At 66.5% G+C, this 44,456-nt stretch carries 41 protein-coding genes and 2 rRNA genes (1 of these 43 cut by a window edge); 9 read left to right on the top strand and 34 right to left on the bottom strand.

All coding sequences use genetic code 11. The annotated features are described in order from the left end of the window. Positions 1 to 322 carry the 3' portion of a bifunctional ADP-dependent NAD(P)H-hydrate dehydratase/NAD(P)H-hydrate epimerase gene (locus AC1AYP_RS05425; RefSeq protein ID WP_101622711.1) on the top strand. It extends 1,472 nt beyond the left edge of the window, so the window shows 322 of its 1,794 coding nt (coding positions 1,473–1,794); its start codon lies off the left edge, out of view; its stop codon occupies positions 320 to 322. Between the two features lie 67 nt (positions 323 to 389). Here the strand turns inward: AC1AYP_RS05425 and AC1AYP_RS05430 are convergent, their stop codons facing one another. The 5 genes from AC1AYP_RS05430 to kdpA form a co-directional block, all read right to left on the bottom strand. Then, positions 390 to 1,103, bottom strand: coding sequence for a response regulator (locus AC1AYP_RS05430; RefSeq protein ID WP_476547070.1), 714 nt, complete (start codon positions 1,101 to 1,103; stop codon positions 390 to 392). Further along, on the bottom strand, positions 1,100 to 3,943 hold the full coding sequence (locus AC1AYP_RS05435) for an ATP-binding protein (RefSeq protein WP_476544913.1): 2,844 nt from the start codon (positions 3,941 to 3,943) through the stop codon (positions 1,100 to 1,102). The genes AC1AYP_RS05430 and AC1AYP_RS05435 overlap by 4 nt, the downstream gene beginning before the upstream one ends. A 130-nt stretch (positions 3,944 to 4,073) precedes the next feature. Beyond that, on the bottom strand, positions 4,074 to 4,694 hold the full coding sequence (gene kdpC, locus AC1AYP_RS05440; RefSeq protein WP_243394475.1) for a K(+)-transporting ATPase subunit C: 621 nt from the start codon (positions 4,692 to 4,694) through the stop codon (positions 4,074 to 4,076). A 40-nt stretch (positions 4,695 to 4,734) separates the two neighbouring features. After that, positions 4,735 to 6,909 (bottom strand): potassium-transporting ATPase subunit KdpB, encoded by a 2,175-nt coding sequence (gene kdpB, locus AC1AYP_RS05445; RefSeq protein ID WP_101622708.1) that lies wholly within the window; start codon positions 6,907 to 6,909, stop codon positions 4,735 to 4,737. Between the two features lies 1 nt (position 6,910). Next, on the bottom strand, positions 6,911 to 8,587 hold the full coding sequence (gene kdpA / locus AC1AYP_RS05450; RefSeq protein ID WP_101622707.1) for a potassium-transporting ATPase subunit KdpA: 1,677 nt from the start codon (positions 8,585 to 8,587) through the stop codon (positions 6,911 to 6,913). Between the two features lie 541 nt (positions 8,588 to 9,128). On the opposite strand from kdpA, the gene AC1AYP_RS05455 reads away from it, so the two are divergent. Continuing rightward, complete coding sequence (locus AC1AYP_RS05455) at positions 9,129 to 9,758, top strand: HAD family hydrolase (RefSeq protein ID WP_101622706.1); 630 nt, start codon at positions 9,129 to 9,131, stop codon at positions 9,756 to 9,758. Positions 9,759 to 9,897: 139 nt separating this feature from the next. Next, positions 9,898 to 10,821 (top strand): LysR family transcriptional regulator, encoded by a 924-nt coding sequence (locus AC1AYP_RS05460; RefSeq protein ID WP_101622705.1) that lies wholly within the window; start codon positions 9,898 to 9,900, stop codon positions 10,819 to 10,821. Positions 10,822 to 11,003: 182 nt separating this feature from the next. Here the strand turns inward: AC1AYP_RS05460 and AC1AYP_RS05465 are convergent, their stop codons facing one another. From AC1AYP_RS05465 to AC1AYP_RS05530, 14 genes are all read right to left on the bottom strand, one after another. After that, positions 11,004 to 12,158, bottom strand: coding sequence for a DUF2974 domain-containing protein (locus AC1AYP_RS05465; protein WP_101622704.1), 1,155 nt, complete (start codon positions 12,156 to 12,158; stop codon positions 11,004 to 11,006). A gap of 90 nt (positions 12,159 to 12,248) precedes the next feature. Beyond that, positions 12,249 to 13,442 carry a cysteine desulfurase family protein gene (locus tag AC1AYP_RS05470; protein WP_101622703.1) on the bottom strand — a complete coding sequence of 398 codons (1,194 nt, stop codon included), beginning with the start codon at positions 13,440 to 13,442 and terminating at the stop codon, positions 12,249 to 12,251. 14 nt (positions 13,443 to 13,456) lie between these two features. After that, positions 13,457 to 14,371, bottom strand: coding sequence for a nicotinate-nucleotide diphosphorylase (locus tag AC1AYP_RS05475; RefSeq protein WP_101622702.1), 915 nt, complete (start codon positions 14,369 to 14,371; stop codon positions 13,457 to 13,459). A gap of 23 nt (positions 14,372 to 14,394) precedes the next feature. Further along, positions 14,395 to 16,035 carry an L-aspartate oxidase gene (gene nadB / locus AC1AYP_RS05480; protein WP_476544916.1) on the bottom strand — a complete coding sequence of 547 codons (1,641 nt, stop codon included), beginning with the start codon at positions 16,033 to 16,035 and terminating at the stop codon, positions 14,395 to 14,397. A 28-nt stretch (positions 16,036 to 16,063) separates the two neighbouring features. After that, the gene (gene nadA, locus AC1AYP_RS05485; protein WP_476512192.1) at positions 16,064 to 17,344 is read right to left on the bottom strand and encodes a quinolinate synthase NadA; all 1,281 of its coding nucleotides are present in this window, start codon (positions 17,342 to 17,344) and stop codon (positions 16,064 to 16,066) included. A 106-nt stretch (positions 17,345 to 17,450) separates the two neighbouring features. Further along, complete coding sequence (locus tag AC1AYP_RS05490; protein WP_165784922.1) at positions 17,451 to 18,269, bottom strand: NUDIX hydrolase; 819 nt, start codon at positions 18,267 to 18,269, stop codon at positions 17,451 to 17,453. 82 nt (positions 18,270 to 18,351) lie between these two features. Then, the gene (gene scpB, locus AC1AYP_RS05495) at positions 18,352 to 18,924 is read right to left on the bottom strand and encodes an SMC-Scp complex subunit ScpB (protein ID WP_101622699.1); all 573 of its coding nucleotides are present in this window, start codon (positions 18,922 to 18,924) and stop codon (positions 18,352 to 18,354) included. Beyond that, on the bottom strand, positions 18,921 to 19,820 hold the full coding sequence (locus AC1AYP_RS05500; RefSeq protein WP_476547072.1) for a segregation and condensation protein A: 900 nt from the start codon (positions 19,818 to 19,820) through the stop codon (positions 18,921 to 18,923). Before AC1AYP_RS05500 ends, scpB begins: the two co-directional genes overlap by 4 nt. A gap of 9 nt (positions 19,821 to 19,829) precedes the next feature. After that, positions 19,830 to 20,669, bottom strand: coding sequence for a ParA family protein (locus tag AC1AYP_RS05505; RefSeq protein ID WP_476502333.1), 840 nt, complete (start codon positions 20,667 to 20,669; stop codon positions 19,830 to 19,832). Between the two features lie 37 nt (positions 20,670 to 20,706). Then, the gene (gene xerD / locus AC1AYP_RS05510) at positions 20,707 to 21,642 is read right to left on the bottom strand and encodes a site-specific tyrosine recombinase XerD (RefSeq protein ID WP_476544920.1); all 936 of its coding nucleotides are present in this window, start codon (positions 21,640 to 21,642) and stop codon (positions 20,707 to 20,709) included. Between the two features lie 119 nt (positions 21,643 to 21,761). Beyond that, on the bottom strand, positions 21,762 to 22,145 hold the full coding sequence (rplT, locus tag AC1AYP_RS05515) for a 50S ribosomal protein L20 (protein WP_476502331.1): 384 nt from the start codon (positions 22,143 to 22,145) through the stop codon (positions 21,762 to 21,764). Positions 22,146 to 22,197: 52 nt separating this feature from the next. After that, on the bottom strand, positions 22,198 to 22,395 hold the full coding sequence (gene rpmI, locus AC1AYP_RS05520) for a 50S ribosomal protein L35 (protein ID WP_034526016.1): 198 nt from the start codon (positions 22,393 to 22,395) through the stop codon (positions 22,198 to 22,200). Further along, positions 22,376 to 23,095, bottom strand: a complete 720-nt coding sequence (gene infC / locus AC1AYP_RS05525) for a translation initiation factor IF-3 (RefSeq protein WP_034526013.1) — start codon at positions 23,093 to 23,095, stop codon at positions 22,376 to 22,378. Before infC ends, rpmI begins: the two co-directional genes overlap by 20 nt. 280 nt (positions 23,096 to 23,375) lie before the next feature. Further along, positions 23,376 to 25,136, bottom strand: a complete 1,761-nt coding sequence (locus AC1AYP_RS05530; protein ID WP_476547074.1) for a spermidine synthase — start codon at positions 25,134 to 25,136, stop codon at positions 23,376 to 23,378. A 39-nt stretch (positions 25,137 to 25,175) separates the two neighbouring features. Here AC1AYP_RS05530 and AC1AYP_RS05535 point away from each other — a divergent pair, with 39 nt between their 5' ends. From AC1AYP_RS05535 to ybaK, 3 genes are all read left to right on the top strand, one after another. Next, positions 25,176 to 25,925, top strand: a complete 750-nt coding sequence (locus AC1AYP_RS05535; RefSeq protein WP_476547076.1) for a thiamine diphosphokinase — start codon at positions 25,176 to 25,178, stop codon at positions 25,923 to 25,925. Between the two features lie 206 nt (positions 25,926 to 26,131). Next, positions 26,132 to 27,190, top strand: a complete 1,059-nt coding sequence (gene gap / locus AC1AYP_RS05540) for a type I glyceraldehyde-3-phosphate dehydrogenase (RefSeq protein ID WP_034526007.1) — start codon at positions 26,132 to 26,134, stop codon at positions 27,188 to 27,190. Positions 27,191 to 27,284: 94 nt separating this feature from the next. Continuing rightward, a complete protein-coding gene (ybaK, locus tag AC1AYP_RS05545; RefSeq protein WP_476502327.1) occupies positions 27,285 to 27,794 on the top strand; it encodes a Cys-tRNA(Pro) deacylase in 510 nt (169 codons plus the stop codon). A 151-nt stretch (positions 27,795 to 27,945) separates the two neighbouring features. Here ybaK and pyrE read toward each other — a convergent pair whose 3' ends face one another. The 7 genes from pyrE to pyrB all read right to left on the bottom strand — a co-directional run bounded on the left by pyrE (position 27,946) and on the right by pyrB (position 34,424). Continuing rightward, positions 27,946 to 28,647, bottom strand: coding sequence for an orotate phosphoribosyltransferase (gene pyrE / locus AC1AYP_RS05550; RefSeq protein ID WP_476502326.1), 702 nt, complete (start codon positions 28,645 to 28,647; stop codon positions 27,946 to 27,948). Between the two features lie 39 nt (positions 28,648 to 28,686). Continuing rightward, positions 28,687 to 29,658 (bottom strand): dihydroorotate dehydrogenase, encoded by a 972-nt coding sequence (locus tag AC1AYP_RS05555; protein WP_476502325.1) that lies wholly within the window; start codon positions 29,656 to 29,658, stop codon positions 28,687 to 28,689. Further along, entirely contained in the window at positions 29,646 to 30,473 is an 828-nt protein-coding gene (locus AC1AYP_RS05560) for a dihydroorotate dehydrogenase electron transfer subunit (protein WP_476544924.1), read from the bottom strand. Before AC1AYP_RS05560 ends, AC1AYP_RS05555 begins: the two co-directional genes overlap by 13 nt. Before the next feature lie 55 nt (positions 30,474 to 30,528). Beyond that, on the bottom strand, positions 30,529 to 31,476 hold the full coding sequence (pyrF, locus tag AC1AYP_RS05565) for an orotidine-5'-phosphate decarboxylase (protein ID WP_476502323.1): 948 nt from the start codon (positions 31,474 to 31,476) through the stop codon (positions 30,529 to 30,531). A 93-nt stretch (positions 31,477 to 31,569) separates the two neighbouring features. Continuing rightward, complete coding sequence (locus AC1AYP_RS05570; protein WP_476502322.1) at positions 31,570 to 33,018, bottom strand: dihydroorotase; 1,449 nt, start codon at positions 33,016 to 33,018, stop codon at positions 31,570 to 31,572. A gap of 9 nt (positions 33,019 to 33,027) precedes the next feature. After that, on the bottom strand, positions 33,028 to 33,462 hold the full coding sequence (locus AC1AYP_RS05575; protein ID WP_476502321.1) for an aspartate carbamoyltransferase regulatory subunit: 435 nt from the start codon (positions 33,460 to 33,462) through the stop codon (positions 33,028 to 33,030). Continuing rightward, a complete protein-coding gene (gene pyrB / locus AC1AYP_RS05580; RefSeq protein WP_476502416.1) occupies positions 33,462 to 34,424 on the bottom strand; it encodes an aspartate carbamoyltransferase in 963 nt (320 codons plus the stop codon). Before pyrB ends, AC1AYP_RS05575 begins: the two co-directional genes overlap by 1 nt. 207 nt (positions 34,425 to 34,631) lie before the next feature. On the opposite strand from pyrB, the gene AC1AYP_RS05585 reads away from it, so the two are divergent. Next, a complete protein-coding gene (locus AC1AYP_RS05585) occupies positions 34,632 to 35,396 on the top strand; it encodes a MurR/RpiR family transcriptional regulator (RefSeq protein WP_476502320.1) in 765 nt (254 codons plus the stop codon). On the opposite strand, the gene AC1AYP_RS05590 is transcribed toward AC1AYP_RS05585, so the two are convergent. From AC1AYP_RS05590 to AC1AYP_RS05605, 4 genes are all read right to left on the bottom strand, one after another. Continuing rightward, positions 35,347 to 35,976, bottom strand: coding sequence for a sugar O-acetyltransferase (locus AC1AYP_RS05590; protein WP_476502319.1), 630 nt, complete (start codon positions 35,974 to 35,976; stop codon positions 35,347 to 35,349). The genes AC1AYP_RS05585 and AC1AYP_RS05590 overlap by 50 nt on opposite strands. Before the next feature lie 10 nt (positions 35,977 to 35,986). Continuing rightward, positions 35,987 to 36,616: a sugar O-acetyltransferase gene (locus AC1AYP_RS05595; protein WP_476502318.1), complete on the bottom strand. Its 630-nt coding sequence runs from the start codon at positions 36,614 to 36,616 to the stop codon at positions 35,987 to 35,989. Between the two features lie 142 nt (positions 36,617 to 36,758). Beyond that, the gene (locus tag AC1AYP_RS05600) at positions 36,759 to 37,739 is read right to left on the bottom strand and encodes a LysR family transcriptional regulator (RefSeq protein ID WP_476547078.1); all 981 of its coding nucleotides are present in this window, start codon (positions 37,737 to 37,739) and stop codon (positions 36,759 to 36,761) included. Positions 37,740 to 37,844: 105 nt separating this feature from the next. Further along, positions 37,845 to 39,566, bottom strand: a complete 1,722-nt coding sequence (locus tag AC1AYP_RS05605; RefSeq protein WP_476547080.1) for an NAD-dependent malic enzyme — start codon at positions 39,564 to 39,566, stop codon at positions 37,845 to 37,847. A 206-nt stretch (positions 39,567 to 39,772) separates the two neighbouring features. On the opposite strand from AC1AYP_RS05605, the gene AC1AYP_RS05610 reads away from it, so the two are divergent. Beyond that, on the top strand, positions 39,773 to 41,269 hold the full coding sequence (locus AC1AYP_RS05610; RefSeq protein WP_476547082.1) for a DASS family sodium-coupled anion symporter: 1,497 nt from the start codon (positions 39,773 to 39,775) through the stop codon (positions 41,267 to 41,269). A gap of 101 nt (positions 41,270 to 41,370) precedes the next feature. Then, positions 41,371 to 42,012: an alpha/beta hydrolase gene (locus tag AC1AYP_RS05615; RefSeq protein ID WP_476532884.1), complete on the top strand. Its 642-nt coding sequence runs from the start codon at positions 41,371 to 41,373 to the stop codon at positions 42,010 to 42,012. A gap of 44 nt (positions 42,013 to 42,056) precedes the next feature. On the opposite strand, the gene AC1AYP_RS05620 is transcribed toward AC1AYP_RS05615, so the two are convergent. The 4 genes from AC1AYP_RS05620 to AC1AYP_RS05635 all read right to left on the bottom strand — a co-directional run. Continuing rightward, positions 42,057 to 42,902, bottom strand: coding sequence for an HAD family hydrolase (locus AC1AYP_RS05620; protein WP_476547084.1), 846 nt, complete (start codon positions 42,900 to 42,902; stop codon positions 42,057 to 42,059). A 5-nt stretch (positions 42,903 to 42,907) separates the two neighbouring features. Further along, positions 42,908 to 43,792: a Cof-type HAD-IIB family hydrolase gene (locus tag AC1AYP_RS05625; RefSeq protein WP_476502312.1), complete on the bottom strand. Its 885-nt coding sequence runs from the start codon at positions 43,790 to 43,792 to the stop codon at positions 42,908 to 42,910. A gap of 266 nt (positions 43,793 to 44,058) precedes the next feature. Further along, positions 44,059 to 44,175 (bottom strand): 5S ribosomal RNA (rrf, locus tag AC1AYP_RS05630). Positions 44,176 to 44,331: 156 nt separating this feature from the next. Continuing rightward, positions 44,332 to 44,456 (bottom strand): 23S ribosomal RNA (locus AC1AYP_RS05635); the annotation flags it as partial.

A 44,456-nucleotide genomic window follows, 5' to 3' on the forward strand; every position in this document is an offset into this window, starting at 1 on the left:
GGCCGGCATGACCGGCGCGCTGCTCGCCCAGATGGATACGGACGCCGCCGTGGACGACGTGGACGACGAGGAGCGCGCGGGCGACGGTCCCTCGCCCGCGCCGTACGATCCATGGACGGTCGCGCGCACGGCCTCGGCCGCCGCATACCTGCACGGCTCCGCGGCGGCGATCGCCTCGGAATCGGAGCAATGCGGCTGGGAGCCGCCGGAGCTGTTCGGCATGAACGCGAGCCGTCAGCGCTTCGACACGTTGGGCCATCCGATCGTCGCCTCCGACGTGATCGCTGCGATACCCGACTCGTTGGCGGACGCCATCGCCTGACGACATGGGCCCCGCATGGGAGGATTCCCGGCGGGGCCCGTTCATTTAGTTTATGGGGAGTCTGCGGTCAGTCGGCGGCGCCGGTGACGTCGAGACGGTACCCCATGCCCGTTTCGGTCTTCAGATAGCGCGGATGCGCCGGGTCGGGCTCGATCTTGCGGCGCAACTGGGAGACGTACAGGCGCAGGTAGCCGGTGTCCTTGACATGGCTGGCGCCCCAGATCGTGGTGAGCATGTCCTGCCGGGTGACGAGCTTGCCCGCGTTGCGCACGAGCACCTCCAGCACCTTCCATTCGGTGGGCGTGAGCTTGACGCGCACCTGCTGCCCCTGACGCCCACGGAACACCGCACGCGCGTTGAGGTCCACGGTCACGTCGCCGAATGCGACCGTCGGAGATTCGCTTTCCGCGGCGTTCTCCAACGTCACGCGACGCAGCAGCGCGCGGATGCGGGCGAGCAGCTCGTCGATCGAGACCGGCTTGGTCACGTAGTCGTCGGCGCCGGCGTCCAGCGCGGCGACCTTCTCACGTGCGTCGGTACGGCCCGAGACGACGAGGATGGGGGCCTCAGTCCATCCGCGCACGCCGTGGATCACGCCCATGCCGTCCATGCGGGGCATGCCGAGGTCGAGCACGAACAGGTCGGGGTGTTCGCGTACCGCCACGGTGATGCATTCGACGCCATCACGGGCAGTCACGATGTCGTAGCCCTGTGAATGCAGGGTGATCTTCAACGCCTTGAGGAACTGCGGATCGTCGTCCGCCACCAGAATCTTCATCATGCATCCGCCTCCTTCATATCCGTCATATCCGTATGCTCCTCGGTCGCGGCATTCACCGGCCGGGGGGCGTCGTCCGCTTTCGTGTCCGCCGTCACGCCGTCATGGTCCGCGGGATCGTCCGAGCCGCCGCGCATCACGCCGTAGGTGATGAACCTGTCGAGTCCGCGCTCGTCGGAACGTCCGCGGCCCGGCAACGGCAGGATGACGTCCGAGACGGCGTCCGATACCTTCAACGTGTCCTGTTCGAGGATATCCGCCGGATTCGGCAGCTCGTCCTTCGGTATCGGCTGGCCCGCCTCCAGCGAGGCGCCCGCGGCGCGCAGGGTGATGACGATGGTGAGCCCGCCGCCGGGCGTGTCCTCGGGCGATATCGAACCGCCCATCGATTCCACGAACCCCTTCGACAACGCCATGCCCAGACCGAGTCCCGTGGTGTTGTCGGTGTCGCCGAGCCGATGGAACGGCAGGAAGATGTCGTCCTTGCGCGAGTCCGGCACGCCGGGCCCCTGATCGGCGACGCGGATCTCGACCACGCCGTTGAACGCCGAGGCGGCGATGCGCACGCGTCGGTCCTTCGGCGTGAAACGGAGGGCGTTGACCACCACGTTCGACAACGCACGGCGCAGCAGGGGCGGGTCGGCCACGACCAGCGGCAGATCCGGGGCGATGTCGAGGTCGACGCTCCACGGCCCGATGCCGAGTTCGTCGAACAGGGGGATGATGGTCTCGCCCACGTCGGTGGCGACGAGCGACAACGGCAGGGCGCCTTCGCGGATGCGCGACACGTCCAGCAGGTCGGTGACGAGTTTCGTGAGCTGCTTGAGTCCGTTGGACGCGACCGACAGCAGATCCTCGCGGTCGCGGTCGCTCATCGTGGCGCCCATGCGCTCGAGTCCCGAGACCGCCGCGGTCGCGGAGGCGAGCGGACGGCGCAGATCGTGGCTCACCGCGTTGAGCAGGCCGGTGCGGACGCGCTCGGCCTGTGCGAGCGGACCGATTTCGCTGGCCTTGCGTTCCAGGTCGTTGTGCTCGAGCACGGTCTCGATCTGGGAGAGGATCGCCATGAGCATACGCTGGTCGGAGGCTTCGATGGATCTGCCGTAGAGCTTGAGCGCGGGGCCGTGCTCGTCATGGGCGATGGTCTCGGGCTCTTCGACGGACGCGCCAGCCGCCTGGTTCCCGTCGGAATCCTTCGCGGGCGCGGGCTCCCCGTCGGAGATGATGATGCGGCCGTCCTGCACGACGCGCACGCAGTCGAATCCGAACGCCTCGCGCGTGCGGTGCACGATCGCCTCCAACGGGTCGTCGCTGCGCAGCACCGAACCGGCCACGGAGGCGAGGATCTCCGACTCCGCGCTGGCGCGCTGGGCCTGCCTGGTGTGGGAGTCGGCCCTGTCGACGACGGCGGAGACGATGAGCCCCACGACGATGTACAGGATGATGGTGGCGACATCCGACGCGTGCATCACATGGAGCGTGCCCACCGGTTGCGTATACAGGAAGTCAAGCACGAGACCGCTGAGCAATGCGGACAGGGTGGCGGGGACGAAGCCGCCGATGACCGCGGCGATGACGACCAGCAGCTGGAGGATGAGCGCGTCGCGTTGGACGAACGCCATGGAGCTGAACGCCGACAACGCCCATGCGACGACAGGAACCGAGACCGCGGAGAACAGCAGTCCACCGATCGTGCGTCCCAGCGCCATGGGCGCGTGACGTCTCGACGGCATGCGGATGCCGGCCAGTCCCTTGTTGGCGAAGGTATGCGTGACGATATGCACGTCGATGTCGCCGGATTTCTCGATGATGCCGTTGGGCGTCGACGGCCTGCCCAGCCAGCGCGACAGCAGACCCCGTCTGGAGACGCCTACGATCACCTGGGTGGCGTTGTTGGCGCGCGCGAAATCGAGGAGGGCGTCGGCGATGTCCTCGCCGACGATCTGATGGAACGTGCCTCCGAGCTTCTCCACCAGGTCGCGCTGTTTGATGAGCAGCGCGGGGTTGGATCCGGCGAGACCGTCCTCGGGGGTGACGTGCACGGCGATCAGGTCGCCGCCGCCGGAAGCCCTAGCGACGCGGGCGCCGCGCCGCAGCAGCTGCTCGCCTTCGGGCCCGCCCGACAATGCGACGATGACACGCTCGCGCGTCTCCCATTTGGCTTTGATGTGGTGCTCGTCGCGGTATTGCTTGAGGGTCTCGTCGACGCGGCCGGCGAGCCATAGCAGTGCGAGCTCGCGCAGGGCCGTGAGGTTGCCGACGCGGAAGTAGTTGCTCAACGCCGCGTCGACGCGGTCCGGCTTGTACACGAGACCGGCGGAGAGTCGTTCGCGCAGTCCTTCCGGCGGAAGGTCGACGAGCTCGACGCGCGTGGCGGACCGCAGGACCTTGTCCGGCACGGTCTCCTTCTGCGTGCTGCCGGTGATGTCGCGGACCACGTCGTTGAGCGATTCGATGTGCTGCACGTTGATGGTGGTGATGACGTCGATGCCCGCATCGAGCAGGTCCATGACGTCCTGCCAGCGTTTCTCATGCACCGATCCGGGCACGTTCGTGTGGGCGAGCTCGTCGACGAGCGCGACCTGAGGGTGCCGTTCGATGACCTTGAACAGGTCCATCTCCTCAAGCCACATGCCACGGTAGCGGATGCGCCTGCGCGGCACACTCTCCAACCCCTCGGCCGCATGCTGCGTGGCCTTGCGGCCGTGCGTCTCCAACAGGGCTATGACGACGTCCTGCCCCTCCTCGGCGAGACGATGCCCCTCCTTGAGCATCGCGCAGGTCTTGCCAACGCCCGGAGCGGCGCCGAGCAGCACTCTGAACGATCCACGAGCCTCAGCCATATGCTTCCATTCCCCCGATCCCGTGCCGGTACCGCGTACTTCCCGATACCGACTGTATACGATGAACGCACCGAAGGGGTGACGGCGCAGCACTTCGCACCGTCACCCCTGTCGGTCATACGGCCGGACGTCAGTCGAGCTCGTCCAGCGCCAGATTCAGCGTGACCACGTTCACCGTGTCCTCGCCGACGAAGCCGAGACCGCGGCCGGTGGTGTTCTCACGCACCAGCTCCTCGACCTTCTCCTCGCTCAGGCCGCGCTCCTTGGCGACGCGCTTGACCTGGATGGCCGCGTACGCGGGGCTGATGGCGGGATCGAGGCCGGAGGAGGACGCGGAGACCGCGTCGGCCGGAACATCCTTGACGCTCACGCCCTCACGCTTGGCGATGGCCTTGCGCAGTTCGGTCGTGCTCTTGATGAGGTCCTCGTCGGCGTGGCCCTTGTTGGTGCCGGAGGACGCGGCCGCGTAGTAGCCCTGGTTGTCCTCGTCCTTGTTCGGGTCGGACGCGGCGGACGGACGCGACTGGAAGTACTGCGGCAGCGCGTCGCCGTTCTCGTCGGTGAAGGACTGGCCGATCAGCGAGGATCCGACGACCTCGCCCTGCGAGTTGGTGACCATCGAGCCGTTGGCCTTGTCGGGCATGCCGAGCTGGCCGATGCCGGTCATCACGAACGTGTACACGATCACGATGACGGTGAAGACCATCACGGCCTTGAACCCGGCCCAGTAGCTGCGCAGATTCAATGACATTGAGGATTTCATTGTTGCTCCTTATATGCCCTGCATCCGGTCAGAAGCCCGGGATGAGGCGGACGAACAGGTCGATAATCCAGATGCCGACGAACGGGGCGGCGATGCCGCCGAGACCGTAGATCGACAGGTTGCGGCCGAGGATCTTCTCGGAAGCCTCCGCACGGTACTTGACGCCCTTGAGCGCGAGCGGGATCAGCAGCACGATGATGATCGCGTTGAAGATGATCGCGGAGAGCACGGCGGACAGCGAGCTGTGCAGGCCCATGATGTTGAGCACGCCGAGGCCCGGGAACTTCTCCATGAACATGGCCGGGATGATGGCGAAGTACTTCGCCACGTCGTTGGCGATGGAGAAGGTGGTCAGCGCGCCGCGCGTGATGAGCAGCTGCTTGCCGATCTGGACGATGTCGATGAGCTTGGTCGGGTCGGAGTCGAGGTCGACCATGTTGCCGGCCTCCTTCGCGGCGGAGGTGCCGGAGTTCATGGCCACGCCGACATCGGACTGCGCGAGCGCGGGGGCGTCGTTGGTGCCGTCGCCGGTCATCGCGACGAGCTGGCCGTTGGCCTGCTCCTTCTTGATGTAGGCGAGCTTGTCCTCGGGCTTGGCCTCGGCGATGAAGTCGTCGACGCCTGCCTCCTTGGCGATGGCCTTGGCGGTCAGCGGGTTGTCGCCGGTGACCATGACGGTGCGGATGCCCATCTTGCGCAGGTCGGCGAAGCGCTCCTTCAGGCCCTTCTTGACGACGTCCTTGAGCTGGACGACGCCCAGCACCTTGACCTCGCCGTTGGCGTACTGCTCGGCGACGACGAGCGGGGTGCCGCCCTGTCCGGAGATGAAGTTGACCTTTTCGTGCAGGGCGTCGCGGACCTCGACGCTCATCGTGCCGCCTTCCTTGTCGATCCACGCCTCGACGGCGGAGGTCGCGCCCTTGCGGATGCGGTCGCCGTTCGGCAAATCGAGGCCGGACATGCGGGTCTCGGCCGTGAAGGCCACGTCCACGGCGCCCGGGACCTCGTCCAGATCGAAGCCTTCGGTCTTGGCGAGGGCGACGATGGACTGGCCTTCCGGGGTGGAGTCGGCCAGCGAGCTCAGAGCCGCGGCCTTGACCATCTCGGCGTGGTCCACGCCGGGGAGGGCGTGGAATTCGGAGGCCTGACGGTTGCCGTAGGTGATGGTGCCGGTCTTGTCGAGCAGCAGGGTGGTCACGTCGCCGGCGGCCTCGATGGCGCGGCCGGAGGTGGCGAGCACGTTGCGCTGGACCAGACGGTCCATGCCGGCGATGCCGATGGCGCTCAGCAGGGCGCCGATGGTGGTCGGGATGAGGCATACCAGCAGGGCGATCAGCACGGTCAGGCTCACGGAGGCGTCGACCGAGGAGGCCTGCGGGTTGATGCACAGCACGACGACCAGGAAAATGATGGTCAGCGAGCTCAGGAGGACGTCGAGCGCGATCTCGTTCGGGGTCTTCTGGCGGTTGGCGCCTTCGACCAGGGCGATCATCTTGTCGACAAAGCTCTCGCCGGGCTTCTGGGTGATGCGCACGACGATGCGGTCGGAAAGGACGCGGGTGCCGCCGGTGACGGACGAGCGGTCGCCGCCGGACTCGCGGATGACGGGGGCGGATTCGCCGGTGATGGCGGATTCGTCGACCGAGGCGATGCCGGAGATGATGTCGCCGTCGCCGGGGATGAGCTCGCCGGCGGCCACGACGACCACGTCGCCGAGCTTCAGGTCGGAGCTGGGGATCTCCTCGATGTATGCGGAGCCCTCACCCTTCTCCGGACCGCGCGCGTCGGGGTCGTTCTTCTCGTCGTATCCCTTGATGATATGCGCGGGGGTGGTGGTGCGGGTCTTGCGCAGCGCGTCGGCCTGCGCCTTGCCGCGCCCTTCGGCGACGGCTTCGGCGAGGTTCGCGAACAGCACGGTGAGCCACAGCACGACGGCGACGATCCACGTGAAGTAGACCGGCTCGCCGTTGGCGAGGGAGCCGTCGAAGATCTGGAAGATGCCAAGCAGGGTCAGGAACGCGGCGCCCACCCACACGATGAACATGACGGGGTTGTGCACCATGTTGCGCGGGTCGAACTTGCGGCACGCGTCCGGCAGGCTCTTGCCCAGCATGGCTCCGAGGGACTTGTTGTTCGATTGGTTGACGTCGCTCACGATGGAGTTCGCGTTGTTCGCGACGTCGTTGACAGTTGCGGAAGTCATATCACGCCACCAAACCTTCTGCCAACGGTCCCAGAGCAAGCGTCGGGAAGAACGTCAGCGCGGAAATCAGTACAATGACGAACACCAGCAGGACGACGAACAGGCCGTTGTCGGTCTTCATCGTGCCGGAGGTCTCCGGCACCTTGTCCTGCTTGGCGAGGGAGCCGGCCAGCGCGATCACGAGCGCGATCGGCAGGAATCGTCCGAGCAGCACGGCCAGGCCGAGCATGGTGTCGAGCCACGGGGTGTCGGCGGTGATGCCGGCGAAGGCGGAACCGTTGTTGTTGGCCGCGGAGGTGAACGCATAGACGACCTCGGAGAAGCCATGGCTGCCGCTGTTGTTGAGCGAGGTGTCGAAGATCGACTGGCGGGCGAACGGCACGGCGAAGCTCAGGGCGACGCCGGCGACGACCGTGATCGGCATGACGAGGAAGTACAGCGACGCCATCTTCATCTCGCGCGGGCCGATCTTCTTGCCGATGTACTCAGGCGTGCGGCCGACCATGAGGCCGGCGATGAACACGGCCACGATCGCCATCACGAGGATGCCGTACAGGCCGGCGCCCACACCACCCGGCGAAACCTCGCCGAGCATCATGTTGAGCATGTACATCATGCCGCCGAGCGCGGTGTACGAGTCGTGCATCGAGTTGACGGCGCCGGTGGAGGTGCTGGTGGAGGTCGTGCCGAACAGGCCGGACCACACGATGCCGAAGCGGGTCTCCTTGCCTTCCATCGAACCGCCGGTCAGCGTGGTGATCGGGTCGACGGAGAAGGACTCGGCCGTGACCACGAAGAAGAAGCTCGCGCCGAAGAGGATGACCATGGCGCCGAGCAGCGCGTAGCCCTGGCGGATGTCGCCGACCATGCGGCCGAAGGTGCGGGTGAGCGCCACCGGGATGCACAGCATGAGCAGGATCTCGATGAGGTTGGTCCACATGTTCGGGTTCTCGTACGGATGCGACGAGTTGGCGTTGAAGAAGCCGCCGCCGTTGGTGCCGAGCTCCTTGATGACCTCCTGGGAGGCGACCGGGCCCTGCATGATCTTCTGGGTGCCGCCGGCGACGGTGTTGACGTCGACGAAGCCCGCGAAGTTCTGCGCGACGCCGAGCGCGATGAGGACGACGCCCATGACGATGGCGATCGGCATGAGGATGCGCAGCGTGATGCGGGTCAGATCGACCCAGAAGTTGCCGATGGTCTCGGACTTGCGCCATGCGATGCCGCGCACCAGCGCGATCGCGACCGCGATGCCGACGGCCGCGGACACGAAGTTCTGCACGGTCAGGCCGGCGAACTGGACGGTGTAGCCGAGCGTGACGTCAGGCGAGTACGACTGCCAGTTCGTGTTGGTGACGAACGAGGCCGCGGTGTTGAACGCAAGCGGGCCTTCGACGTTCGGGAAGCCCAGCGAGAACGGCAGCCACTGCTGCACGCGCTGGAGCAGGTAGAGGACCAGGACGCTCAGCAGCGAGAAGCCGAGCAGGGCGCGCAGGTACGCCTTCCAAGTCTGGCCCTTCTTGGAGTCGACTCCGACGATCTTGTAGATCCACTTCTCGAAGAAGAAGTCCTTGTCGGACGTGACCACGTTGTACATGTAGTCGCCCAGCGGCTTGTAGATCGCCGCCAGGATGATGGCAATCAGCGCGAATGCCATGATCGCAAAAAGATATACCATGTGATGAACCTTTGTTCCCTAGACAGCTTCGATCAGAATTTCTCAGGACGGCACAGGGAATAGATCATGTAGGCGATTCCCGCCAGTCCCAGCACTACACCCAGCACGGTGAAGAACGTCATCATAGTTTGTCCACCCACTTTCCGAAGAGGTCGAACAGGACGAAGATGACAATCGTGCCCACTACATAGGCAACATCTACCCACCAGGGCATGTCTTTCTCCTTTTCATCAAACAAATCCGACGGTGCTGCGCCCGCCATGTCGGCGGGCGCGACTGCGCCATCGGGTCATTGCGTCTTCAATGCTATGGATGATGTGAAGGAACGGAAACGGTTTTTACGGGTCCCATACGCCTACGTATATGCCCGACGGCGATTCGCTAACGGTTCGCTAACACGCCCGGTCCGGAGGGGACGGACCGACAGGGATCGGCGGATCCGATAGATTCCACCCCGCCCGTACACTGGTGCCGTATCCGTTTGACCTCATATCGATACGCCCCGCATATCGATACCTTATATATCAATCAAGGAGACGCCATGCACGACTCCCCCATCACCGACGTGATCTTCGACTTCTGCGGCGTGCTGTTCGACTGGAGCACGCGCGCCTGTCTGGCGGGGCGCTTCCCCGACGATGTGGTGGACGCGATCTGCGCCGACGACGACCCGCACGGTTTCTTCCGCTACGAGGACCGCATGGACGCCGGCGAGGACTTCGCCCGCATCTATCCGGATGTGGTCCGCGAGCAGGGCGAGGACATCGCACTGATCTTCAGGTACTACATCGAACACTACGGCGACGCGCTGCCGCGCATGCTGCCGGGCATGGAGCAGCTGCTGCGCGATCTGAAATCCCACGGCTACGGCGTGTGGGGGCTGACGAACTGGTCGCACGAAACGATCCACATCGCCTTCGACAAATACCCTGTGCTGGACGACCTGCTGGACGGCACCGTCGTCTCGGGCGTGGAGAAGATGCACAAGCCGAACGCGGACATCTACGAGCTGGCGCTCTCCCGCTTCGGTCTTGAGGCGCAGCGCTGCGTGTTCTTCGACGACACCGCGAAGAACGTGGCCGGCGCGAAGGAGGTCGGCATCCATGGCCTGCTGTTCTCCGGCGCCGTGGCCGCCCGCGACTCCCTCGCCGCGCTCGGCGTGCGTCTGTAGCGGCTCGACGCGCCCCGGCCGGGCGTGCGGAGCCGCGAAGTCGGACGCGTGTCCGATGTCTCACATGGCGTCCACCGGCGTGGAAGCGACCGGCTATAACCTCACCCTTCGACCATCCCCACTGCTATAACTGATATTTATGACGCTTCTGCAACTCAAATACATCGTCAAGATCGTCGAATGCGGTTCTATGAACGAGGCCTCACACGAGCTCTATGTCTCGCAGCCGGCCCTGAGCTCCTCCGTCAAGGAATTGGAGAAGGAACTCGGCATCGAGATCTTCACCCGCTCCTCGCAGGGCATCGCCCTGACGGTCGACGGCGCTGAGTTCCTCACCTACGCACGCCAGGTCCTCGACCAGGCGTCGCTGCTCGAGGAGCGTTACAAGAACGCGAAGCCGCGCAAGCAGCTGTGCACCGTGTCCACGCAGCACTACATGTTCGCGGTCGAGGCGTTCGTCGAGATGATCGACTCCATCCACTCCGACGAATACGAGTTCACGATCCGCGAGACGCGCACGCGCGACATCATCGACTCGGTGGCGAACATGCGCTCCGACGTCGGCATCATCTACCTGTCCGACTTCAACAAGGACGTCATCGGCAAGCTGCTGCGCGAGAAGCACCTCGAGTTCCACGCGCTGTTCCGCGCGCCGCTGCACGTGTTCCTGGCGCGCACGAACCCGCTCGCTTCGAAGAAGATGGTCACGATGAAGGACTTGAAGCCCTACCCGTTCATCCAGTACGAGCAGGGAGAGGACGGCTCCTTCTTCTTCGCCGAGGAGGCCGTCTGGCCGGACTACTCCCCCAAGCAGATCAACGTGACCGACCGCGCCACGATCCTCAACTTCATCATCGGCCTCAACGGCTACACGGTGTGCACGGGCATCGACAACGGCGACCTCAACAACGAGAAGATCTGCACCGTCCCGCTCGACTCGGACGAGACGATGCTCGTCGGCTGGATCACCAACGAGCGCGCCAAGCTCTCCAAGGCCGCCGAAACCTATCTCGAGAAGCTCAAGAGCGTCGTCGCCGACCACGGCTACAAGCTCATCGACTGAACGCATTCAGGAAGCACCCGATGGCAGACACCACTCGGACGCCGATATGAGGAATGCCTTGCGCACGGCTTTTCGCCATGCGCAAGGCATTCCTCGTTCATGCGGGAAACGGCTCGATCACACTGCACCGCACGGGTTCAGGCACGCCGCCCATGCGTCACCAGCAATACGTGTTCCCCACCCTACTCCCGTCGATCGCCTCCGGGGATGACCGACGTGGCCGCGGTCGCCGCGAACCCTTTGAGCACTTCGACCATCACCCCGCGGTCCCCGGCGTCGATGCCGCGGGCCGCCACGAGCATCGCCGGCAACGATTGCGCCCAATGCGCGGTGAGCTCACCGAACGTAGGGTATCCGCCCGCCTCGAGGATGGCGAACAGACCTTCGATGAACAGCCGCCGCCGTTCGTCGTCGTACCGCGCCATCCAGTCGTTCAGCGTGCGGGCCGCGTAGCGAGCCCCGCCCGTAAGGCCGTCCGCGTGCACGAACCGGCCGTCCCTCACCTGCCAGTTCAAGGCGAAGTGCTGCATGATGCCGAGCCCGTCGCTCGTCACCACCTCATAGCCCGCCGCGGCTTGCTCACGCTGTTCGAACAGCATGCCGATGACCGACGATTCCGGCACGGACTTGTGCACCTTGGCCGATATGCGCCGGTATTCCGGCGATTCCAGAAACGCCTCGTCGAACCCCGGGCCGTCATGCGAGTACACGGCCGTGACGCGCGACGCGACGTCGTCCGGCATCGAGGCGGCCGCATACACCGCGAGGTTGCCGCCCTTGGAATGCCCTCCCACCATCAGCGGGCCGTCCCACCGGCAAGCCACGTCGGCGAGATACCGCACGGCCGCGGATTGCGAGGCGACCGGCCGGCGGAACGCCATCGTGAAGTCCTCTTTCCAGCCGACGATCGAACTGTCGGTGCCGCGAAATGCGACGTAGAGCGCGCCGTCGCCCACGTCGAACACGCACGCCGAGAACTGTTTGGTGGATGCCGCATCGAACTCATCCACATACGCGCCTACGCGCAACGCCCGCCAACGCGGGTTCTCGCACATGGCCCGCAACAGGTCGACGTTCAACTGCGGCGACCATACGCGCCCGAACATGGCGTCATAGCGTTCCGCGCGCAGCAGGTCACGGACAGGAACCATGGGGATGGCCGCGCTATCGGCATCATCGCCACCGGCGTCATCGGCATCGCCGCCGTCCCATCGCGGCACGTTGCCGGGCATGCGCGCATACGACAGCTGCGAGAGCACCAGACTGTCCACCTCGTTGAACGGATCCTCGTCGAACGTGACGAACCGCGTCCGCAGATCATCGATCACATTGCCCATGGAGACCTCCTCGCCGGCGGACGGCGAGCACCGGTTGCCGCTCCCGCACCGTCGCCATGGCCCCTACTGTACAACCGCACGTGCCGGGCGTCACCGCCGGGTGAGCTCCGTGTACGATTCCTCCAACGCGAGCGAGATCCGTTCGACCTCCTCGCGGGTGAGCGGTTCACGGAACGTCATGCGCAGCGCGGTCTTCGCGACGGAGGGCTCGAATCCCATGGCGAGCAGCGTGGCGGGAATCTCATGCCGTCCGATCGCACATGCGGAGCCGGACGAGGCGGCGATGCCGCGCGCGTCCAGGTCGACGAGCAGCGCCTCGCCGGTCACGCCGGGGAAAATGAACGACGCATGCCCGGGCAACCGTCGTTCCGGGTCTCCGGTGAGTTCGGCCCGCGGCACGACCCGCCGCACCGCGTCGATGAGCATGTCCCGCGAGGCGACGAGCTCCCGATAACGGGCGGCCATGCGCCGGTTCGACGAATCCAAGGCGATGGCGAGCGCGACCGCGCCGGCCACGTTCTGCGTGCCGGAGCGCAGACCGCGTTCCTGTCCGCCGCCGGAGAGCACCGGTTCGATGGGGGTGCGCCCGCGCACGAGCAGCGCGCCGAGTCCTTTGGGCGCGCCGAACTTGTGCCCGGAGACGCTCAGCGCGTCCACGTCCCAGTCGCGCATGCGGATGGGGATGAGTCCTGCGGCCTGCACGGCGTCGACGTGCACGGGCACGTCGTGCGCGTGTGCGATCGCCACGATCTTCTCCACGGGTTCGACGGTGCCGACCTCGTTGTTGGCGAGCATGACGCTGACGAGCGCGGTCCGTCTCCCCGCCTCGCCGTCGAGCGCCCGTCCGAGCGCGTCGAGGTCGAAGTGGGCCTCGTGGTCGACGGGGATGCGCACGACGTCGAAGCCGAACCAGCGTGCGAGCCAGTCGGCGGACGCGGAGACGGCCGGATGCTCGATTGATGAGATGACGATGCGCGGGTGCTCTCCCAGCCGTCCCATCCTCGCCATGGCGATGCCTTTGACGGCGAGGTTGTCGGATTCGGTGCCGCCGGATGTGAAGATCACATCGTCCGGTTTGGCGCCGAGGCCGGCGGCGAAGGAGGCGCGGGCCGCGTCGAGGGCGCGGGCGGCGGTCTTGCCGGGCTGGTGCACGCTTGCCGGGTTCGCGTATGCGTCGGTGAGGAACGGGGTCATCGCGGCGATGACGTCCGGGCCGACCGGTTCGGTGGCGGCCGCGTCGAGGTAGAGTTCACCGGGTTCCCGTGTCGCGGCACCGCCGTCCATCTGTTCCGTCCCGTTCATCGCAGCCAGTCCAGTCCGAGGTCGATGGAACGCACGGAGTGGGTGAGCGCGCCGACGGAGATCACGTCCACGCCGGTGGCGGCGACGGCGGCGACGCGTTCGAGCGTCATGTTGCCGCTCGCCTCGACGATGGCGCGCCCGTCGATCGCCTCGACGCCGCGGCGCGTGTCGTCGAGCGTGAAGTTGTCGAGCATGATGGTGTCGGCACCGCCGTCCAGCACGGCGGGAATCTGGTCGGGCCGGTCGACCTCCACCTCGATGTGCGTGGTGTGCCCCACCTGTTCGCGCACGTGACGGATCGCGCCGGCGAGGTCGATGCCGCGGGCGGCGAGCGCGGCGAGATGGTTGTCCTTGAGCATGACCGCGTCGGACAGACCGTAGCGATGGTTGTGCCCACCGCCGCAGACGACCGCGTGTTTCTCGAACGGTCGCAGTCCGGGCGTGGTCTTGCGTGTGTCGACGATGCGCGTGCGCGCGTAGCGGCGTGGACGGGTCACCCCGGCGTCCGTCCCGCCGGATCCCATGTATCCATCCTCGTAGATCGCGTCCACGGCGGCGACGAATGAAGCGGTCATCGTGGCGATGCCGCTCATGCGCTGCGTGAAGTTCAAGGCGACGCGTTCCGCGGTCAGGAGGCTGCGCACGGAGCCGGAGACGACGGCGAGCGCCTGCCCGGCCTTAAAGCTCTCGCCGTCGCGGATGGCGGGTTCGACAGTCACGGTCGGGTCGAGCGTGGTGAAGGCGGCGGCGAACACGTCGATGCCGCTCATCACGCCCTCCTCGCGTGCGACGAGCCGGGCGGCACCGGTCTCGTCGGCGGGGATGGTGGTCTCGCAGGTCACGTCACCATAGGGTGCGTCCTCGGCGAGCGCCGCTTCGACGGCGGCGTGGATGGTCTGTTGCGTGAGCATGAGGCTCCTTATCGCTTATCGGCTTATCGCCTGACGTAGGCGACGGAGTGCGCCCACTCGTCGCGGGGTTCGGGGAAGTCGGTGCGGGCGTGCGCGCCGCGCGATTCGGTGCGGGCGAGTGCGGCGGTCGCGGCCACGTATCCGACGGTGAGCATGTCGCGGTTCTCGAGCGCGGTCACGTCGGCATCGCCGGCGGTCGGGGCCGTCGCCGCGTGCGCGTCCGCCGCGGCGAGTCCGGCGCCGAGCTCGTCGACGGCGTGCGTGAGTCCGCTGGCGTCGCGCAGCACGCCGACGCCATGCCACATCGTGTTCTGGATGCGCGTGCGGTCCCATGCGTCCCCGGCGTCCGCGCGGTCGTCGGTGTCGATGTCGGGGCCGGCGGCGGGCGCGGCGAGCGCGACCGGCGGCTCGTCGAAGACCTCGCCGGTCGCGGAGTCGAGCAGCGGCTGCGGGTCCCACGTCGCGTCGTCCGTGTCGTGCACGGCGGCGAGTCCGGCGCGGCGGCCGTAGACGAGTCCTTCGAGCAGCGAGTTGGAGGCGAGTCGGTTCGAGCCCATGACGCCGGTGCGCGCGCATTCGCCGGCCGCGTAGAGTCCGGGGATGGAGGCGCGCGCGTCGAGGTCGGTGCGGATGCCGCCCATGTAGTAGTGCGCGGCCGGAGCGACGGGGATGGGCTCCTTGCTCCAGTCGTAGCCGAGCGAGCGCGTGTACGCGTCGATGGTCGGGAAGCGTTTGGCGAGGAACGCGGCGAGGTCGGGGTGTTCGGCGCGCATCGGGGAGACGTCGAGCATGACGGGCCTGCCGCCCTGGGCCTGCATGACGCGGAAGTTCTCGCGGGCGACGACGTCGCGCGGCGCGAGTTCGGCGCGTGGGTCCACGTCCTTCATGTAGCGGCGCCCGTGTTCGTCGAGCAGGATGGCGCCTTCGCCGCGCACGGCTTCGGAGACGAGGAAATGCTCGCCGACGGCCATCGCCGTGGGATGGAACTGGTAGAACTCGAGGTCGGCGACCTGTGCTCCCGCGCGCCATGCGGCGGCGAGTCCGTCGGCGGTGGCGACGATCGGGTTCGTGGTGTACGGGTACATGCGTCCCGCGCCGCCGGTGGCGAGAATCACTCGACCGGAGGGCAGGGTGACGTCCCGCCCGTCCTCGAGCAGTCGGACGCCGGCGATGCGGCCGTCACGCACGACGAGGTCTTTGAGGAACGCGTGTTCGACGATGTGGATGCGCGGGTTCGCACGCACCATGGCGGACACGTCGAGTTCGAGGATGCGTCCGGTGGCGTCTCCCCCGGCGTGCACGACGCGGGCGCGCGAGTGCGCGGCCTCGAGCCCGCGCAGCATGCGGCCGTGCGCGTCGCGGTCGAAGCGCACGCCGGCTGCGGCGAATTCGCGTACGCGGTCGGCGCCTTCGCGCGTGAGGATGTCGACGGCCTTCGGGTCGCACAAGCCGTGTCCGGCTGCGATGGTGTCGGCGGCGTGCAGTTTCGGGTCGTCGTCGGCGAAGATGGCCGCGGCGATACCGCCCTGGGCGTGGTAGGTGTTCGATTCGACGAGTTCGGTCTTGGTGACGAGCGTCACGTCATGGTCTTCGCCCGCCACGGCGAGCGCGGCGGACAGTCCGGCCACGCCCGCGCCGATGACGATGATGTCGGTGTCGTTCATTGCGGTTGCCTTGATTCTTGCGTGTCGTTCACGGGTGGACGCGCAGCATGCGTTCGAGCGCGACCTTGGCCTCGCGGGCGGTGCCTTCGTCCACGGTGATGCGGTTGACGACGTTGCCCTTCTCGAGGTTCTCCAGGGCCCATGCGAGGTAGGCGGGGTGGATGCGATACATGGTGGAGCAGGGGCAGACGACCGGGTCGAGGCAGAACACGGTCTTGTCGGGGTGCTGGGCGGCGAGGCGGTTGACGAGGTTGATCTCGGTGCCGACGGCGATGGCGGAGCCGGCGGGCGCGTTCTCGATCTCCTTGACGATGTACGCGGTGGAGCCGGTGCCGTCGGCGGCGTCGACGACCTGCATCGAGCATTCGGGATGCACGATGACCTTGACGCCCGGGTACGCTTTACGGGCGCGTTCGATCTGCTCGACGGTGAAACGCTGGTGCACGGAGCAGAAGCCCTTCCACAGGATCATCCTCGCGTTCGCGTAGTCGGCGGGGTCGGCCGCGCCGCCCTGCGCCTTGAACGGGTCCCACAGGGGCATCTCGCTCAGCGGGACGCCCATGGCGCGCGCCGTGTTGCGTCCGAGATGCTGGTCGGGGAAGAACAGGACGCGGCGGCCGCGGGCGAACGCCCATTCGAGCACGGCGTGCGCGTTGGACGAGGTGCATACGATGCCGCCGTGACGGCCGCAGAACGCTTTCAGGGCGGCGGACGAGTTCATGTAGGTGACGGGGACGATCGGCTGCAGGCCGTCGACGTCCGGCTTGGTGCCGCAGATCTCGCCGAGCTGCTCCCACGCCTCCTCGACCTGGTCGATGTTGGCCATGTCGGCCATCGAGCATCCGGCGGACAGGTTCGGCAGGGTCACTGTCTGTTCGGGCGTGGAGAGGATGTCGGCGGTCTCGGCCATGAAGTGCACGCCGCAGAACACGATGTGGTCGGCGTCGGGGCGTTCGGTCGCGTTTTTGGCGAGTTGGAAGGAGTCGCCGACGAAGTCGGCGTGCTCGATGATCTCGTCGCGCTGGTAGAAGTGGCCAAGGATGAGCAGCTTGGAGCCGAGGCGGCGCTTCGCGTCGCGGATGCGCTGCTGGAGCTCCTCGTCGGAGGCGTTGCGGTACTCATCGGGCAGCACCTGTTGGCGAGGCGCGTTCTTCGGCAGGCGGTCAAGCATGGAGGCGCCGGGGCCGTAGCTGGGGCGGGTGGTGTCGAAGTGCCACGGGTCGAGGGTGAGTCCCGCGTCGCAGGTGCTTTGCGCGCCGAGACGCGCGATGATCTCGTCGACGGAGGGCGCGGTGAATGTTGCGGTCATGTTCGTTCCTTTTTTGGGTATGCTTCGCCTCCCCGGGCGCGCGGTTTGCGTCGGGGTTCGAAAGCGGAGGTGATGATTGCGGAAAAGAAGGAGGGCGGAATCCGTCTCAACGCGCGAGCGCGGACATCGGATCGTCATCCACGGAGGCGGGCGGCGGATCAGGTCCGGGGATCGTACCGGTCGTGTCCGGGTGTTCACCGTCCGTGCGGCCTTCGTCGGCCTTCAGCCAGTCATACGGATTCCATGACGTGGAGGCGGCGGCCACGTACCGGTAGACGGCGGCTGGCCGGTGATTGCCGACGCGTTGCTTGACGCCGGTGTCTTCGAGCTCGCCGGAGGCGAGGATGCGGCGGCGGAAGTTGGCGAGGTCGACCGGTTCTCCGGTAACGGCCTCGACGACGTCGTGCAGTTGGCTGAGCGTGAACGTCTCGCCGACGAGGCGCGCGGCCACATCCGGGTAGGCGATCCTGGTGCGCAACCGCCATAGCGCGTAATCGATGATCGCCTTGTGGTCGAAGGCGAGCTCGGGCAGGTCGTTCTCGGGGAACCAGCGGACGTTGTCGGCTTCGACGAAGTCCTTCGCCTCCGCGGTGCCGACGAGCGCCCAGTAGACAATGGACACCATCGGCAATCCCCCATGGGATCGGCCGAGGTCGCCGAACGTGTACAGCTGTTCCAGATACCGCGGGTGCAGCGTGGTGGTCGATTCGAGCGCGGCGTATGCCGACTGTTCGAGTGACCGGTTGGCGGTCAGACCGCCGCCGGGCAACGCCCATGCTCCGAGGAACGGCTGACGCACGCGTCGCACGAGCGGCAGCCACAGGCGACTGCGCCCCGTCGAATCCTCGCCCAGGGCCAGGATCACGACGGATACGCCGACCTGCGGCGGCGCGAGCCGTCGTTCGGAGACATTGCCGATGCCCATCGTCCACTTCCGTCCGATTATGGTTTTCGTTGACGGTGCATCAGCATAGCACTACTTATAGTCAAACCGACTATAAGTAGTGCTACAGGTGGATGCCGCTGGCGTCGGCGGTGACCTCGCCGACCGAATCAGGCAGGAACGGGGCGAGCTCGGGCAGGTCGTCGAGCGAATCGAACCCCATCTTCTCGAGGAACAGGTCGGTGGTGACGAGCAACGTGGCCCGGGATTCGGCATCGACCCCCTGGCTGCGTACCAGTCCGCGCACGATGAGCGAGCGAATCACACCATCCGAGTTGACGCCGCGAATCGCGGAGATCTGCGCACGCGTGACCGGCTGCCGGTAGGCGATCACGGCGAGCGCCTCCAACGCGGCCTGACCGAGGCGCGCGGTCTGGCCGTCGGTCACGAACGCGGAGACGACCGGCTCGTACACGGCGCGGCTCGCGAACCGCCATCCTCGTGCGGTGCGGCGCAGTTCGAACCCCCGTTCCGCCACTTCGTAGGCGTCTCGCAGACGTTCCAACGCGTCGTTCACCGTCTCCTCGTCCACGCCGAGCACGCGCGCCGCATCGGCCGGCGTCAACGGCTCGTCGGCGACCATGAGCATCGCCTCCAGGCACGCCTTCAATCCGCCTGGAAACTCCTCCACGTTCATGCGAAATCCCTTTCGTCGATTGATACGGCATCCACGTCCTTGAGCACCACGGCGCCGTCCGTACCCTCGTCCGCGAACGAGGGCTGGTCCGGCATCCATCTCAGATGAAGCGCCTCATATGGTCCGGCCTGACGGAACTGCACGGAACCCTGTTTGAAGAACATGAGAACGGCGAGAAAACGTCCCACGACCTCCGCGCGCCCGTCCGCATCGGCTACGAGTTCGGCGAAGGTCATCGAGCCGTCCTCGCCCAACGCGCGCAGCCTGTCCCGGACGAGCGCGGCCTGCGCCTCCAGGTCGACCAACGGCACGTGCAGCTGGCGCGTGCTCACCGTCGTCGCCGGCATGTCGGCGAACACGCGTGCGGCGATCGATGCGAGGTCGTCGGCGCCGACCGTCCATACGAGTTCGGGCAGCATGGCCGTGACCGACTCGTCCAATTCCCCGGGATGCGGGAACCGACCCGCGTTCGCGGCGATACGCGTGCGGAAGTCACCGGCCGCCTGTTTGAACGCCCGGTACTGCAGGAGTCTGGCGAACAGCAGGTCGCGTTCGCGCAGCGCCTCCATGCCGAGCTCGTCGCGTTCGCCGGACAGGTCGGCGGGCAGCAGCGCCGCGCTCTTCGCCTCGACGAGGATCGACGCGACGTCGAGGAACGAGCTCGCCTCGTCCATGTTCGCGGCGAAGTCGAGCCCGCGCACGTAGGCGAGGAACTCCTCGGTGATCGCGGAGAGGGACACCTCGGTCAGTTCGAGCCGACGGTTGGCGACCATGCCGAGCAGCACGTCGAACGGGCCGGAGTACACGTCGAGGTTCACGGTGAAACCGGCGGGCGACGACGACGCGGCCGGCTCCCCCGCCGCGGCCGGATCCGACGCCGCCGCGGTGGTGCGCATATCGTCCATTCAGGCGATGACCCCGTTGGCGACGAGTTCGCGGGCGACCTCGCGATACTCCTTGCTGGTCTTGTGCTGCGGCGCGAAGATCGTGATCGGCGCGGCCGCCACGGTCGAGTCGGGCAGTTTGATGGAGCGGGAGATGACGGTGTGGAACACCTTGTCCTGGAACGCCTCGTAGATGCGCTGCATGACCTCCTCGCAGTGGAGGGTGCGCGTGAACATCGTGATGAGCACGCCGTACACCTTGAGCGAGGGGTTGATGCGGCTCTGCACCTTCTCGATGGACTGCATGAGCAGGGCGACGCCGCGCAGCGCGAAGAACTCGGCGGCCACCGGGATGATGACGCCGTCCGCGGCGGTCAGCGCGTTCACGGTGAGCAGGCCGAGCGACGGCTGGCAGTCGATGATGATCACGTCGTATTCGTCGCGCAGGGGCTTCAGCACCTGGGCGAGGATCTGCTCGCGCCCCACCTCGGTGACGAGCTGCACCTCGGCGGCGGACAGGTCGATGTTCGCCGGGATGATGTCGAGGTTCTCGAAGGCGGTATGGCGCACCACCTCGTGCACGTCCATGCGGAAGTCGAACAGCGCGTTGTAGATGGTCTTCTCGACGGTGTTCGCGTTGATGCCGAGGCCCACGGTGGCGGCGCCCTGCGGGTCGAAGTCGACGATGAGGCATTTGCGCCCGTACTGGCTCAGCGCGCCGGCGATGGAGATGGAGCTGGTGGTCTTGCCTACGCCGCCCTTCTGGTTGCACATGGCGATGACCCTCGCCGGGCCGTGCTGCCGCAACGGTCCGGGGGCGGGAAAGGTCTCATACTCGCGTCCAAGCATATCGGTAGGCATATGGTTTACCTTATCATCATTGGTGCGCCAATCCGGCTCATCGCGCGCGGGGATGCGCGGTCAGATACGTCTCGATGAGGTTCTCCGGACTCACGTGGGTGTAGATCTGCGTGGTGGTGACGGAGGCGTGGCCGAGCAGCTCCTGCACGGTGCGCACGTCCGCGCCGCCCTGGATGAGATGCGTGGCGAACGAGTGGCGCAGCGTGTGCGGGTGCAGCGGACGCGTGATGTGCGCGCGCTCCCCGGACGCCTTGACGACCTCCCACACGGATTGGCGCGACAGACGCCTCCCCCGTTTGTTGAGGAACACGGCCCGTCTCTCGGGCCTGCCGGAACGGTCGCGCGCCTCCAACGCGGGCCGGCCGAGGTCGAGGTAGCGCGTCATCGCCGTGCACGCGTAGCCGCCGACCGGCACGAGCCGCTGCTTGGAGCCTTTGCCCATGAGACGTGCCACATGCTGGTCCGCCAGGTCGATGTCGTCGAGGTTCAGGCCCACCGCTTCGGAGACGCGGCATCCGGTCGCGTACATGAATTCGAGCAGCGCCTTGTCGCGCAGCATGACCGGGTCGTCGCCGGCGGTCGGCACCGCGTCGAGCAGACGCGCCACCTCGTCCACGGTGAGCACGTCCGGCAGCGTGGAGGTCCCCTTCGGCGCCTTCACGTCCGCGGAGACGTCCTCGCCGACCTCATGCCGGCCGAGCGCGAACCGGTGGAGCTCGTGCACGGCGGCGAGACGGCGCGCCTTCGAACGCGCGGATTCGCCGTCCGCGTCCAATGCGGCGACGAAGTCCTCCACGTCGTACCGCGTGACGCCGCGCAGGTCCGTCACGCCGCGCGAGCGCAGGAACGCGACGTAGCGCGCAAGGTCCGACGAGTATGCGGCGACCGTCGCCTTCGCGAGCCCGCGTTCCACGTCGATATGCGCGGAGAACTGCTCCAGCAGCCTTCCGAATCCGTCGTTTCCGTCGGTCACGATGCTCCTCCCGTACCCCCGTATCGTCCGATCATATCGGCGATGCCGTGCGGCATCCCGTCACAAACACGAAGACCCCGCGCGTGCGGGGTCTTCGATCAGGATTCGCGTCAGCGGAATCAGGCGGCCTTCGGGGCGTTCACGTCCTCCGGAAGGGCGGCCTTGGCGGCCTCGACGATGGCCTTGAAGGCGTCGGCGTCGGAGATGGCGAGCTCGGCGAGGGCGCGACGATCCAGCTCGATGCCGGCGAGGTGCAGGCCCTGGATGAAGCGGTTGTAGGTAATGCCCTCGGCGCGGACGGCGGCGTTGATGCGCTGGATCCACAGCTTGCGGAAGTCACCCTTGCGGGCCTTGCGGTCGCGGAAGTTGTAGTTGAAGGAGTGGAGCAGCTGCTCCTTGGCCTTGCGGTACAGACGGGAGCGCTGGCCGCGGTAGCCGGAGGCCCTCTCGAGAACGACGCGACGCTTCTTGTGGGCGTTCACTGCGCGCTTGACACGTGCCATATTTCTATTTCCTCAGCTTTCTGAAGTTTGCAGGTCTTGTCTCTGGTCAGGCTCAGCGGGCGCCCAGGAGGCGGTTGAGCTTCTTGGTCTGCGGCGTGGGCAGAACCTCGTCGGCCTTCAGCGCGCGGCGCTGGCGGGCGGACTTGTGCTCGAGGTTGTGGCGCATGGCGCTGCCGGCCGCCATCAGCTTGCCGGTGCCGGTGCGGCGGACGCGCTTGGAAGCGGCGGAATTAGTTTTCATCTTCGGCATTGCTGCCCTCCTTGTTGGTGTGCTTCTTGGAAGTCGTGGCGGAGACCGAGGCCTTCGCCTCCGCGGCGGCCTGCGCCTGCGCCTCCTGCTTGGCGGCGAGACGCGCGGCCTGTCGGGCCTGGCGCTCGGCGCGGGATTCGGCGCCGCGGCGTCGCTGCTCGGACTGGGTGTGCACCTTCTTGCCCTTGGGCGCAAGCGTCATGATGATGTTGCGGCCCTCCTGCTTGGGCTTGGACTCGACGGTGCCGTACTCCTCCACCTCGGCGGCGAGACGCTGCAGCAGTTCCACGCCGCCGATCGGGCGGGACTGCTCACGGCCGCGCAGCATGATGGTGACCTTGACCTTGTCTCCGCCGTTGAGGAAGCGGACCACATGGCCCTTCTTCACGTCGAAGTCGTGGTCGTCGATCTTGAGGCGGAAGCGGATCTCCTTGATCTCGGCCGTGTTCTGATTGCGGCGGGCCTCGCGGGCCTTGATCTTCTCGTTGTACTTGAACTTGCCGTAATCGATGAGCTTGGCGACCGGAGGCTTCGCGTTGGGCGCCACCTCGACGAGATCGAGGTTCGCTTCCTTCGCCAGGTTGAGGGCGACCGAGGTCGCGATGACTCCCACCTGTTCGCCGTTCGGGCCGATCAGGCGCACCTGCGAGACGCGAATCTCGTCGTTAATGCGTGGTTCGTCGCTGATGATGACTCCAATCCTCTGATTTCCGTAGCGGAGCCCATCCGTAAGACCTCATACCGTCTCGATTCCATGGCATGACGACATGGCATCGCATACACACGCGTTGCATCACATCGGACGTTCCTGACGTCGCTCGCGCATCACCCGAGGATGCGCCGGCCATTGCCGTGGACCCGAGGCCGTGAAAGGCTTCCAGGTGGGGTTGCCCCGCTTTCTTGATTTCTCAAGCCAAATGGAGAGTCTACCACACCCCCGGACATCGCCGCCCTGCGTGTCGCGGGCGGACGGGGACGCCTCACCGCATCTCGCGCAGCAGTCCGCCGACGCCCTCCTTCCTCAGGATGTCGCGGTACGGCCCCGCCTGTTCGGCGATGATGTTGTCGATCGCCCGCATGCCGAGCAGTTCGACGGGCGCGTGGTCGTCGGTGAGGATCAGCGACCGGTCGCCGGAGCCGGTCGACGGGTCGCGCACCGGCGTCATGCGCGAGGCGACCTCGCTCATGTACGCGGCGAGCGCGCCGTCGTGCGTGCGCTCCCATGCCGCGGCACGGAGCGCCGTCGCCTTCACGTCGTCGCGCATGCCGCTGCCGACCGGTTCGGGGACGGTGGCGATGCCGCCGGTGCGCCGCCACGAGTCGCTGCATCCGTCGTAGCGTTTCAGTTCGGCGGCGGTGGGCGCCTTGGCGAACAGCTCGCGGTTGGTGGTGCCGGGCACGTCGGCCGTGTAGGTCGTGCCGATGCGGCACGCACCGTCGAACACGTTGGCGATGGTGGTCTGGAGCGCCTCGTTGATGGAGCCGCGTCCGTCGGAGACCATGTTCATGTTGACGACCATCACGCCGCCGGGATTGAGATGGTTCCTGACCATCGTGAAGAACTCGTCGGAGCTCATCTGGAACGGGATGGTGATGTCCTGGTACGCGTCGACCATGATCACGTCGTACCGCTCCCGGGACGCGGCGAGCCACGCGCGTCCGTCGTAGGTGGCGACGGGCACGTCGTCCGGCTCGTCGAAGTATTCGCCGGCCAGGCGCGTGATCTTCGCGTCGATCTCGACGCCCTGCACCTTTATCTTCGGATAGTAACGCCTCAGCTGCCGCGCGTAGGTGCCGGTGCCCATGCCGAGGACGAGCGCGGAGCGCGCGTGGTCGGCGAGCGCGGGCGCGGCGAGGGCGGTGTCGTAGTACATGCCCGTGAGCCCCCGGTCCTTCATCGTGACGGACTGCACGCCGAACAGCACGTTGGTGGACAGGATGGTCCGGTCGGGCAGGTTCTTCACCTGCAGGTAGTTGTAGATGGACTCGCCCTCGTAGGCGAGCGTCGAGGAGTCCTCCCAGAACGCGAATCCGCTCATCGGCGAGAGCACGGCGGAGACGGCGAACACGACGGCCGAGACGGCGCAGGCGACGCGTCTCGCCCGCATCGAGACGAAGTAGACGATCGGGATGGCGAGCAGCAGTCCGGAGAAGACGAGGAACGTGACGAACGTGCCGACGGCGGGAATGGTGACGAACGTGGGCAGGAACGTGCCGAGGATCGAACCGATCGTGTTGCATGCGGACAGACGCCCCACGACGGACGCGTTGTCGTCGAGCGAGTCGGTGGCGAACTTGTTGAGTCCGGCGGTGACGGTGCCGAGCAGGAACAGCGGCGGCACGAAGACGACCATGCAGCTGGCGAACGCGGCGATGACGAGGAAGTTCGTGGAGACGGTCACGATGAGCAGCCCGGAGACGAGGAGGACCACGTATTTGCCGACGAGCGGGATGAGCGAGATCCACACGGCGGCGGCCATGATGCGCAGGTACAGCTTGTCCGGATCCGGGTCGCGGTCGGCCCACCTGCCGCCGAACACGGCGCCCAGGGCGAGCGCGATCATGATGGTGCCGATGATGATGGTCCACACGATCTGCGAGCTGGAGAAGTAGGGCGCGAGCAGGCGCGACGCGCCGAGCTCGGCGGCCATCACGGCCATGCCGGAGAAGAACTCGGTGACGTACAGGAACGTCTTGGATCTGAGGATCGGCCGCTCGCTCGCCGCTGTTTTCACTGCCATGGGACGAACACTAACGCGTCTCGCGTACACTGGACCGGTATGTGTGCGGATATCGAGGGACGCGTGTGCGTCGTGTTCGCGGCGGGCGAATATTACGCCTCGCCGGACTATCGTCCGATCGTCGTGCCGGACGGCGCGTTCGTCGTCGCGGCGGACGGCGGGCTCGACCATGCGCGCGGGGCCGGCGTGACGCCGGACGTGGTGGTCGGCGATTTCGATTCGCTCGAAGGCGATCGCCCCGCGGCCGGTGCGGGCACGATCGCGCTGCCGCCGCTCAAGGACGATCCGGATCTGCTGAGCGCGTTGAAGGTGGCGTGGTCGCGCGGCTGCCGCACGTTCCACGTGTACGGCGCGCTGGGCGGGCGCATCGACCATACGCTCTCCGCGATCCGGCTGATGGCGCTCGTCGCGCATCATGGCGGCATCGGGTTCCTGCACGGCGACGGCACGGTCGTGACGGCGATCTGCGACGCGCGGCTCGACTTCCCGGCGAACGACGTGGCGGCCGGGCGCATGGTGTCGGTGTTCTCGCATTCCGACGTCTCGCGGGGCGTGGACGAGCCGGGACTCAAATACGAGATGCTCGACGGCACGCTCACGTCCGACGCGGTGCAGGGCGTGAGCAACGAGTTCCGTCCGGGCGTGCCCGCCTCGGTGGGCGTGCGCGAGGGCACGCTCGTCGTCACCTTCCCCGCCGAGGCGCCGATGCCGCGCGTGACGCGGCGGCATCCGTTCGGCGGCGATCTGGGCGCGCTGGACACGCGCGTCTCGCCGCTGCTGCGGGGCTGACGACGCCCGCGCCGTGCTTTCGCCGCCGGCGTCCGGCCGCCCTGATACCACTCATGTGAACGCTCACGGAATTTTCGGGATTTTCGGCTGAAACACGATGGAAGACGTTGCGTTTCGTACAGACGACGCACTAGAGTGGTCGATGTTGGTAAACAATGGCTCCGGCGTGCCCAGCGTGCCGGCGTCACCCTACAAGGGAGAATTACATGACAGTTAAGATTGGTATCAACGGCTTCGGTCGCATCGGTCGTCTCGCCTTCCGTCGCATCTTCGAGCTCCAGGCTCGCGGCGGCCAGGCCGGCGACATCGAAGTTGCCGCCATCAACGATCTGACCACTCCGGCCACGCTGGCCTACCTGCTGAAGTACGATTCCACCCACGGCACCTTCCGTCACGACGACGGCACGCCGGTCGACGTGAAGGCCACCGAGGACTCCATCGTCGTCGACGGCAAGGAATACAAGGTCTACGCCGAGAAGGACGCCAACAACATTCCGTGGGTCAAGAACGACGGCGTCGAGTTCGTGCTCGAGTGCACCGGCTTCTACACCTCCGCCGAGAAGTCCCAGGCCCACCTGAACGCCGGCGCCAAGAAGGTCCTGATCTCCGCCCCGGCCAAGGACGACGTCACCCCGACCGTCGTGTTCGGCGTGAACCACGACATCCTCAAGGCCTCCGACAACATCGTGTCCGCCGGCTCCTGCACCACCAACTCCATGGCCGCCATGGTCAAGCTGCTGGACGAGAAGTTCGGCATCAAGGCCGGCTTCATGACCACCATCCACGCCTACACCGGCACCCAGATGCTGCTGGACGGCCCGCGTGGCACCAAGTCCGGCCGCAACCTGCGCGCCGCCGGAATCAACACGATCGCCCACTCCACCGGCGCCGCCAAGGCCATCGGCAAGGTCGTCCCGTCCGTCAACGGCAAGCTGCAGGGCCACGCCCAGCGCGTGCAGGTCCCGGACGGCTCCGTCACCGAGCTGACCACCGTCCTCAACACCGAGACCACCGCCGACGAGATCAACGCCGCCTTCAAGGCCGCCTTCTCCGACACGGACTACTACGGCTACAACGATGAGGGCATCGTCTCCTCCGACATCCTCGGCGACACCCACGGTGGCGTCTTCGACCCGACCCAGACCGACGTCAACACCATCGACGGCGTGACCCTGGCCCGCACGGTCTCCTTCTACGACAACGAGTACGGCTTCACCTCCAACATGATCCGTACCCTGCTGTACTTCGCCGAAATCTCCGAGTGAGCCCACGCGGATCCGTCCGCATCGCTTCACCGCTGATATAAGGTGAATGAAACCCCCGCCCTTCCGGCGGGGGTTTCTTCGTATCATGGGAGCCATGGCGAAGAAAAAGAAGCATGAGAAAGGCGCCGGTTCCACGCCGGCCACCGTGCAGTTGGAGAAGGCGGGCGTCGCGTTCACGCCCTACGAATACGAACACTCGAACGACCACATGGACGACGGCTACGGTGTGGAGGCCGCCAAGAAGCTCGGATTCGACGAGCATCAGGTGTTCAAGACGCTGATGGCGGACACGGGTTCGGAACGCGTCGTGGGCGTCGTGCCGGTGTCCGGCCACATGGATCTCAAGGCCCTCGCCGCCGCGGTGGGCGCGAAGAAGGCCGCGATGGCCGACCCGAAGGTCGCGATGCGCGAATCCGGCTACGTCGTCGGCGGCATCTCCCCGCTCGGCCAGAAGACGCATCACAAGACGGTGCTCGACGAAAGCGCCCTGCAATTCGACACGATCCTCGTCTCGGGAGGCAAGCGCGGCTTCTCCGTCGGCGTCTCCCCCACCGATCTTCTCCAGGTCCTCGACGCCACCGCCGCCCCCATCGGCACCTGGTGACCGTTCACCCTCCGACCGTTCATCTCCCAGCTCCCCCTTGAGGGGGAGCTGTCCGCGAAGCGGACTGAGGGGGTGTCTCGCGCAACGAATGAGGCTCCTGCCGCCCGGTGTCACGGGCGGCAGGAGCCTCACCGATTCGATATCCCGAACGTCACGCGCCGTACTGTTCGAGATACGCGTCGGCCGCGGCCTTGATGGCGTCGGTCACATACGGCTCGCCGGAATCGGTGAGGATCGAACGTCCCGCCTCGAAGATCTCGCGCACGTTCGCGATGGCGAACACCGGGAAGCCGAACTCGGTCTCGACGGCCTTCACCGCGGACAGGTCGGAGTCCTTGGTCTTCTCCATGCGGTCGACGGACAGCACGAGGCCCACGACCTCGACGTCCGCCTCGGCCTTGAGCTTCGGGATGACCTCGCGCACGGCGGTGCCGGCGGTCATCACGTCGTCGACGAGCAGCACCTTCATGCCGTCCTTCAGCTGGGTGCCGACCATCATGCCGCCGTCGCCGTGGTCCTTCTTCTCCTTGCGGTCGAACGTGTAGCCGACCTCCATGCCGTGGGCGGAGGTGAGGGCGATCGCGGTGGACACGCCCAGCGGGATGCCCTTGTACGCCGGTCCGAACACGGTGTCGATGTCCTTCGGCAGGTTGCCGGCCTCGATTTCGGCGGCGATCTTCTCGGCGTAGAACGCGCCGAGCGTGGCGATCTTGCGGCCGTCGTCGAACGCGCCCGCGTTGATGAAGTACGGGGACTTGCGTCCGGACTTCAGCGTGAAGTCGCCGAACTTGAGCGCCTTGGATTCAAGCAGGAACTGCGTGAATCGGATGTCGAGCGATGCGTTGTCGGTCATGTCTTTTCCTTCCTTCGTTGCGGAATCGGCCAATGCCGCTCAGCGCCAGGTCTCGCCGGCGGCGAGCTTGGCGGCAAGTTCGGGACGGTCGTCGAGCAGGTCGTCGAGCTCGCGGGCCACGCGCAGCGGCGCGACCGGGTCGAACAGGGCGGCCGCGCCCACCTCGACGGCGTTCGCGCCCGCATACAGGTATTCGAGCGCCTTCTCGCCGGAGTCGATGCCGCCGATGCCGATGATCGGGATGTCAGGCAGCACGGTGCGCGTGCGGTAGACGGCGACCAGGCCCATCGGCAGCACGGCCGGACCGGACACGCCGCCGGTCGTGTTCGCGATAATCGGCTCGCCGGTGCGGATGTCGATGCGCATGCCGAGCAGCGTGTTGATCATGCTCAGCGCGTCGGCGCCGTGTTCGACGGCGGCGCGCGCCGGCACGGTGATGTCGGTCACGTTCGGCGTGAGCTTGATAATCATCGGCTTGTCGGTCATCGGGCGCAGACGGTCCATGAGCTTGGCGAGCGCGACCGGATCGGTGCCGACGCTCATGCCGCCGTGCGTCACGTTCGGGCAGCTCACGTTGATCTCGAGCATGTCGGCGTCGGAGTCGGCGAGCTTGGCGACGACGGCCGCATAGTCGTCGTCGCAATGTCCGGCCACGTTGGCCACGACGGTGGCGCCCGCCTTCTTGAGCTTGGGCAGGTCGTCCTCGAGATAATGGTCGACGCCCGGGTTCTGCAGGCCGACCGCGTTGATGTTGGAGGCGGGGCCCTCGGCGGTGCGCGGCGACGGGTTGCCCTCCCACGGTACGGGCGAGCAGCCCTTGGTGGAAACGGCTCCCAGCTGGCTCACGTCGTAGAACCAACGCACGGCCGCGTACTGGAAGGTGCCGGAGGCGGTGCCGACCGGGTTCTTCCAGGTGACGCCCGCCACTTGGGTGGAGTGCTTCCACTCGTGGGCCTCATACAGGTTGATGTGGTCCGTGTGCTTCGCGTCGGTCATGTTCACTTCCCCCATCCGAGCTGTTCGCGGGTGAACACCGGTCCGTCGGCGCACACCTTGAGTCGTCCGTCCACGGTGTCCACGGTGCACAGCACGCAGGTGCCGTAGCCGCAGCCCATGCGCTGCTCCATGCTCAACTGGCAGGCGAGGTCGCGTTCCGCGGCCCATGCGGCGACGGCCTTCATCATCGGCAGCGGTCCGCAAGACAGGATCACCGTGTCGAGTCCGTCGACGGTGAGTCCGCCGTCGGCTTCGAGCCGGTCGAGCAGGGTGATGACGTTGCCTTCCGACTCGTCGATGCTCACGGTGGTATCGGCGTACGGCTCGACGAACTTGTCGGCGAAATGCTCGTTGCGGTAGCCGAACACGGCGGTGGTGCGCGTCGCTGGGTCGTCGGCGAGACGCTGCGCCGTGTAGATGAGCGGTGGCACGCCGAGGCCGCCGGCGACGAGCACGTAGTGGGCGGCCGTCTTCGTATGGAACGGGCGTCCCAGGGGGCCGAGCACCTGGATCGTGTCGCCGGCCTTGAGCTGTGCGAATCCGGCGGTGCCCTTGCCGACGACGGCGAAGATGACGCTCACCTCGTCGTCATGCGTCTCGCTCACGCCGAACGGGCGCGGCATCGGCATCATCGGGTCGTCGGTGAAGATGTTCACGAACTGCGCGGGGCGTGCGTGCTCGGCGATGTACGGGTCGCGGAAGGTCAGCCGGACGACGCCCGGCGCGGGTTCGGTGACGTCGGTGACGTCGACGGGATGGCGCGGCGGGAAGAATCCCGCGGCGACGGCCTCGTTCACCACGTCATAGGTCGGAGTGAAGGTGGCGCTCATGGTGCTCCTTACGTTGGTCGGTGGTCGGTCTGTTTCGGTGTTGCGGATCCGGGGGCTACAGCACGGCGCGCAGGTCGTCGCGCATGCGGATGGCCGCGTCGCGCGCCGTCTCGTCGACGAGCGCGAGCGCGTCGTCGGCGGACATGGACGGGTTGTAGCGTCCGTCCTTCTTCCATGCGCCGATGATGCCGCGCGACGAGTTGACGATGGCGCCGGAGCCGTCCGCGTCGAACATGCCGCGCACGTCGGCGGCGGTGCCGCCCTGGGCGCCGTAGCCGGGCACGAGGAAGAACGTGTGCGGCATGCGCTTGCGCAGCGCCTTGCCCTCCTCGGGGTGGGTGGCGCCGACGACCGCGCCGACGCGCGAGTAGCCGTGCGTGCCGATCGAGTCGGCGCCCCAGCCTTCGACGAGGTCGGCGACACGCTCGTACACCTTCGATCCGTCGGCGAGGTCAAGCATCTGCAGCTCGCTGGACGAGGGGTTGGAGGTGCGCACGAGCACGAACAGGTCCTTGTCGCTTTCCTTGGCGGCGTCGACGAACGGGGTGATGCCGTCGGTGCCGAGGTACGGGTTGACGGTGACGGCGTCGACCTTCCATGGGTCGAAGCCGTCCACGCCGGTGAGCATGTGCGCGTAGGCGGCGGCCGTGGAGCCGATGTCGCCGCGCTTGGCGTCGGCGAGCACGTACAGGCCGCGGCTGGCCGCGTAGTCGCAGGTCATCGTGTACACGTCGACGCCGGCGGGGCCGAGCGCCTCGTACATGGCGATCTGCGGCTTGACGGCGGGGACGATGCCGGCGACGGCGTCGATGATGGTGCGGTTGAACTCGTAGAAGGCGCTGGCGAGCTGTACGGCCGGCGCTTCGGCGGGGTCGTCCACCGAATCCCTGACCTCCTCGGCGAGTCCCGCGACCACCTGCGGCGGCACGAGCGCCTCGGTGGGGTCGAGTCCGACGACGCTCGGGTTCTGCGTCGCCTCGATGGCGTCGATCAAGCGGTCCATGCGTTTCCTTTCGTTGAAGTCCTTATCGTTCACCCCGGCCCCCGCTGGCGGGGGCCGTCACGCAGTGACTGGGGGTGGTTGTCGGAAAGCCCGTCACAGTCGGCTGAACACCATCTCGCCGCCGATGATGGTGGCGAGCGGACGTCCGGTCACCTTCCATCCGCCGAACGGGGTGTTGCGCGCCTTGGAGTGGAAGGCCTCCGGGTCGACGGTCCAGTCCTGGGACGTGTCGAGCACGACGAGGCCGATGCCGGTCGTGTCCTTCACCGCGCCCAAGTCGAGCACGCGCCTGGCGTCCGGTTCGCGCGAGGCGTCGGTCTCGCGGTCGAGCAGCGCGGTCACGTCGGTGGCCTCATGGCCCATGAGACGCATCGGTTCGACGCTCATCAGTTCGATGAGGCGTTCGTCGGAGATGTATCCGCCGTCGACGAGGGTCTTGTGGCACACGCCGTACGCGCATTCGAGGCCGATGATGCCGTTGGGGGCGTCGAGGAAGCCGAGCCCCTTCTCCGCCATGGTGTGCGGCGCATGGTCGGTGGCGAGCAGGTCGACGGTGCCGTCGGCGACGGCCTCGCACGTGGCCTTGCGGTCCTCCTCCGAGCGCAGCGGCGGGTTCATCTTGGCGAGCGTGCCGTACGTGAGCAGCGCCTCGTCGCTCAGGGAGAGGTAGTGGGGCGCGGTCTCGCAGGTGACCGGCAGACCCTCGGCCTTGGCGGCGCGGATCGCCTCGAAGCTGCCGGCGGTGCTCACGTGCTGGAAGTGCACGTGCACGCCGGTCTCGCGCGCCTTGGCGATGTCGCGCGAGACGATTCTGAGCTCGGTGTCCTCGGGGATGCCGGGCACGCCGAGCTTGCGCGAGACGGGACCCTCGTTCACCGCGCCCGTGTCGTGGTGCTCGCAGTGCTCGATGAGCGGCAGGCCGGACTCCTTGGCGAGCGCGAACACCGCATCAAGCGTCTCCGGGGTGACAGCCGAGCCGTCGTCGCTGATCGCGGTGACCGGATGCGCGAGCTGGTCGGCGTCCTTGGTCTCGTCGCCGACGCCCGGCATGTGGCGGCGCCAATGTTCGAATTCGGTGGCCTCGCGGCCGGCGCGGCCCTTGGAGGCGCACACGCACAGGTCATAGCGCACGGGCAGCGTCACGCCATGGTCCGCCGAGTAGTGCTGCAGGAAGTCGATGACGTCGTTCCTGCCGGAGGACAGCACCTCGTCGGCGCCGGGGGCGTCCCGGCCGACAATCGTCTCGCCGTCCATCGCGGGCACGGTGTTCGGCATGATGAGGACGTCGGTGTATCCGCCGGAGGCCGACGCGGCGCAACCGGTGACCATCGACTCCTTGTAGGTCTGGCCGGGGTCGCGGAAGTGCACGTGCGGGTCGGCGAATCCGGGCGCGAGCGTGAGCCCGGTGGCGTCGATCTCGAGTCGCTCGAACCCGGCCGCGCCGGAGCGCTCCCCTTCCAGGACGGATCCCGCGGCGAGCGGCACCTTCACGTCGATGATCTCGTCGGTGTTCCACACCTTGATGTTGCGCAGCGTCGGCATATCGGCTCCTTACAGTTTCGCTTCCTCGTCGCAGTAGTCGCAGCGGTACTCCTGGCGCTCGGAGTGCGTCAGGTGGAACATCTGGTCGATGCCGCGTTCGGTGGTGGTCACGCAGCGCGGGTTGCGGCAGGTGAGGATGTTCACCACGTGTTCGGGCAGCGTGGGCGTCTTCTTCTCGACGATCCTGCCGCCGCGCACGATGCCGACGGTCGCGGTGCGCGCGACGAGGCCGAGCACGTCGAGGTCGATGGACGGACCCTTCTTGCCGTCCTCGTCCTCGATCTTGATGATGTCCTTGCGGCCATACAGGTGGCTGTCGGTGTTCATGATGAGGGCGAGCTTGGTCTTCGCCGGGTTAATCTTCAGGTAGTCGAGCACCTTCAGCGCGGTGCCGGCGGGCACGTGGTCGATGATGATGCCGTTTTGGATGCTGGTGACCTCCATCAGGCCTGGACCTCCTTGTTCTCGAACGGTTCGTAGCCGGGCAGCTCGTCGCCCATCACCGTGCTCTCGAGCGCCATGCGCATGAGCATGCCGTTCTTCACCTGCTCGAAGTAGGCGGCGCGCGGGTCGTCGTCGACCTCGACGGCGATCTCGTTGATGCGCGGCAGCGGATGCAGCACGGCCATGTCCTTCTTGGCGTGGGCGAGCTTGTCCTCGTCGAGGATGTACGTGTCGCGAAGACGCAGGTAGTCGTCCTCGTTGAAGAAGCGCTCCTGCTGCACGCGGGTCATGTACAGCACGTCGAGGTCGCCGATCACGGAGACCAGGTCCTTGACCTCCACGTAGGAGCAGGACGGGGTGGCGTCGATGCGGTCGAGCACGTACTGCGGGGTCTTGAGCTCGTCGGGGCTGATGAGCACGAAGCGAACGTTGCCGAAGCGGCACAGCGTCTCGATGAGCGAGTGCACGGTGCGGCCGAACATGAGGTCGCCGCACAGGCCGACGGTCAGGTCGGTGACGCGGCCGAAGCGCGACTGGAGCGTGGCGAGGTCGGCGAGCGTCTGCGTGGGGTGCATGTGGCCGCCGTCGCCCGCGTTGATGACGGGCACGGAGGCGGCGCGGGAGGCGACGAGCGCCGCGCCTTCCTTCGGATGGCGGATCGCGACCACGTCGACGTAGTTAGACACGGTCTTCAGGGTGTCGGCGATGGATTCGCCCTTGGAGACGGAGGCGAGCTGCGCGCCGGCGAAGCCGATCACCTTGCCGCCGAGACGCAGCATCGCGGTCTCGAAGCTCAGACGCGTGCGGGTGGAGGGCTCGTAGAAGAGCGTGGCCAGCACCCTGCCGTCGCAGGTGTGCGCCACCTCCCTGCGATGCGCGTCGATGTACTGCGCCTTGTGCAGCAGATCGGTGATCTGGGGGATGGAGAGATCGTCGAGCGAGATGACGCTCTTGCCGAGCATCGGCGTCTCCGCCGGTTCCTGTTCAGTTGACACGGCTCACCTTTCGTGTGTGAAACGGACAAGGTGGCCACTAACGTGACCTATCCGACTATAGACCATTTCTCCGACGCACGCCGCACAAGCCGTCCCCCGCGCGTCACCTTCCGTTCACCTTGCGCGGGCGTGCGGCGGATCGGTCGCACGCCATGCGCGCTACAGTACGTAACCATGTTCACCTTCGAGCAGCTGGAACGCTGCAACCGCACCGAGCTCGCGATCTGCCGGTTCGTCTCCGCGCATCCGGAGGCCGCGGCGTACATGTCCGTGCGCGAGCTGGCCGCCGCCACCTATGTCTCGCCGTCCACGGTGATGCGCTGGTACGCGCGGATGGGATTCGATGGGTTCGACGCGTTCAGACGGGCCGCGCGCGACGCCGCCGAACGTCCGGAGCAGGGTCCCGTCCCGCAGGCCGATCTGGGCGAGTTGTCGTTGTTCTTCTCCCGCGCCGACTCCCCCGCGTTCGAGGCGATGCTCGGCGAGGCGACGTCGCTGCTGGAGAAGGCCGACCCGATCGTCTTCATCGGCGAGGGGTCGTCGGGCACGATCGCCGACTACGGCGCGCGCCTGTTCGCGAATCTCGGCCTGTTCGCCATCGGGTTGACGGACGCGTTCTATCCGTCCGGGACGTTCGCCCGACCGGGCATGGCGGTCGTCGCCGTGTCGGAGAGCGGCGAGACGCCGAAGCTGCTGGAGACGGCGGAGGGCTTCGCCTCGCGCGGCGCGAGGCTCCTCGCGTTGACGAACACGCCCGGCAGCACGCTGGCGGGGATGTGCGACTGGTCGTTCGCCGCCGGTCTCGCGCCGGAGCGCGTCAACGGCGGCTACAACGCGACCAGCCAGCTGCCCGCCGTGTTCGTCATCGAATCGTTGGCCCGTCGTCTCGTCAGACTGCGCTCCGATGCGGATCGGCCCGATCGGCCCCGTTCCCGTTGATCGGCCGCAGCACACGGCACGGGTTGCCGACGGCGACCACGTTCGCGGGGATGTCGCGCGTGACGACCGATCCGGCGCCGATCACCGTGCCGTCGCCGATGGTGACGCCCGGCAGCACGATGACGCCGCCTCCCAGCCAGCAGCCGCGCCCGATGCGGATCGGCCTGGCGTACGTGTTCCACCGGTAGTGCGCGTCGCCTGGCTTCCAGCCTTCCGCGAGCCGGTCCGCGAGCTCCACCGGATGCGTGGCCGTGTACAGCTGCACGTTCGACGCGATGAGCGTGTCCGATCCGATGTCGATCGTGTTGCAGTCGACGAACGTGCAGTTCATGTTGACGGACACGTTGTCGCCGATGCGGATGTTGCGCCCGTAGTCGCAGATGAACGGCAGGCCGACGGACACGTTCGCGCCGATCGAGCCGAACAGCGATTCGAGGATCTCGCGTTTGCGTTCCTTCGCGTCGTAGGGCAGCCGGTTGTATTCGGCGAGCAGCCGTCGCGCGGTGTTCTTGTAGTCGAGGAATATCGGATCGTGGCAGTCGTAGATCTCCCCCGCCATGCATTTGTCGAGCTCGTTCATCGTCCTCTCCTCACTCGGTCACGTCGAGGCGACGGTCGTGCCAGTAGTATTCGCGGTCGTGTTCGCCGATCGGGCGCACCACCTTGCATGGCACGCCCACGGCGACCACGTTCGCGGGGATGTCATGCGTGACGACCGAGCCGGCGCCGATCGCGCTGTTCTCGCCGATGGTGACGCCCGGCAGGATGCTCACGTTGGAGCCGACCCACACGTTGCGTCCGATATGCACCGGCAGCGCGTACGTGTAGTGGTGTTCGCGCAGAATCGGCAGGATCGGGTGTCCCGCGGTGGCGATGGTGACGGACGGTCCGAACATCGCGTAGTCGCCGATCCATATCTCCGCGTCGTCGACCATGCTCATGAACGCGTTGATGTAGATGCCCCTGCCGAGGTGCACGCGTCGGCATCCGTTGTTCGCGTGCAATGGAGTCTCGATGTGCGCGCCTTCGCCGACCTCGGCGCACATGTCTTTGAGCAGTTCGGCGCGGCGGTCCTGTTCGGTGGGTTTGGTCTGGTTGTACTCCCACAGCTTGTCCTGCCATGCGAGCTGTCCGTCCATGATGGCCGGGTCGTCGTAGTGGTACGGCAGTCCCGCGTCCTTGCGCGCCACGTTGTCCATCGTCTCCCGCGTATCCACCATGCGTGTTCCTCGCCTTCCGTCCGCTTCGCCGCCGATCCGCGGCACGACTCCCATGGTAGCGTTGCCATGGTTCGCGGGCCCGTTCCGGCGGCCATCCGGTACGTTCCGTGCCGGATCAGGAACGGCCGGCGGGCCCGGAGGATCAGCCCGCCAGCCGCCGCCCGATGACGTCGAGGAAGGCGTCCGCCCCGTCCCGGCGGCGGCGCGCGTCGGGATGCGAGGAGGTGTCGTCGAACACGTAGACGTCGAAGGTGGGCAGCGTCGCGCCCGTCACCGGCATGAACGCGATGCGTCCGTCGCCTTCCACCGCGACGGACGCCATCAGTCCGACGGCGATGCCGGACGCGATGATCGACTTCATCGTGCCGACGTCGGCGACCTCGATGATGTCCGTGGGGTCGATGCGGGAGCGGATGAACGCGCCCGCCGCCTTCGAATGCACGAAATCGTCGGACAGGGTGACGAACCGCATGCCTCGCATCGCCTTCCCGTCGGACAGGTCGAACGTCATCCTGCCGGCGAGCGCCGTCGCGGCCGCGCCGGCTTTCGCGTAGGCGAGACCGAACGGGAACGACGCAATCCGGAACGTGCGCGCGACGCCGAACGACGGCGATGATTCGACGGCGGCGACCGCGCCGAAATCGACCGTATGCCGTTCGATGGCGTCGAGGAGCCGGCGCGATCCGACGGATTGCACGGTGACCTCGCCGTCGAGTTCGCCGGACAGGGTGTGTGCCAGGGCGTCGATGGTCTCGTCGCCCAGCAGGTAGGCGGAGATGATCGGCGGCAGGCCCACGGAGTAGGAGACGGTCTGGTCGTCGCCCTCCGCGAGGTCCGACCGTCCGGCACGCGCGATCTCGTCGGGCAGGCGGTTGATCTCGTCGAGGATCGCGGCGGTGTGGCGGATGAGGGCGAGGCCGGCCGGGGTGAGCGTCGCCTCTCCCCCGGCGCCGAAGCGGCGTCGTTCGATGAGCGTCGCGCCGAGCCGCCGTTCCAGCCGTTTGACCGCCTGGGAGACGGTGGGCTGGGAGACGCGGGCGGCCGCGGCCGCATCGGTGAAGCTGCCGAGTTCGGCGACGAGCTGGAAGAACTCCAGATCGCGGATGTTGTCTATCGATGCCATGAGCCGCCTTGCCTTGAGGTTCCTCACGCCATTGTAGCGTGGTCCCCGAGGCGAGGCGGCTCCGATCCGACCGCGGCGGCGCCCGCCACGGTGTCCGTCCGCGGCTCAGCCGATGCGCCAGGTGTTCGCTTCGACGGCGGCTTCGACGTCCGGCACGGGTTCGCGGTTGAGGCTTTCGGCGATGGCTTGTTCGGCGACGGCGACGGCGACCCTGCGCGAGATCTCCTTCAGATCGCTGACGGGCGGCAGGACGGCGGCGCCCGGCTCGTCCACGTCGATCATGCCGGAGATGGCGTGCGCGGCGGCGAGCAGCATGCGGTCGCTGACGAGCCGCGCCTTGCCGACGATCGCGCCGAAGCAGATGCCCGGGTACATGAGCGCGTTGTTGCCCTGGCCGATGTGGTAGGTCACGCCCTCGTACTCGACGGGCGCGGACGGGGTGCCGGTGATGACGAACGCCTTGCCTTCGGACCAGCGGATCACGTCGGCCGCCTTCGCCTCGGCAAGTTCGGTCGGGTTGGAGATCGGGCACAGCAGCGGGCGTTCCACGTGGGCGCACATGGCGCGCACCACGCGCTCGTCGAACGCGCCGGGGCGGGTGGAGGTGCCGATGAGCACGCTCGGTTGGAACGCGTCGACCACGGACGCCAGGTCGGTCGGATCGGCGAGCGACGGGAATTCGCCGGCCTTGCGCGCGTACTTGCGTTGGCCGTCGGTCAGTCCGTCCTGGCCTTCGACGATGAGACCGTAGCGGTCGACGAGCGCGACGCGTCCCATCGCCTCGGCGCGGTCCATGCCGCCGCTGACGACGAGGTCGTCGACGAGCTGGTCGGCGATGCCGACGCCGGCGGTTCCCGCGCCGAAGACGAGGATGCGCGTGTCGTCGTAGGAGGTGCCGGCGATGCGGCGGGCGGCGACGAGCGCGGCGAGCACGGTCACGCCGGTGCCCTGGATGTCGTCGTTCAGGGTGAGCACGTCGCCCCGGTAGCGTTCGAGGATCGGCGCGGCGGTGGGGCGTCCGAAGTCCTCCCAGTGCAGCAGCGCGTCCGGGTAGAGCTCGAGGCAGTCATGGACGAACGCGTCGATGAACGCATCGTAGCGTTCGCCGCGCACGCGCGGGAAGCGGTTGCCGACGTAGCGCGGATTGTCGAGGAGCTCCTTGCGGTCGGTGCCCACGTCGATCATGACGGGCAGGACGCGGGCCGGGTCGATGCCGGCGGCCGCCGTGTAGACGGCGAGCTTACCGGTGAGGATCTCCGCGCCCTGCGCGCCCCAGTCGCCGATGCCGAGGATGCCTTCGCCGTCGGTGGCGACGATCAGGTCGATGTCGCGGCCTTCGGCGTACTGGCGCAGCGCATCCTTGATGCGCTCGGGGTGTTCGATGGACACGTAGGCGACGTCGGAACCGAGATAGTACTTGTCGTACTGCATGATCGACTGGGCGACGGTGGGCGCGTAGACGATCGGCATGTATTCGGTCAGATGCTTGGACATGCCATGGTAGAACAGACGGCGGTTCTCGCGGCACACGCCCATCAGGAACAGGCGCTTGCCGAGATCGTCACCGATGCTCCGGAAACGCTCGTACACGGTCTCCTCCTGCATGTCGAGCGACTGCACGGCGGCGGGCAGCAGGCCGTCCACGTCGGCGATGACGCGTTCGTCGATCGTGGCGGCGAGGCCGCGGTTGGTGAAGGAATCCTTGAGTGTGGCGAATCCGGTCATGGTGTCGCTCCTTTTCCTTGTGTTCGGATGTCGGTTCAGGTCCTGTCGTCGGCTTCGTCGCCGCGTCGCCTCATACGATAGGAGCGGACCGCACGCCCCCACAAATAAGCGGGACCACTATGACGACACGCCGTTCCCCGCAACGGTTCCGACGATTCGCAACGGCGTGCCGGAACAGTCGGCCCCCATATAGGCGTCGCTTATTTGCGGGTGCCGAAGCCCACATCGTAGCCTTGGGGCAATCGGTCGCATCATCCGTTCCCTCCACCGATGAAGTCCGGAGGGACAGCCCCAATGAAGGAGTCACGATGACCATGTCCATACCGTTGAAGTCTTCCCCGAGCGCGCAGTCGGTCTCCGCGACGCCGGCGGCGGCCAAGGCCGCAGCCTCCATCCCGCATGCGCAGGCGCTCAAGGCCGCTATCTGCATCGCCGTGACCCTCGTCATCTACGTCGTGCCCGTGCCCGACGGCCTCACCGCCCAAGGCATGCACATGCTGGCGATCTTCCTCGGCACGATCCTCGGGCTCATTCTCCAGCCGCTGCCCACGTCCGCCGTGGCGATCATCGGATTGACCGTGGCGATGCTCACCGGCACGATGGATCCGAAGACCGCCGCGTTCTCCGGTCTCGGCTCCGCGTCGATCTGGCTGATCGTCGCCGCGTTCTTCATCGCCCAGGGATTCGTGAAGACCGGACTGGGCCGACGCATCGCGCTCGTGTTCATCAGCCTGCTCGGCAAGTCCAGTCTCGGCATCTCCTACGGTCTGACCGCGGCCGATCTGCTGCTCGCACCGGCGACGCCGTCGAACACGGCGCGTCTGGGCGGCATCCTGTTCCCGATCATCACGTCGATCAGCGACGTGCAGGAATCCACGCCGAAGTCCGATGAGTCGCGCCGCCGCATCGGAGCGTTCCTGTGCATCACCGCGAACAACGTGAACGCGATCACCTCCTCCATGTTCATCACCGCAATGGCCGCCGGCCCGGTGGTCGCCCAACTCGCCTCCGATTCGGATGCACCGATCTCCTGGGGCACATGGGCTCTGGCCGCAATCGTGCCCGGCCTGCTGTGTCTGATCGTCATCCCCGCGCTCGTCTATCTCATCTACCCGCCGAGCGTCAGGCACGTGCCGAGCGCGCAGGCGGATGCGAAGGCCGAGCTGAAGTCGCTGGGACGCCTGTCCGTCAAGGAGTGGATCATGCTGCTCACCTTCGCGGCGATGCTCGTCCTGTGGGCGACCGGCCAGATCACCGGCATCAACGCCACGACCGTCGCGTTCCTCCGCGTCGCCGTGCTGCTCGTCACGGGCATCATCACATGGAAGGAGATGGCGGCGAACTCGTCCGCATGGTCCACGCTGATCTTCTTCGGCATCCTCGTCGGTATGGCCACCCCGTTGAACGAACTGGGGGTCACCGAATGGGCGGGCGCGTTCATCGCCGATTCCATCGAAGGCTGGTCCTGGCCGGTGGTGCTCGTCCTGCTCACCGTCTGCTACTTCCTGCTGCACTACATGTTCGCCTCCGAACTCGCGCAGGTCGTGGCGATCTACACGCTGTTCCTGTCCGTGGCGGTCGCGGCCGGCGCTCCCCCGATGGCGACGGCGCTGCTGCTCGGCTGCACGTCCGGTCTGATCGGCGCGATGACGCATTACGCGTCCGGCCCGTCCGCACTCATCTACGGCGCGGGCTACGTGAAGACCGCCGAGTTCCTGCGCGTCGGCCTGGTATGCGGCGTGGTGACGGTCGCCATCTATCTGACCGTCGGTCTGGGATGGTGGAGACTCATCGGCCTGTGGTGACGGCCGGGCTCCCTCTACACTGAAGACACTGAAGGAAAACGTGCGTCGCGTGTCACGGATGGCATGCGACGCACGGCCATGTGCGACAGGAAGGAACGATCATGCGTCTCAGTTCGGTGAACCGTATCGAAACCATCGCCACGGACGGCGATGGGAGGGCGGCCGACGACCGTCTGTTCGTCATGTTCCACGGCTACGGCAACGATGAGCGTGAGATGATCCGCGTCATCGACGGCGTGTATGCGGGGACGGGACGGACCCCGAGCTACCTGTCGTTCCACGGCACCTACGACCGCGATTATATGGGCGGCGCTTACTGGTATCCGGACGGTTGCGGCGTCGAGGAGCGACGCCGGGAGTGCTCAGCGGTGGGCGATGCGGTGGTCGCGCTGCTGGATTCGCCGATGTTCGCGTCCCGGCGGAAGATCCTCGTAGGATTCTCGCAGGGCGGCTATATGTCCTACCGCATCGTGCGCGAACACCCCGACGTGTTCGATGCGGCGATTCTGATGAGTCCGTCGTTCAAGGGAGAGGAGACGACGGACGGTTCGGCGATCGGCGGCGATACACGTTTCCTGCTGCTCTACGGTTCCGAAGACCGCACGATCCCAATCGACGACCAGCGTACCGCGCACCGTGTGCTCGGAGAGACCGGTCGCCTCGAATCCCGCGAATACACCGGCATGGGCCACGCCATCCGTGAGACGGAGATCGAGGACATCAGAAAGTTCATTGAACTTTGAACTTTCCTATTCCGCCCTTCCTCCGCCGTGTCGCGGCTTGCGAATCAGATTAGACCGAGATGCCGGAAGGCGACGGCGATGCCGTCCTTGTCCACCGCGGTGGTGGTCCAATCGGCGATGGCCTTGATGCCGTCGGTCGCATTGCCCATGGCGACGCCCACGCCGGCCGTTTCGATCATCTCGGTATCGTTCTCCGAATCGCCGATGGCGATGGTATCGGCGATGTCGACGTCATACAGACCGGCCACGTATGCGAGTCCGGTGCCTTTGTCGATTCCCGGCGTCATCCCTTCGCCGTTCGTCGGCGCCTCCAATCCCATCGAACCGCTGACGATGTGGAGATGATCGCCGACGGCTTCACGGATATCGTCCAACGTGAGTCGTGACGAGGGTGGTGCGAAGAACGTGCATTTCGAGGCGGGGACGAGTTCGCCGAGATCGACGTGATCAAGCCAGGCGTCGGCTTTGCTCGCTTCGAGTACACGCCACCAATCGCCGCCGTAGTCGGCGCGCAGGTTGCGGCGCACCCAGTCGACGTGCGCCATATATCCGGCCGACGCCCATAATCCCTGTGACGACTGCCACATGTAGTTGACGCCGATCTCATCGAACACGCGCGTAACGCGCGTCACCGTCTTGGGATCGATGAACCGGTCGAGCAGCACTTTGCCGCCGATCTCGATGTAGGCGCCGACCGAACCGACGATGCCGTCGAATCCGGGCGCGAGCACGTCGTCATCGATTTCGGGACGCGAACGCCCTGTATCGATGAAGACGAGATGTCCGTTGCGTTGCGCGGTATGAATCGCGTCAAGCGTGGATGGGGCGATGATATGGTCACGCCCGAACAACGTGCCGTCGATGTCGAGGAAGATGATGCTGCGGTTCATGTTCTTCACCTTTCACCGTGTCCTGTTTCCGTGGTCCGACGCCCGATCAATCCAAGTCGTGCGAACGCGTGCGCCAGACCATCCTCTTCGACGTCGTCGGTGACGAGATCTGCGGCCCGCTTGACGTCGGGCGACCCGTTACCCATTGCCACGCCATAGGCACAGTATTCGAGCATCGGCACGTCGACGGCCGCATCACCGAATGCGATGGTGTCGGCCCGATCGGCACCGAGATATGCGAGCAGGCAATCGATGGCATGTGCTTTGGTGATGTCCTTGACACCGAGATCGCCCCATAGGGCGGTCGCTCCCCTACCGCCCCAGGTGCCGTTATGCATGTCGTCGAATTCCTGTTCGGCATCGAGGAAATCCTGTTGGGAGCCGAGCACGTAACTGATCTTGTTCACGTCATCACGATACAGTTCGCCGCCGTAGATCATGTCCGGGTATCCGTCGTGAACGGTCATCGTATCCGCATTCGTTTTGCCTTTGCGCGCCGAATAGGCGCGTACAGCCTCCAACGCACCGTTCTCGAAATCCCTGCTGGCGAACAATCCGCTGTTGCTTTCCAGATAGAACGCGAGTCCACGCGCGTCCAACCAGTCGACGGCGCGCGTGCACTGGTCGAGGCTCAATGTCCGGTGCATGACGATTTCGCCATCGCTCTCCACATAACTGCCGTTACCACCGATCATGCCGTCCAGCCCGATCTCCCATAATGGCGGATAGACCTCGGCTTTGCTACGACCGGTGCAGATGTAGATCCTGTGTCCATTCGCACGGGCTTCGCGAATCGCCCCGACGGCGGAGTCGGGCAGGTTGTTCTCATAATCGACGAGCGTCCCATCCACATCAAGAAAGATGATTTTCGGAGTATCGGCGGGCATCATCGCTGCCTTTCTCTTGGCGGCCGCAGGACACAGAACATCATACCGCAACATATTTCAACAAGCGAAGGTTATATAGATTTTTCCCCGCCCCGCAAGAGCTACCCAATGTCGGAGTGTGTTTCCTCCCGCTGGCGGGAGGTGGCGCGCGGCACGCGCGTCGGAGGGTGGTCCCCGGCGTGCCGGCGGGGGCGCGTGTGGCGGGTGGGTTCGGATATGCGAGGGCCCTTGGGAGCTGTTGCTCGACCAAGGGCCTTTCTTATCGTGTGATGCGGCGGCGTGCTACTCTCCCACACTCTCTCGGGTGCAGTACCATCGCCGTGCCAGGTCTTAGCTTCCGGGTTCGGAATGGGACCGGGCGTCTCTCCTGGGCTATGACCGCCGCAAATCTTCTCTTATCAGGGATGTTCCTCCCCGGATGCTGGTGGTTCGGGGACCGGATGGTGGACGCTGTTGATCGCTTGGGTTGTGACGTCACGGTTGCTCCGTGTCGCGTGCATTCGCAGAAAGAGGTTGATGCCGTCCCCTATAGGAGGGGATGAATGTGTGTCGCGCTTCCCCGTTAGTACCGGTCGGCTCCACCCCTCGCGGGGCTTCCACGTCCGGCCTATCGACCACGTGTTCTGCATGGGGGGTCTCAGGAACCGTGGTTCCCTGGGAATACTTA

Source organism: Bifidobacterium sp. LH_424, from assembly GCF_056356895.1.

Bases quoted from the DNA above. Each gene is read 5' to 3' on its own strand.
- AC1AYP_RS05430 (WP_476547070.1), bottom strand. From the start codon at position 1,103: ATGATGAAGATTCTGGTGGCGGACGACGATCCGCAGTTCCTCAAGGCG.
- AC1AYP_RS05435 (WP_476544913.1), bottom strand. From the start codon at position 3,943: ATGGCTGAGGCTCGTGGATCGTTCAGAGTGCTGCTCGGCGCCGCTCCG.
- kdpC (WP_243394475.1), bottom strand. From the start codon at position 4,694: ATGTCATTGAATCTGCGCAGCTACTGGGCCGGGTTCAAGGCCGTGATG.
- kdpB (WP_101622708.1), bottom strand. From the start codon at position 6,909: ATGACTTCCGCAACTGTCAACGACGTCGCGAACAACGCGAACTCCATC.
- kdpA (WP_101622707.1), bottom strand. From the start codon at position 8,587: ATGGTATATCTTTTTGCGATCATGGCATTCGCGCTGATTGCCATCATC.
- AC1AYP_RS05455 (WP_101622706.1), top strand. From the start codon at position 9,129: ATGCACGACTCCCCCATCACCGACGTGATCTTCGACTTCTGCGGCGTG.
- AC1AYP_RS05460 (WP_101622705.1), top strand. From the start codon at position 9,898: ATGACGCTTCTGCAACTCAAATACATCGTCAAGATCGTCGAATGCGGT.
- AC1AYP_RS05465 (WP_101622704.1), bottom strand. From the start codon at position 12,158: ATGGGCAATGTGATCGATGATCTGCGGACGCGGTTCGTCACGTTCGAC.
- AC1AYP_RS05470 (WP_101622703.1), bottom strand. From the start codon at position 13,442: ATGGACGGCGGTGCCGCGACACGGGAACCCGGTGAACTCTACCTCGAC.
- AC1AYP_RS05475 (WP_101622702.1), bottom strand. From the start codon at position 14,371: ATGCTCACGCAACAGACCATCCACGCCGCCGTCGAAGCGGCGCTCGCC.
- nadB (WP_476544916.1), bottom strand. From the start codon at position 16,035: ATGAACGACACCGACATCATCGTCATCGGCGCGGGCGTGGCCGGACTG.
- nadA (WP_476512192.1), bottom strand. From the start codon at position 17,344: ATGACCGCAACATTCACCGCGCCCTCCGTCGACGAGATCATCGCGCGT.
- AC1AYP_RS05490 (WP_165784922.1), bottom strand. From the start codon at position 18,269: ATGGGCATCGGCAATGTCTCCGAACGACGGCTCGCGCCGCCGCAGGTC.
- scpB (WP_101622699.1), bottom strand. From the start codon at position 18,924: ATGAACGTGGAGGAGTTTCCAGGCGGATTGAAGGCGTGCCTGGAGGCG.
- AC1AYP_RS05500 (WP_476547072.1), bottom strand. From the start codon at position 19,820: ATGCGCACCACCGCGGCGGCGTCGGATCCGGCCGCGGCGGGGGAGCCG.
- AC1AYP_RS05505 (WP_476502333.1), bottom strand. From the start codon at position 20,669: ATGCCTACCGATATGCTTGGACGCGAGTATGAGACCTTTCCCGCCCCC.
- rplT (WP_476502331.1), bottom strand. From the start codon at position 22,145: ATGGCACGTGTCAAGCGCGCAGTGAACGCCCACAAGAAGCGTCGCGTC.
- rpmI (WP_034526016.1), bottom strand. From the start codon at position 22,395: ATGCCGAAGATGAAAACTAATTCCGCCGCTTCCAAGCGCGTCCGCCGC.
- AC1AYP_RS05530 (WP_476547074.1), bottom strand. From the start codon at position 25,136: ATGGCAGTGAAAACAGCGGCGAGCGAGCGGCCGATCCTCAGATCCAAG.
- AC1AYP_RS05535 (WP_476547076.1), top strand. From the start codon at position 25,176: ATGTGTGCGGATATCGAGGGACGCGTGTGCGTCGTGTTCGCGGCGGGC.
- gap (WP_034526007.1), top strand. From the start codon at position 26,132: ATGACAGTTAAGATTGGTATCAACGGCTTCGGTCGCATCGGTCGTCTC.
- ybaK (WP_476502327.1), top strand. From the start codon at position 27,285: ATGGCGAAGAAAAAGAAGCATGAGAAAGGCGCCGGTTCCACGCCGGCC.
- pyrE (WP_476502326.1), bottom strand. From the start codon at position 28,647: ATGACCGACAACGCATCGCTCGACATCCGATTCACGCAGTTCCTGCTT.
- AC1AYP_RS05555 (WP_476502325.1), bottom strand. From the start codon at position 29,658: ATGGGGGAAGTGAACATGACCGACGCGAAGCACACGGACCACATCAAC.
- AC1AYP_RS05560 (WP_476544924.1), bottom strand. From the start codon at position 30,473: ATGAGCGCCACCTTCACTCCGACCTATGACGTGGTGAACGAGGCCGTC.
- pyrF (WP_476502323.1), bottom strand. From the start codon at position 31,476: ATGGACCGCTTGATCGACGCCATCGAGGCGACGCAGAACCCGAGCGTC.
- AC1AYP_RS05570 (WP_476502322.1), bottom strand. From the start codon at position 33,018: ATGCCGACGCTGCGCAACATCAAGGTGTGGAACACCGACGAGATCATC.
- AC1AYP_RS05575 (WP_476502321.1), bottom strand. From the start codon at position 33,462: ATGGAGGTCACCAGCATCCAAAACGGCATCATCATCGACCACGTGCCC.
- pyrB (WP_476502416.1), bottom strand. From the start codon at position 34,424: ATGCTCGGCAAGAGCGTCATCTCGCTCGACGATCTCTCCATCCCCCAG.
- AC1AYP_RS05585 (WP_476502320.1), top strand. From the start codon at position 34,632: ATGTTCACCTTCGAGCAGCTGGAACGCTGCAACCGCACCGAGCTCGCG.
- AC1AYP_RS05590 (WP_476502319.1), bottom strand. From the start codon at position 35,976: ATGAACGAGCTCGACAAATGCATGGCGGGGGAGATCTACGACTGCCAC.
- AC1AYP_RS05595 (WP_476502318.1), bottom strand. From the start codon at position 36,616: ATGGTGGATACGCGGGAGACGATGGACAACGTGGCGCGCAAGGACGCG.
- AC1AYP_RS05600 (WP_476547078.1), bottom strand. From the start codon at position 37,739: ATGGCATCGATAGACAACATCCGCGATCTGGAGTTCTTCCAGCTCGTC.
- AC1AYP_RS05610 (WP_476547082.1), top strand. From the start codon at position 39,773: ATGACCATGTCCATACCGTTGAAGTCTTCCCCGAGCGCGCAGTCGGTC.
- AC1AYP_RS05615 (WP_476532884.1), top strand. From the start codon at position 41,371: ATGCGTCTCAGTTCGGTGAACCGTATCGAAACCATCGCCACGGACGGC.
- AC1AYP_RS05620 (WP_476547084.1), bottom strand. From the start codon at position 42,902: ATGAACCGCAGCATCATCTTCCTCGACATCGACGGCACGTTGTTCGGG.
- AC1AYP_RS05625 (WP_476502312.1), bottom strand. From the start codon at position 43,792: ATGATGCCCGCCGATACTCCGAAAATCATCTTTCTTGATGTGGATGGG.